General features: G+C 55.0%; 61 protein-coding genes and 1 pseudogene (2 of these 62 running past the window's edge). 11 read left to right on the top strand and 51 right to left on the bottom strand.

Annotated features, from left to right (window positions below; translation table 11 throughout):
- Positions 1-63 carry the final stretch of an FAS1-like dehydratase domain-containing protein gene (locus ACWFTY_RS06610; protein WP_447526553.1) on the top strand. Its footprint begins 792 nt before the window's first position, so the window shows 63 of its 855 coding nt (coding positions 793-855); the start codon falls outside the window, past its left edge; its stop codon occupies positions 61-63.
- 507 nt (positions 64-570) lie between these two features.
- On the opposite strand, the gene katG is transcribed toward ACWFTY_RS06610, so the two are convergent.
- From katG to ACWFTY_RS06580, 6 genes are all read right to left on the bottom strand, one after another.
- A complete protein-coding gene (gene katG / locus ACWFTY_RS06605) occupies positions 571-2,787 on the bottom strand; it encodes a catalase/peroxidase HPI (protein WP_447526552.1) in 2,217 nt (738 codons plus the stop codon).
- A 1,570-nt stretch (positions 2,788-4,357) separates the two neighbouring features.
- On the bottom strand, positions 4,358-5,044 hold the full coding sequence (locus ACWFTY_RS06600) for a DUF4197 domain-containing protein (protein WP_447526551.1): 687 nt from the start codon (positions 5,042-5,044) through the stop codon (positions 4,358-4,360).
- A 122-nt stretch (positions 5,045-5,166) separates the two neighbouring features.
- Complete coding sequence (locus ACWFTY_RS06595; protein WP_447526550.1) at positions 5,167-5,697, bottom strand: hypothetical protein; 531 nt, start codon at positions 5,695-5,697, stop codon at positions 5,167-5,169.
- A gap of 71 nt (positions 5,698-5,768) precedes the next feature.
- Positions 5,769-6,560, bottom strand: a complete 792-nt coding sequence (locus ACWFTY_RS06590; protein WP_447526549.1) for an SDR family oxidoreductase — start codon at positions 6,558-6,560, stop codon at positions 5,769-5,771.
- A 12-nt stretch (positions 6,561-6,572) separates the two neighbouring features.
- The gene (locus ACWFTY_RS06585) at positions 6,573-7,709 is read right to left on the bottom strand and encodes an acyl-CoA dehydrogenase family protein (RefSeq protein ID WP_447526548.1); all 1,137 of its coding nucleotides are present in this window, start codon (positions 7,707-7,709) and stop codon (positions 6,573-6,575) included.
- A gap of 82 nt (positions 7,710-7,791) precedes the next feature.
- Positions 7,792-8,985, bottom strand: coding sequence for an acyl-CoA dehydrogenase family protein (locus tag ACWFTY_RS06580; protein ID WP_447526547.1), 1,194 nt, complete (start codon positions 8,983-8,985; stop codon positions 7,792-7,794).
- Positions 8,986-9,188: 203 nt separating this feature from the next.
- Between ACWFTY_RS06580 and ACWFTY_RS06575 the strand changes: the two genes are divergently transcribed.
- From ACWFTY_RS06575 to ACWFTY_RS06550, 6 genes are all read left to right on the top strand, one after another.
- Positions 9,189-10,031 (top strand): SDR family NAD(P)-dependent oxidoreductase, encoded by an 843-nt coding sequence (locus ACWFTY_RS06575; RefSeq protein WP_447526546.1) that lies wholly within the window; start codon positions 9,189-9,191, stop codon positions 10,029-10,031.
- Positions 10,028-11,458, top strand: a complete 1,431-nt coding sequence (locus ACWFTY_RS06570) for an MFS transporter (RefSeq protein ID WP_447526545.1) — start codon at positions 10,028-10,030, stop codon at positions 11,456-11,458. The genes ACWFTY_RS06575 and ACWFTY_RS06570 overlap by 4 nt, the downstream gene beginning before the upstream one ends.
- Before the next feature lie 105 nt (positions 11,459-11,563).
- Positions 11,564-12,865: an acyl-CoA dehydrogenase family protein gene (locus ACWFTY_RS06565; RefSeq protein ID WP_447526544.1), complete on the top strand. Its 1,302-nt coding sequence runs from the start codon at positions 11,564-11,566 to the stop codon at positions 12,863-12,865.
- Positions 12,866-12,874: 9 nt separating this feature from the next.
- Entirely contained in the window at positions 12,875-13,960 is a 1,086-nt protein-coding gene (locus ACWFTY_RS06560) for a Zn-dependent alcohol dehydrogenase (protein WP_447526543.1), read from the top strand.
- A gap of 16 nt (positions 13,961-13,976) precedes the next feature.
- A complete protein-coding gene (locus tag ACWFTY_RS06555) occupies positions 13,977-15,038 on the top strand; it encodes a phosphotransferase family protein (protein ID WP_447526542.1) in 1,062 nt (353 codons plus the stop codon).
- Between the two features lies 1 nt (position 15,039).
- Positions 15,040-15,831: an SDR family NAD(P)-dependent oxidoreductase gene (locus ACWFTY_RS06550; RefSeq protein WP_100092367.1), complete on the top strand. Its 792-nt coding sequence runs from the start codon at positions 15,040-15,042 to the stop codon at positions 15,829-15,831.
- Between the two features lie 9 nt (positions 15,832-15,840).
- On the opposite strand, the gene ACWFTY_RS06545 is transcribed toward ACWFTY_RS06550, so the two are convergent.
- From ACWFTY_RS06545 to ACWFTY_RS06535, 3 genes are all read right to left on the bottom strand, one after another.
- A complete protein-coding gene (locus ACWFTY_RS06545) occupies positions 15,841-16,473 on the bottom strand; it encodes a hypothetical protein (RefSeq protein ID WP_447526541.1) in 633 nt (210 codons plus the stop codon).
- Positions 16,474-16,602: 129 nt separating this feature from the next.
- Positions 16,603-17,118 (bottom strand): hypothetical protein, encoded by a 516-nt coding sequence (locus ACWFTY_RS06540; protein ID WP_447526540.1) that lies wholly within the window; start codon positions 17,116-17,118, stop codon positions 16,603-16,605.
- 1,408 nt (positions 17,119-18,526) lie between these two features.
- A complete protein-coding gene (locus tag ACWFTY_RS06535; RefSeq protein WP_447526539.1) occupies positions 18,527-18,787 on the bottom strand; it encodes a hypothetical protein in 261 nt (86 codons plus the stop codon).
- A gap of 579 nt (positions 18,788-19,366) precedes the next feature.
- On the opposite strand from ACWFTY_RS06535, the gene ACWFTY_RS06530 reads away from it, so the two are divergent.
- On the top strand, positions 19,367-20,227 hold the full coding sequence (locus ACWFTY_RS06530) for a hypothetical protein (RefSeq protein ID WP_447526538.1): 861 nt from the start codon (positions 19,367-19,369) through the stop codon (positions 20,225-20,227).
- Between the two features lie 2 nt (positions 20,228-20,229).
- Entirely contained in the window at positions 20,230-21,084 is an 855-nt protein-coding gene (locus tag ACWFTY_RS06525; RefSeq protein ID WP_447526537.1) for a sulfotransferase domain-containing protein, read from the top strand.
- A gap of 99 nt (positions 21,085-21,183) precedes the next feature.
- Here ACWFTY_RS06525 and ACWFTY_RS06520 read toward each other — a convergent pair whose 3' ends face one another.
- Both ACWFTY_RS06520 and ACWFTY_RS06515 read right to left on the bottom strand, forming a co-directional pair.
- On the bottom strand, positions 21,184-22,419 hold the full coding sequence (locus tag ACWFTY_RS06520; protein WP_447526536.1) for a sugar-transfer associated ATP-grasp domain-containing protein: 1,236 nt from the start codon (positions 22,417-22,419) through the stop codon (positions 21,184-21,186).
- Complete coding sequence (locus ACWFTY_RS06515) at positions 22,412-24,196, bottom strand: asparagine synthase-related protein (RefSeq protein WP_447526535.1); 1,785 nt, start codon at positions 24,194-24,196, stop codon at positions 22,412-22,414. The genes ACWFTY_RS06520 and ACWFTY_RS06515 overlap by 8 nt, the downstream gene beginning before the upstream one ends.
- A 279-nt stretch (positions 24,197-24,475) precedes the next feature.
- Between ACWFTY_RS06515 and ACWFTY_RS06510 the strand changes: the two genes are divergently transcribed.
- On the top strand, positions 24,476-24,760 hold the full coding sequence (locus ACWFTY_RS06510; RefSeq protein WP_447526534.1) for a lasso peptide biosynthesis PqqD family chaperone: 285 nt from the start codon (positions 24,476-24,478) through the stop codon (positions 24,758-24,760).
- Between the two features lie 927 nt (positions 24,761-25,687).
- Here ACWFTY_RS06510 and ACWFTY_RS06505 read toward each other — a convergent pair.
- From ACWFTY_RS06505 to rpsM, 7 genes are all read right to left on the bottom strand, one after another.
- Positions 25,688-26,725 carry a YHYH protein gene (locus tag ACWFTY_RS06505; protein ID WP_447526533.1) on the bottom strand — a complete coding sequence of 346 codons (1,038 nt, stop codon included), beginning with the start codon at positions 26,723-26,725 and terminating at the stop codon, positions 25,688-25,690.
- Positions 26,726-27,355: 630 nt separating this feature from the next.
- Positions 27,356-28,030, bottom strand: coding sequence for a hypothetical protein (locus ACWFTY_RS06500; protein WP_447526532.1), 675 nt, complete (start codon positions 28,028-28,030; stop codon positions 27,356-27,358).
- A gap of 146 nt (positions 28,031-28,176) precedes the next feature.
- Positions 28,177-30,321 (bottom strand): prolyl oligopeptidase family serine peptidase, encoded by a 2,145-nt coding sequence (locus ACWFTY_RS06495; protein ID WP_447526531.1) that lies wholly within the window; start codon positions 30,319-30,321, stop codon positions 28,177-28,179.
- An 85-nt stretch (positions 30,322-30,406) separates the two neighbouring features.
- Positions 30,407-30,829, bottom strand: coding sequence for a 50S ribosomal protein L17 (rplQ, locus tag ACWFTY_RS06490; RefSeq protein WP_447526530.1), 423 nt, complete (start codon positions 30,827-30,829; stop codon positions 30,407-30,409).
- Between the two features lie 119 nt (positions 30,830-30,948).
- Complete coding sequence (locus tag ACWFTY_RS06485; protein WP_447526529.1) at positions 30,949-32,007, bottom strand: DNA-directed RNA polymerase subunit alpha; 1,059 nt, start codon at positions 32,005-32,007, stop codon at positions 30,949-30,951.
- Between the two features lie 105 nt (positions 32,008-32,112).
- Entirely contained in the window at positions 32,113-32,502 is a 390-nt protein-coding gene (gene rpsK / locus ACWFTY_RS06480; protein ID WP_067198370.1) for a 30S ribosomal protein S11, read from the bottom strand.
- Between the two features lie 50 nt (positions 32,503-32,552).
- Positions 32,553-32,921: a 30S ribosomal protein S13 gene (gene rpsM, locus ACWFTY_RS06475; protein WP_447526528.1), complete on the bottom strand. Its 369-nt coding sequence runs from the start codon at positions 32,919-32,921 to the stop codon at positions 32,553-32,555.
- A 469-nt stretch (positions 32,922-33,390) separates the two neighbouring features.
- Between rpsM and ACWFTY_RS06470 the strand changes: the two genes are divergently transcribed.
- Positions 33,391-34,443, top strand: coding sequence for a succinylglutamate desuccinylase/aspartoacylase family protein (locus ACWFTY_RS06470; protein WP_447526527.1), 1,053 nt, complete (start codon positions 33,391-33,393; stop codon positions 34,441-34,443).
- Positions 34,444-34,474: 31 nt separating this feature from the next.
- Here ACWFTY_RS06470 and ACWFTY_RS06465 read toward each other — a convergent pair whose 3' ends face one another.
- From ACWFTY_RS06465 to ACWFTY_RS06305, 33 genes and pseudogenes are all read right to left on the bottom strand, one after another.
- On the bottom strand, positions 34,475-35,008 hold the full coding sequence (locus ACWFTY_RS06465) for a DUF7010 family protein (protein WP_447526526.1): 534 nt from the start codon (positions 35,006-35,008) through the stop codon (positions 34,475-34,477).
- A gap of 25 nt (positions 35,009-35,033) precedes the next feature.
- The gene (gene rimK / locus ACWFTY_RS06460) at positions 35,034-35,939 is read right to left on the bottom strand and encodes a 30S ribosomal protein S6--L-glutamate ligase (protein WP_447526525.1); all 906 of its coding nucleotides are present in this window, start codon (positions 35,937-35,939) and stop codon (positions 35,034-35,036) included.
- 3 nt (positions 35,940-35,942) lie between these two features.
- A complete protein-coding gene (locus ACWFTY_RS06455; protein ID WP_447526524.1) occupies positions 35,943-36,422 on the bottom strand; it encodes an ATP-dependent zinc protease family protein in 480 nt (159 codons plus the stop codon).
- A gap of 49 nt (positions 36,423-36,471) precedes the next feature.
- The gene (gdhA, locus tag ACWFTY_RS06450; protein WP_447526523.1) at positions 36,472-37,827 is read right to left on the bottom strand and encodes an NADP-specific glutamate dehydrogenase; all 1,356 of its coding nucleotides are present in this window, start codon (positions 37,825-37,827) and stop codon (positions 36,472-36,474) included.
- A 131-nt stretch (positions 37,828-37,958) separates the two neighbouring features.
- On the bottom strand, positions 37,959-38,573 hold the full coding sequence (locus tag ACWFTY_RS06445) for a hypothetical protein (protein ID WP_447526522.1): 615 nt from the start codon (positions 38,571-38,573) through the stop codon (positions 37,959-37,961).
- Between the two features lie 23 nt (positions 38,574-38,596).
- Positions 38,597-39,244, bottom strand: a complete 648-nt coding sequence (locus ACWFTY_RS06440) for an adenylate kinase (RefSeq protein ID WP_447526521.1) — start codon at positions 39,242-39,244, stop codon at positions 38,597-38,599.
- 44 nt (positions 39,245-39,288) lie between these two features.
- Positions 39,289-40,662 carry a preprotein translocase subunit SecY gene (secY, locus tag ACWFTY_RS06435; RefSeq protein ID WP_447526520.1) on the bottom strand — a complete coding sequence of 458 codons (1,374 nt, stop codon included), beginning with the start codon at positions 40,660-40,662 and terminating at the stop codon, positions 39,289-39,291.
- Positions 40,663-40,861: 199 nt separating this feature from the next.
- Positions 40,862-41,416, bottom strand: coding sequence for a 50S ribosomal protein L15 (gene rplO / locus ACWFTY_RS06430; protein WP_447526519.1), 555 nt, complete (start codon positions 41,414-41,416; stop codon positions 40,862-40,864).
- Positions 41,417-41,461: 45 nt separating this feature from the next.
- On the bottom strand, positions 41,462-41,641 hold the full coding sequence (gene rpmD, locus ACWFTY_RS06425) for a 50S ribosomal protein L30 (RefSeq protein ID WP_067198352.1): 180 nt from the start codon (positions 41,639-41,641) through the stop codon (positions 41,462-41,464).
- Between the two features lie 5 nt (positions 41,642-41,646).
- Positions 41,647-42,417: a 30S ribosomal protein S5 gene (gene rpsE / locus ACWFTY_RS06420; RefSeq protein ID WP_447526518.1), complete on the bottom strand. Its 771-nt coding sequence runs from the start codon at positions 42,415-42,417 to the stop codon at positions 41,647-41,649.
- 1 nt (position 42,418) lies between these two features.
- The gene (gene rplR, locus ACWFTY_RS06415) at positions 42,419-42,772 is read right to left on the bottom strand and encodes a 50S ribosomal protein L18 (RefSeq protein WP_335653205.1); all 354 of its coding nucleotides are present in this window, start codon (positions 42,770-42,772) and stop codon (positions 42,419-42,421) included.
- A gap of 3 nt (positions 42,773-42,775) precedes the next feature.
- A complete protein-coding gene (gene rplF, locus ACWFTY_RS06410) occupies positions 42,776-43,309 on the bottom strand; it encodes a 50S ribosomal protein L6 (RefSeq protein ID WP_447526517.1) in 534 nt (177 codons plus the stop codon).
- Positions 43,310-43,311: 2 nt separating this feature from the next.
- A complete protein-coding gene (gene rpsH, locus ACWFTY_RS06405) occupies positions 43,312-43,707 on the bottom strand; it encodes a 30S ribosomal protein S8 (RefSeq protein ID WP_067198345.1) in 396 nt (131 codons plus the stop codon).
- A gap of 12 nt (positions 43,708-43,719) precedes the next feature.
- Entirely contained in the window at positions 43,720-44,025 is a 306-nt protein-coding gene (gene rpsN, locus ACWFTY_RS06400) for a 30S ribosomal protein S14 (protein ID WP_447526516.1), read from the bottom strand.
- A 35-nt stretch (positions 44,026-44,060) separates the two neighbouring features.
- On the bottom strand, positions 44,061-44,648 hold the full coding sequence (rplE, locus tag ACWFTY_RS06395) for a 50S ribosomal protein L5 (RefSeq protein ID WP_447526515.1): 588 nt from the start codon (positions 44,646-44,648) through the stop codon (positions 44,061-44,063).
- On the bottom strand, positions 44,641-44,964 hold the full coding sequence (gene rplX / locus ACWFTY_RS06390; protein WP_447526514.1) for a 50S ribosomal protein L24: 324 nt from the start codon (positions 44,962-44,964) through the stop codon (positions 44,641-44,643). The genes rplE and rplX overlap by 8 nt, the downstream gene beginning before the upstream one ends.
- Before the next feature lie 2 nt (positions 44,965-44,966).
- Positions 44,967-45,335 carry a 50S ribosomal protein L14 gene (rplN, locus tag ACWFTY_RS06385; RefSeq protein ID WP_067198338.1) on the bottom strand — a complete coding sequence of 123 codons (369 nt, stop codon included), beginning with the start codon at positions 45,333-45,335 and terminating at the stop codon, positions 44,967-44,969.
- A 191-nt stretch (positions 45,336-45,526) separates the two neighbouring features.
- Positions 45,527-45,778 (bottom strand): annotated as a pseudogene (rpsQ, locus tag ACWFTY_RS06380) (30S ribosomal protein S17); the annotation flags it as partial.
- A gap of 9 nt (positions 45,779-45,787) precedes the next feature.
- Entirely contained in the window at positions 45,788-46,006 is a 219-nt protein-coding gene (gene rpmC / locus ACWFTY_RS06375; protein ID WP_447526513.1) for a 50S ribosomal protein L29, read from the bottom strand.
- Between the two features lie 5 nt (positions 46,007-46,011).
- On the bottom strand, positions 46,012-46,443 hold the full coding sequence (gene rplP, locus ACWFTY_RS06370) for a 50S ribosomal protein L16 (protein ID WP_100092383.1): 432 nt from the start codon (positions 46,441-46,443) through the stop codon (positions 46,012-46,014).
- A gap of 24 nt (positions 46,444-46,467) precedes the next feature.
- Positions 46,468-47,169, bottom strand: coding sequence for a 30S ribosomal protein S3 (gene rpsC, locus ACWFTY_RS06365; protein WP_447526512.1), 702 nt, complete (start codon positions 47,167-47,169; stop codon positions 46,468-46,470).
- A 2-nt stretch (positions 47,170-47,171) separates the two neighbouring features.
- Positions 47,172-47,555, bottom strand: a complete 384-nt coding sequence (rplV, locus tag ACWFTY_RS06360) for a 50S ribosomal protein L22 (protein WP_067198329.1) — start codon at positions 47,553-47,555, stop codon at positions 47,172-47,174.
- Complete coding sequence (rpsS, locus tag ACWFTY_RS06355) at positions 47,555-47,830, bottom strand: 30S ribosomal protein S19 (protein ID WP_067198327.1); 276 nt, start codon at positions 47,828-47,830, stop codon at positions 47,555-47,557. Before rpsS ends, rplV begins: the two co-directional genes overlap by 1 nt.
- A 2-nt stretch (positions 47,831-47,832) precedes the next feature.
- A complete protein-coding gene (gene rplB / locus ACWFTY_RS06350) occupies positions 47,833-48,669 on the bottom strand; it encodes a 50S ribosomal protein L2 (RefSeq protein WP_447526511.1) in 837 nt (278 codons plus the stop codon).
- A 6-nt stretch (positions 48,670-48,675) separates the two neighbouring features.
- Entirely contained in the window at positions 48,676-48,984 is a 309-nt protein-coding gene (locus ACWFTY_RS06345) for a 50S ribosomal protein L23 (protein WP_067198324.1), read from the bottom strand.
- Positions 48,977-49,603 (bottom strand): 50S ribosomal protein L4, encoded by a 627-nt coding sequence (rplD, locus tag ACWFTY_RS06340; protein ID WP_447526510.1) that lies wholly within the window; start codon positions 49,601-49,603, stop codon positions 48,977-48,979. The genes ACWFTY_RS06345 and rplD overlap by 8 nt, the downstream gene beginning before the upstream one ends.
- 3 nt (positions 49,604-49,606) lie before the next feature.
- Positions 49,607-50,458 carry a 50S ribosomal protein L3 gene (rplC, locus tag ACWFTY_RS06335; RefSeq protein ID WP_447526509.1) on the bottom strand — a complete coding sequence of 284 codons (852 nt, stop codon included), beginning with the start codon at positions 50,456-50,458 and terminating at the stop codon, positions 49,607-49,609.
- A gap of 195 nt (positions 50,459-50,653) precedes the next feature.
- Positions 50,654-50,965, bottom strand: coding sequence for a 30S ribosomal protein S10 (rpsJ, locus tag ACWFTY_RS06330; RefSeq protein ID WP_066744965.1), 312 nt, complete (start codon positions 50,963-50,965; stop codon positions 50,654-50,656).
- Positions 50,966-51,087: 122 nt separating this feature from the next.
- Positions 51,088-52,278, bottom strand: a complete 1,191-nt coding sequence (tuf, locus tag ACWFTY_RS06325) for an elongation factor Tu (protein ID WP_447526508.1) — start codon at positions 52,276-52,278, stop codon at positions 51,088-51,090.
- A gap of 152 nt (positions 52,279-52,430) precedes the next feature.
- Positions 52,431-54,524: an elongation factor G gene (gene fusA, locus ACWFTY_RS06320; RefSeq protein ID WP_447526507.1), complete on the bottom strand. Its 2,094-nt coding sequence runs from the start codon at positions 54,522-54,524 to the stop codon at positions 52,431-52,433.
- A gap of 199 nt (positions 54,525-54,723) precedes the next feature.
- Positions 54,724-55,194, bottom strand: a complete 471-nt coding sequence (gene rpsG / locus ACWFTY_RS06315) for a 30S ribosomal protein S7 (protein WP_335662699.1) — start codon at positions 55,192-55,194, stop codon at positions 54,724-54,726.
- Positions 55,195-55,217: 23 nt separating this feature from the next.
- Positions 55,218-55,589: a 30S ribosomal protein S12 gene (gene rpsL / locus ACWFTY_RS06310; RefSeq protein WP_067198316.1), complete on the bottom strand. Its 372-nt coding sequence runs from the start codon at positions 55,587-55,589 to the stop codon at positions 55,218-55,220.
- Between the two features lie 302 nt (positions 55,590-55,891).
- Positions 55,892-56,265, bottom strand: partial view of a patatin-like phospholipase family protein gene (locus ACWFTY_RS06305; RefSeq protein ID WP_447526506.1) — the 3' portion only. The gene runs 1,264 nt beyond the window's last position; 374 of the gene's 1,638 nt are visible here — the last part of the coding sequence; its start codon lies off the right edge, out of view; the stop codon is at positions 55,892-55,894.

The following is a 56,265-nucleotide window of genomic DNA, read 5'->3' as shown; positions in this document are numbered from 1 at the left end:
GGCAAAGAGATCATGAGCGCGCAGGCGACGATCGAGGCACCGCGCTTGCAAACTTTACAATAGCGCTTCCTTTTGTTTTCTGTAAACTTTGCCCCAAATCATTGTTTTCTAGTATTTTTTCGGGAATCACCTGCCCTCTAGTGTGACCTTTGGATCATCGGAAGATACCGGTCCGGTCGAGGGCAAAAGACCGGAGCGATTTCGCACATATCCAGAATGTCAAAGAGCTTTCGGTTGCGAGATTAAGCCAGCGGGTGGCGTGTAGGAAAGCATTTTGCTCTGCTTCACTGAAAATCCCGTTGAAAATTCTCCGTTCGTGCTGAGCCTGTCGAAGCACGGTTGGGACAAGCTGACATTGCCCTGCAGACGCCGGACCCTTCGACAGGCTCAGGACGAACGGGAGGGGGTTGCGTATTTGGCGTGGTAATCAACACCATCCGTTAGCAAAGGTTTGAGGTCCTGAAACGAGTTCAGGATGACGATGCACCCTGACGACCCAACCGCTCAAAATGAAAAGCCCGGCGGCTGCGGGTCACGCGGCCACCGGGCTTTCTATCATTTAAACGTGGTCTAGAAACGGTCGGCGTTCATCACCTTGGTCCAGGCTGCCGCGAAATCGTCGACGAATTTCTGGCCGGCATCATCGGAGGCATAGACCTCGGACACGGCGCGCAGTTCCGAATTGGATCCGAAGATCAGATCAACCGGGGTGGCGGTCCAGACCAGATTGCCGGTGTCGCGGTCATGGCCCTCGTACAACCCCATATCAGTGGCCGACTTCGCCCATTTGGTCTTCATGTCGAGCAGATTGACGAAAAAGTCGTTGCTCAACTGACCGGGGGTGGCGGTAAATACGCCGTTGGACGACTTGCCTGCATTTGCGTTCAGGGTGCGCAGCCCGCCTACCAGCACGGTCATTTCCGGAACCGTGAGATTGAGCGCATCGGCCTTGTCGACCAATGCTGCCGCAGGCGCCAGATCGGCACCGGAGACATAATAATTACGGAAGCCGTCCGCCTTGGGTTCAAGATAAGCGAAGGATGCCGCGTCAGTCTGCTCCTGCGTGGCATCGACCCGTCCGGGTGTGAACGGCAGTGTGACCTTGTGGCCAGCCTTGTCCGCTGCCTGTTCGACCGCTGCGTTACCGCCGAGCACAATCAGGTCAGCGAGCGAGACTTTCTTGCCGCTCTTGGCACTCCGGTTGAAATCCTTCTGGATCGCTTCCAGCTTGCCGAGCACCTTGTTCAGTTCCGCCTTGTCGTTGACCGCCCAGCCGCGTTGCGGTTCCAGCCGCAGCCGCGCGCCATTGGCACCGCCGCGCATATCGGTGCCGCGAAAGGTCGAAGCCGAGGCCCACGCAGTCCGAACTAGTTCAGGCGTCTCCAGCCCGGAAGCCAGGATTTTTGACTTGAGCTGCGTCACGTCCGCATCGCCGATCATCGCATAATTGGCTGTAGGCAGCGGGTCCTGCCAGACGAACGTCTGGCTCGGTGCATCTGCACCAACATAGCGGGTCGACGGACCGAGGTCGCGATGAGTCAGCTTGAACCAGGCGCGGGCGAAAGCATCCTTGAACTCCTCGGGATTGTCGTGAAAGCGCTGGGAAATCGCGCGGAATCCGGGATCCTCTTTCAGTGCGATATCGGTGGTGAACATGATTGGCGCATGCGTCTTGCCCTTCACATGGGCGTCAGGGACCAAATTGGCGGCCGTGGGTTCGCTGGGGATCCATTGTGTCGCTCCGGCCGGGCTTTTTGCCTTGACCCAATCGAAACGGAATAGATTGTCGAAATACTGGGTGGTGAAGGCAATCGGGTTAGACGTCCACGCGCCTTCCAGACCGCTGGAAATCGTATCCTCGGCATTGCCTTTGCCGCACTTGCTTTCCCAGCCCAATCCCTGTGCTTCAATTCCGGCGGCGGATGGTTCCGGGGCCAGACATTCGTCGGGCTTGTGGGCACCATGCGCTTTGCCGAACGTGTGTCCGCCAGCGATCAGGGCCAGCGTTTCCTCGTCGTTCATCGCCATATTGCCAAAGGCACGGCGGATATCGGCAGCGGCCGCAAGCGGATCATGATTGCCGTTCGGACCTTCTGGATTGACGTAGATCAGGCCCATTTGCGTCGCAGCGAGCGACCCCTTGAGATTGCCTTTGCCGTCCCGGCGATTATCGGTCAGCATCTTGGCTTCCGGACCCCAGTATACCATGTCCGGCTGCCATGCGTCGACGCGACCGCCAGCAAAACCGATGGTCTTGAAGCCCATGTCTTCAAGTGAAACATTGCCGGCCAGCACCATCAGGTCGCCCCACGACAGCTTGCGGCCATATTTTTGTTTGATCGGCCAGACCAGACGGCGCGCCTTGTCGAGGCTGACATTGTCGGGCCAGCTGTTGAGCGGTTCGAAACGCTGTTCGCCGCCATCCGAGCCGCCACGTCCGTCACCGACACGGTAGGTACCGGCGCTGTGCCAGGCCATGCGAATGAAGAACGGACCATAATGACCATAATCGGCAGGCCACCAGTCCTGCGAAGTCGTCAGGACCTTGCGGATATCCTCTTTGACTGCAGCGAGGTCGAGGGTCGCGAATTCCGCAGCATAGTCATAGTCGGCGCCATAAGGGTTAGACTGCGCCTCTTGCTGGCGAAGCGCCGCGAGGTCGAGGCTTTGCGGCCACCAGTCCTTGTTGGACATGGCAGATTCTTGTGCTTGGGCCGGGCTGGCCATCACCAGCGGCGTCATTGACGCGGCCAGCAGTGCGAAAAGCGAAACCTGTGATTTGAACATCTTTCTCTCCATCCTGTTTTTCTTAATATTGTTGTGAGCAGACTTTAGGCTCACAAACATAGATGGCGAAATCAGTAAACTTCCTGAGAGTAATCGAACATTTCGATGAAGGTGGCGTCGGAGATTTTTGTAGTCGATTTTCCCGAGTTCAGAACTTTAGTCAGAGACTGGCAAAAATATGTCGGGGAAGAGGTGGGATAATTTCTGTCTCGGCAACAGTAAAGGCAGAGCCCCTTATCCGAGAGGGCCACAAGCCGGCGCAGCCAAGCACGGTTTCGATGTCTTCATTCCACACAACAAAAGAAGCCCGACGGCCGGGTCGCAATAACCGTCGAACTTCTCCTGGATACCCATAAAGGGCTTGGTGCGGCATCGAGTTCGTATCGAGTGAAACATTTCATCAGATCGATGCCGCATCTTTTTGTTAACCGAATTTTTCCGGGCACCCTGTGACGGCGATCACTGGCCAAAAGAAAAACATGCCTGATTCGCCCTGCCTGCTGCCTGCTGCCCGACGACCGCCGGCATATGGTCAAACGACCTGACGTTCGCGGATTTATGTCATTCACGTCATGGATCGCGTCTTTGGCTGCATTTCATTCGCGTCAATCGAAGCAAACAGCCGGGAGAAATTCCCGCCATTCGCGAGATAGCGGCTGCCCCGATCAAACAAAAAAAACGGGAGCTTACCCGAAGATAAGCTCCCGCTGCGCCTCTGTTGGGGCTGCCTTCCTCTTGCGATTCCGGCGGCCGCTTGTTCGGCGTCCGGTTTCCGGGCCAATACGTTAATGGTCGGTGGTTTTCCACGTGTCCGCTTGCGCTTCTTCGCTTCGGTTCCCGACCCGCAATTGATCTAGTCACCTGATGATCTAGTCTGTCTGATCTGTTCCGGCTTGCGCCTTCCCATTTCGGACTTTCTCCGATCATCGACCGAGAGATCCTTTTCCTTTTCTTGCGAAAAACAAACTGGTCGTCTCGACCATCTTCCGGGTCCCGGGCTGTCCTGCGGGTCATTGCTGACTGGTCGCTGGTTCGTCCAATTCCCTTCCGATGACCTATATATGCTCCCAATCCCTGAGTCGCTCCTAGGGGAAAAAGGCGAGTTATCCACAGGCAATGCACTTACCGGTGGAAAACTCCTGCCGATACGGTGGATAAGCTTGGCGTCCGGGATTTACGAGGGGGGGCTGTTGAAAGTTTGTCCGCTGGTCCGGCCCTTCTCTCATGGGAGGGGATGGATGAAGCACCGGACCTTTGGACCAATCCCGGCGCCTCGTTCGGGAGGAGGAGGAGGCTGCCGGGATTGTAACTTTTTGCCTCAGACCTGAACCGTTGAAAACAGCACGATGCTGCTAACGGAAAGGGCGGCGACAATATTGAAAAGCGTTCTCATGGATTTTCTCCTTATTCCAACGCCAATCACACATCTCTTTTCCTGCGTAACTTACAGGCTGCAGATGGTCCTGTAGCCACTAGGTTTCAATTGAAAATGGAGGATTACCTGTTGCGCGTTTTGCAACCGGCTCCCGCGCTCTATCGCTGCAAAATGAGATTTAACTGACTGATTTTACTAGAATAAGTCTTTCATCAGCTTCTTGCCCTTGTCGAGCGGATCGCGCCGAAACTTCGCTTCTTCGTTACCGATATAGGTAAAAATGCCCTCCATCGTCTGGTCCGTGACACTATCGGTCAGACCATCACGCGAAAGGTCGGCCCCGCCCAGCCGGGCCAGCGAGGAAACAGATCCGAGCTTCTCGACCTGCTGGTAAGCACCCAGTTCCGTCAGCGCTTTTTCAACCAGCGGGCGGACCTTTGCCGACAGCTCTTCGCCAGACGTGCGCCGGAGATAATCTGAACCGGCCTCTTCACCACCGGTTACAATGCCGACGCCGTCCTGCAGGGTCAGGCCATCGATCGCCGAGCGGAACACTGGCTTGGCTTCGAGCGCCGCCTTGCCTGCGGCATCGTTCAGCATCTTGGTGACATCCTTGGTCAGGCCAGCCTTGCTGGTGAAGCGCAAGATGCTCGTCGCCTTCTGCAACGGACCGGGCAGCAATATCCGCACCGCTTTGTCGGCATAGAAAGCACCGGGCTCGGAGAGCTTGTCGAGCGCATTGTCGGAGGCGTCGCCCAAAAGGCTCTTCACTCCGGAGCTTTGCGCCGCTGCCGGTGTTGCCGCGAACGACACGAGCGCCAGCGGAGCCGAAGCCAGGACGACGGCATTGAGTAGACTGCTGAAGGCTTTTCCGTGACGCATGACCAATTCTCCTGTTTTGTTACAGGCGGTCATAGCATATTTCATTGCTCCCCGCCTGAACGGCGCACGCTATGTCGGTAAAATTGTGCAAATTGCAGGAAATTTGGAACAATCCGGGACGCCTATTTGCTTTCGGAAAATTCCAACACGCCTTTGGTTTCGTCCGCGGATATTTCGGTCAAAGCCAGCGAGAAGGGTTCCCCTTCCTCGGTCTTGCCCGAGAGATTGGTTCCGTTCCGTACGACTTCAAAATCATTGGCGGTCAGTCGCGTCTCGTACCAGGCGGTCAATTTTTCCACGCCTGCCGGCGCCTTGAAGCTGATCTGGACCTTGCCGCCCTGCTCGCCTTTGTCCTGGACGTCAAAGCCGGTGACATGGCTACCGGGATAGAAATCGACATCGTTCATGTCGAAATCGTCGCTGTCGAGCGTGATCGACGGCAGGTCTACTTCCATCGAGAAACCATCAGCCTTGATAGAGAATTTGCTGTCTCCGCCGTCCCCGCCGATTTTGATTTTTTCGCCTTCGGACTCGCTCTCATCGCTAAAGTCTATTGAAACAGAGGAACCGTCTGCGGTTTCATCTTCGGCCTTGCTGCAGGCGGACAGGGCAAGCGGGAGGGCCGCGAGTAAAAACAGATATTTCGTGGACATGCTAATTTCTCCAGACTGTATTGCTATATTAATACAGTCTGGAGAACAATCCGTCAAGCTGCAAGCGCTATTCAGGGGTCGATCGACGTTCCGGGACCTGGCGCGTTGACGACGCCGCCATCGACAGGAATGGTCGTACCGACCACATAATCGCCGGCGGAGCTGGCGAGAAATACCGCTGCCGATGCCATATCTTCAGGCCGTCCGATGCGTTTCGCCGGTATGCCCTTTTCCACCGCGTCTTCATGATCGCGAGCGGCCTTGTTCATCGACGAAGCAAAAGCACCGGGGGCGATTCCGGTCACGATGATATCTTCCTGCACAAGCTTGGCAGCCATTTTGCGGGTCAGGTGAATGACCGCCGCTTTCGACGCCTGATAGCTGTAGGTTTCCCACGGGTTCACCTTCATGCCGTCAATAGACGCAATATTGATGACCTTGGCCGGCCGCTCCATGCTCGCAGCGGCTTTCAATTGCGGGTGCAGGGCCTGGGTCAGGAAGAACAGGCCTTTGACATTGGTGTCCATGACCTTGTCCCAGCCGGATTCGGGGAAATCGACATATTCCGCGCCCCAGGCGACGCCAGCGTTATTGACCAGGATGTCGAGCTTGTCTTCGCGCGACGCGATCTCGGCGGCCAGCGCCTTGCAGCCTTCCACCGTCGAAATATCACCCTGGATATAGATGCAATTTTCGCCAAATTCCGCAGCCGCTGCTTCGCCCTGATCCGCCTTGCGGCCGGAAATATAGACTTTCGCGCCCTGGGTCAGAAATCCTTCGGTGATCATCGCGCCAATACCGCGCTGGCCGCCGGTGACGAGAGCAACCCGGCCTTCGAGCGAGAATAGTTTATTAAAATCCATCGTCATTTTCCTTTAGTAGCCGTGCATCTCTGCAACGAGATTGGTGTGATAATTCACGTCGCCCATGAATTCCTGCAATGCCCGATCACGCTTCATATAGAGGCCGATGTCATATTCGTCGGTCATGCCGACGCCGCCGTGCATCTGGACGCCTTCCTTGACCGAAAGCGCTGTTGCCTTGCCGGCCTTGGCCTTGGCAACCGACACCATCAACTCTGCCTTGGATGACCCTTCGTCGAGCATTTGCTGCGCCTTCAATACGGTTGCCCGGGCGATCTCCATCTCGCTGTAGAGATGGGAAATGCGATGCTGCAGCGCCTGGAACGAACCGATCAATTCGCCAAACTGCTTGCGGCCTTTGATATAGTCCACGGTAATATCCATCGAGCCTGCGCCCACGCCGAGTGTTTCGGCAGCGGCACCGGAACGACCAGCATTCAGCAAGCGCCGCAGCACCGTGTCGCCATCATCAACCTCGCCGATCACCGCGTCTGCATCGACCGTCACGCCGTCAAACTGCACATGCGCCGCCATAGCGCTGTCGACCAGCCGCGCGCTGTCACGCGAAACGCCTGCTGCATTGGCGTCGACGGCAAAAAGCGTCAGGCCTTTTTCGTCGCCTGCTTTGCCGCTGGTCCGCGCTGCGACGATCAGCATATCGGCCGATCCGCCCTGCACCACGAATTGTTTCTTGCCATCCAGCTTGAAGCCATTGCCTTCGCGAGTTGCGGCCATGCTGATCTGATCCGGGCGATGTTTCGCGCCTTCGTCGATCGCCAGCGCCAGAACCGTTTCACCGGCGATAATACCGGGGAAATATTTGTCGCGCAGCGCCTTGCCGCCTGCGTTAAGCGCTTCGACGCCGGCAACCGCAGTGGTCAGAAACGGCGAAGGGGTAAGATTGCGCCCGATTTCTTCCAGCACCACGCCGGCTTCGACATGGCCGAGCCCGAGGCCGCCCTCGTCTTCGCCGATCAATATGCCGGTAAAGCCCATTTCCGCGAACTGCTTCCACAAGGCGTGCGAGAAGCCGTCCTTGCATTGCTTGTCCCGAAACTCGCGAAGATGCGCAACCGGCGCCTCGCCTTTCATGAATTCGGCTGCACTGTCGTGGAGCATCTGCTGGTCTTCGTTCAAATATAGCGGCATGTTCTAGTCCTTATCTCAAATTGTGCGCTGCGGGCTCAGGTGCGAGCCGTCCCCGCATGAATAGCTATGGAGGCCTGCTCTATCAGGCGCCCGGCAGTCGCAATATCTGTTTGGAGATGACGTTCAGCATGACTTCGCTGGTGCCGCCCTCGATACTGTTCGCCTTGGTCCGCAGCCAGCTGCGTGCGGTCATCCCGCCATTGGTGGCATCGCTCTCCCATTCCAGCACTTCGCTGCCGCCAGCCGCCATGATCAGCTCGTGGCGGCTTTTGTTGATCTCGGTACCGGCATATTTCATCATATTGGGCTGCGCAGGGTGGCAAAGACCGGCCTTGAACGTATCGCCGAAACGCTCGGCCATGGCGCGGAAGGCCAAGACTTCGATATCCATTTCCGCCATCTGCGCGCGCAGCATCGGATCGTCGAGACGGCCCATTTCATCGCGGCCATATTGATCGGCAAATTTCGCCCCGAGCGATGTCGCGCCTTCCGAACCTCCGCCTGAAATCATGCTGCGCTCGTGGCCCAGCAGATATTTGGCGACATCCCAGCCCTTGTTCACTTCATAGACGACCGACGAAACGCCCTCGCCATATTCTTTCGGTACTTTGACATCATCGAAAAATGTCTCGCAAAATGCGGACTGGCCCGAGATCAGGACGATCGGCTTGGTGGTCACGCCTTCGCTCGCCATGTCGAACAGCATGAAGGTGATGCCCTTGTGCTTTTCATTCTTGTCGGTTCGCGTCAGGCAAAAAATCCAGTCAGCCTTGTCGGCATAGCTGGTCCAGATTTTCTGGCCGTTGACCAGAAAATGATCGCCCTGATCAATTGCACTGGTCTGCAGCGAAGCGAGATCGGAACCGGAGCCCGGTTCGGAATAGCCCTGACACCAGCGGATCTCGCCGCGTGCGATCGGCGGGAGAAAATGTTTCTTCTGCGCTTCGGTTCCGAAATGGAGCAGCGCGGGGCCAAGCATCCAGATGCCGAAGCTCGACAAAGGCGACCGGCATTTGAGCCGTGCCATTTCCTGGCCCAGGACTTTCGCCTGTTCGCGTGACAATCCGCCGCCGCCATATTCTTTCGGCCAATCGGGCACCGTCCAGCCTTTGGCGGCCATGATATCCAGCCATTCTTTCTGGCCCGGCTTGAACGTCGCATTGCGCCCGCCCCATACGGCGTCTTCTTCGCCTGTCATCGGTTCGCGCATCTCTGGCGGACAGTTGGCTTCGAGCCATGCGGCGGTCTCGGCGCGGAAAGTTTCCAGATCGGACATCACGATTTTCCTTTTAATTGAGCAATTAAAGTTGGACTATCATATTTGCGTTGTCCGATTCAATGATTCCCTGAACCGGATAAGCAAATTAATTTCGGCAACAAATCCCGCTTGCGGTTTCCGTAACGGTAATCTGCCGGGTCGACAAAAGCGATCGGCGCATAAATTGCGCGACGCTATTGAAACGAAGAAAAAAGGAACGGATGACGATGCGATTTGAAGGCAAAACTGCGGTTATTACAGGCGGCTCATCGGGCATTGGACGCGCTAGCGTCGAACTTTTCCTGCGCGAGGGCGCCACCGTGGTCATGGGCGACATCGATGAAGCGGAAGGCACCGCGATGATGTCGGCCCTCGGCGAAGGCTTTCTGTTCCAGAAATGCGATGTCACCCAGGAAGCCGAAATCAAGGCGCTGATGGATTATGCTGCCGAAGAAACGGGCGGTATTGATATTGTGTTCAACAATGCCGGTGCCGGCGGCCCGCGCGATCCGATCGACGAGATCAGCGGCGATGACTGGGACTTTGCCATGGCGTTGCTGCTCAAATCGGTGGCGATGGGCATTCGCCATGCGGCACCGCATCTCAAGAAGCGCGGCGGCGGAGCGATCGTCAATACCGCGTCCATCTGTTCTTTTCAGGCAGGCTACGGCCCGATTGCCTATTCCACTGCCAAGGCGGGCGTCCTGCATCTGACCAAGGTCGCTGCGGCCGAGCTGGCCCGCTACAAGATCCGCGTGAACGCGATCTGCCCCGGATTCATCCAGACCAATATTTTCGCGTCGACCGTCGGCGCCAACAAGCAAGAAGCGCAGGAGATCAATACCGTTCTGGGTCAGGCCGCTGCCAGCGTCCAGCCGGTTGCCCGTCCCGGCGTTCCCGATGATATCGCCGAAGCGGCAGCCTATCTCGCTTCGGACGCCGCAGGCTTTGTCACCGGCACACATATATTGGTTGACGGCGGCATGCTGGTCGGCACCGAAGGCAGCTGGAATCCGGAAATACCCGGCATGCTCGATGCGATTCTGCCGGAGCACCTGCGTTGACAGCGACTTCGGACAAGCTGCCGCTTAAAACCAAAATTCTATACGGCTTCGGCGCCTCGGCATATGGGATAAAGGACAACGGTTTTTCCGTTTTCCTGCTCTATTACTATAACCAGGTTGTCGGCATGCGCGCCGATGTCGTCAGCCTGGCGATTGCCATTGCCCTGTTCGTCGATGCCTTCATCGATCCGCTGATCGGCCAGATGACGGATCGGACCAGAACTCCGATAGGCCGCCGCCACCCGTGGCTATACGGCGCCGCCTTTCCCATCGCGATCGCATGGCTGCTGTTGTGGCACCCGCCAGAGACAAGCGCCACGCTGCAATTTTTCTATCTGTTGACGATGGCGATGCTGGTCCGGATCACATTATCCGCCTATGAAGTTCCCTCGCTCGCAATGCTTCCGGAACTCAGCCGGGATTATCATGATCGCACCAGCACCTTGCGCTATCGAACCCTGTTCGGCTGGGCGAGTGGTCTGGGCATCATGGTTCTTGCTTATGGCATATTGCTGGTACCCAGTGAAAAATATCCGGTGGGGCTGCTTAACGCCGACGGCTATTCCTCATTTGCCATTATCGGCGCCTGCGTCATGGCTGTTTCCGTTCTGGTGTCGGCTGTCAGCACGCATAAGCGATTAGTCGGGCAATATAAGGCCGAGACCACCCGGCCGAAAACCGCAGAAGGTTTTTCGGAAATGCTCTCTGCCTTTCGTTTCTCGCCTTTTCTGTTGTTGATGTTCGCTGGCGTTTTCGCGTTCACCAATCAGGGGCTGCTATTCTCGATGACGCCGTATCTGTTGACCCATGTCTGGGAATTCGGCTCGGCGGAAATGACGCTTTATTCTGCGGTTCTCTTCATCGGCGTCATTATGGCGTTTTTGATGGTGACCCCGATTTCCAGACGCACCGGCAAGCCCAAGGGGGCAGCCTTTTTGACGCTGTTCGCAGTGATCGTAGGTACAGCACCTTACTGGCTGCGCATGGCTGGCCTTTTCCCGGAACCGGGGTCTCCCTATCTCATTCCGATCCTGTTTACGCTTCTCGTCATCGGGATCGGCGCCAGCATTTCGGCGATGATCCTGACCATGTCGATGATGGCGGACGTGACGGATGCCTATGCATTTGACGTCGGCAAGCGCACCGAGGGCCTGTTCTCGTCCGGCATGTGGTTCATGCAGAAAATGGTTGGCGGCATGGGCATCCTGCTGTCCGGCCTGATCATTTCCTTCATCCAACTGCCGGCGCAGGCGGTACCCGGGAGTGTCGACCCCCGCATTGTCGACAATCTCGCTCTGGTTTTCGTATCGATGGTCACCGTGATTGGATTTGCCGGCGCCTGGGCCTACACTCTATTTCCTCTCGGCGAGCAGGACCATGGCGAACGGATATCGAAACTGGCCGCGGAAATGCCGAAGGTGAAATGAAGGCACCGGAATAAAAACTGCTGTGGCTAATCGTTTTCGCTGTGGCAAAGCCAGACCGCCTCTGTTAAGTTAATCGCATAGTTAAAAAAGAATAAGGACTTGGGCATGGATTTTGATCTCACTGAAAAGCAGGAATATTGGCGCAATCGGGTACGCGATCATATCGAGACTCACCTCCGCCCCCGCATGGCCGATTTCCACAAAGAGGAATCGACCGGCGAGCGCTGGAAGGTCCTGCAAGTGGTCGAGGAAGAAAAGAAAAAGGCCAAGGAAGCCGGCATCTGGAACCTGTTCATGCCGCCAGCCAATCCCAATCTCACGCATATTGATGATGTCTTTGAATTTGAAGGTCCAGGCCTGACCAATCTGGAATATGCGCTGTGTGCCGAAGAAATGGGCCGCGTCGGCTTTTCTTCCGAAGTGTTCAACTGCTCAGCACCTGACACCGGTAATATGGAAGTGTTCCACCGCTACGGTACGCTCGAGCAGAAAGAACAATATCTGCGTCCGCTGATGAACGGCGAAATCCGTTCTGCCTTCCTGATGACCGAGCCGGCCGTTGCATCCTCCGATGCGACCAATATCGAAACGGCGATCGTTCGCGATGGTGATGAATATGTCATCAATGGCCGCAAATGGTGGTCTTCCGGCCTCGGTGATCCGCGCTGCAAAATTGCCATCGTCATGGGCAAGACTACATTCGAGGGCAGCCGCTACACGCAGCAGTCCCAGATCCTCATGCCCACCGACGCACCGGGCGTGAACGTCATCCGTCACCTGCCCGTCTTCGGCTATGACGATGCACCACACGGCCATATGGAAGTCGAAATGAAGGACGTTCGCGTTCCGGCTGACAGCATTTTGCTTGGCGAAGGCCGCGGCTTTGAAATTGCCCAGGGTCGCCTCGGACCTGGTCGTATCCATCACTGCATGCGCACCATCGGCGTCGCCGAAGAAGCGCTCGAGAAAATGGTCAAACGCCTGCAATCGCGTGTCGCTTTCGGCAAGCGCATTTCCGAATTCAGCATTTGGGACGAGCGCGTTGCACGTGCCCGGATCGATATCGACATGAGCCGTCTGCTCTGCCTGAAAGCGGCCGACATGATGGACAAGGTCGGTAATAAATATGCCAAGGCTGAAATTGCCATGATCAAGGTTCAGGCTCCTACCATGGCGCTGAAGATCATTGATGATGCGATCCAGGCTCATGGCGGCGGTGGCGTTTCCGACGATTATGGCCTCGCCAGCGCTTATGCGCATCAACGGACCCTGCGGCTTGCCGATGGCCCGGACGAAGTGCACAATCGCACGATCGCCAAGATGGAATATGGCAAATATGCCGAAACCGCAGACGGCAGCAAAATGAAGGAAGAATTTTCATCCGGTGATCTCGCCGTCACCCGTTAGGAGCAGATAATGAAAGCAGCAGTATTGATAGAAGCGGGGAAACCGCTCGTCATTGAGGATGTCGTGATGTCCAAGCCGGGACCGCATGAAGTGTTGATCCGGACGGCCGCCTGCGGGCTGTGCCATTCGGACCTGCATTTTATCGACGGTGCCTATCCGCACCCCCTGCCCGCCATTCCGGGGCATGAGGCTGCGGGTATTGTCGAGGCGATCGGTAGCGAAGTGCGCACCGTCGCCGTCGGCGATGCGGTGGTGTCTTGCCTGTCCGCCTATTGCGGCCATTGCGAATTTTGCGTGTCCGGCCGGATGTCCTTGTGTCTCGGCGCTGATACGCGTCGCGCGCCTGAGGATGCCCCGCGTATCACCCGGCCCGATGGTTCAACCGTCGGACAGATGCTCAATCTGTCGGCCTTTGCCGAGCAGATGCTGATCCACGAGCATGCGTGCGTGCGGATTGATCCCGACATGCCGCTGGATCGCGCTGCCGTGATTGGCTGCGCGGTCACCACCGGAGCGGGTACGATCTTCAATGCCTGCAAATTGACGCCCGGCGAAACCGTTGCCGTCGTCGGCTGCGGCGGAGTCGGACTGGCTACAATCAACGCTGCAAAAATCGCCGGTGCCGGACGGATCATTGCCGCCGATCCGATCAAGGAAAAGCGCGACCTGGCGATCAAGCTTGGCGCAACGGATGTTATCGACGCGATGGCCGACGATGCAGCAGCGCAAATAGTGGAAATGACCAAAGGCGGCGTCGATCACGCGATTGAAGCCGTCGGTCGTCCGGCCTCCGGCGATCTGGCTGTCGGTTCGCTGAAGCGTGGCGGCACCGCAACCATCCTCGGCATGATGCCGCTTGATCACAAGGTCGGCCTCAGCGCGATGGATTTGCTTTCCGGCAAGAAATTGCAGGGCGTGCTGATGGGAGCCAATCATTTCCCGATCGACATACCGCGGCTGGTCGACTTCTACCTGCGCGGAATGCTCGATTTGGATAGCATTGTCGCCGAAACCATTCCGCTAGAGCAAATCAACGACGGTTTTGACAAAATGAGAAAAGGTGACGCGGCAAGGTCCGTGATTGTCTTTAACTAAAGGAAGAGGGACTTCCATGAATCCACAGGAAGATATGACCGGCACCATGGACGTGCCGGAAAAGGATAAACTCGACGAAGCAAGCCTGGCGCGCTGGATGGAAGCCAATGTCGAAGGTTTTGCCGGTCCGTTGAGTCTGAGCAAGTTCAAGGGCGGCCAATCCAACCCGACTTACAAGATCGACACACCGACGAGTTCCTATGTGCTGCGCAAGAAACCGTTCGGCAAACTGCTGCCCTCGGCCCATGCGGTTGATCGCGAGTTTCGCGTTATCGCCGGTCTCTATCCTGCTGGCTTCCCGGTCGCCAAACCTTATGGCCTGTGCGAAGACGACAGCGTGCTCGGCACGATGTTCTACATCATGGGCATGGCGGACGGCCGGACATTCTGGGACGGCACCTTGCCCGGCAGCAATCCGGCAGAGCGCAAAGCCATCTATTACGAGATGATTGATACGCTGGCCTTGCTGCACAGCTACGATCCCGCCGAACTGGGTCTGGAAAAGCACGGCAAGCCCGGCAATTATTGCGAGCGCCAGATTTCCCGCTGGACGCAGCAATACCGGCTGTCCGAACTTCAGGTAATTCCCGAGATGGACCGGCTGATCGAGTGGCTGACAAAAACCATCCCGGAGCAGAAAAGCTTTGGTATCGTCCACGGTGACTACCGGCTCGACAATATGATTTTTGACCATGATCAAGCCAAGGTCATTGCGGTTCTCGACTGGGAACTCTCGACTCTCGGCGATCCAATTGCCGATTTCGCTTATTGGCTGATGGCTTATGAAATGGAGCCGGAAGGCCGCAGCGGCCTGAAGGGCGTCGACCTTGAGGCTCTCGGCATCCCGTCTCGCGAAGAAGCCATTGCCCGCTATTGCGAAAAATCGGGCATGGCCGAACTGCCGCCGATGGACTGGTATCTGGCCTATAATTTATTCCGGATTGCTGCTATTCTGCAGGGCATTCAGAAGCGGGTTGCCGATGGCACCGCCAATAGCGCCGCCGCTGCCGAAATGTCAGACCGGGTCACGCCACTGGCACAAGCCGGATGGGAAGCCGCAAAACGCGCAGGAGCATAAGATGGACCTCAAAGGCAAAGTTGCGATCATCACGGGTGCCGGTAGCGGTATCGGACGGGCCTCGGCCCTTCTCTTTGCCGAACATGGCGCAAAGGTCATCGCCAGCGATGTCACCGATGCGGTCGAGGACACCGCCAAGGGATCCGAAGGCAATATCATCGCGATCAAGGCCGACGCCGGATCGGAAGGCGATGTCGAAATGCTCGTCGAAGCAGCAGAACAGCGCTTTGGCGACCTGCATGTCTTCTTCGCCAATGCCGGAATCGGTGGCGGCTTTGAGGGCATTTTCGACAGCAGCGTTGCCGAATGGCAGGAAGTCTTGCGGGTCAATCTGATCGGGCCGTTTCTCGCCTGCAAATATGCCGGCAAGGTGATTGCGGAAAGCAAGCACGGCGGATCGATCATCTGCACCGCAAGCGTCGCCGGCATAAGATCCGGAGCCGGTGGCCCCGCTTATTCAGCGTCCAAGGCTGGCGTCATCAATCTGGTCAAAGTAGCCTCGCAGCAGTTCGCGACATCCAATGTCCGCTGCAATGCGATTTGCCCGGGCATCACCGAAACCGGCATGACCCAGTTCATCTACGACAAGGCCCGCGAAAAGGGCAAGGAAGACCGGCTTGGTTATCTCAATCCGCTGCGCCGCGGCGCGGCTCCTTCTGAGATGGCAGAGGTAGCGCTGTTTCTGGCATCCGACCGCTCATCCTATGTCAATGGACAAGCCATTGCGGTTGACGGCGGCCTGAGCGCTTCGCACCCGGTCACCCGTCAGGAATTTGGCAGGACTGCGGTCTAGGATCAGCTCCTAATTCGCGAAGGCAAGATCGCCGTTCCCGAGTTGCACGAAATCGACGCGGCCTTGATTGGCTCCACACAGGAATGTGCGCTGGTCGCTGTTCGACAATGCGCCTTCCACTCGCCAGCCTTCACCATCACGTGAAACAGACTGGATTGCCGAAACCCGCGCATCGCGACCCGCTTGCCGTTCAGCGGCATCGGAACAGGCATTTATCGCCAGGTCCATGTCGCCTGTGCTGCGGTCATATCTGCTGTCATTGCGCGTATCGGCGCGCCGGTCATCATAGCGCGGCGCATCGTTGCGATAGTCGCGATCTTCATAGCGCCGGTCGCGGTTGCTTTTTGACGCTGCACTGGCAATCGCGGCAATCCCGCCGATTACCAATATTCCAGCGAGGACGTCACCCCCGTCAATCCCGCCACGATGGCGGCGATGTCCGCGATAGCCCCGATATCCACGAGAACTGCGCCAGCCTTCTGCCTTGTCGCTGTCGGCAGTCCAGCCGAGCGCACCGGCATCAATCGGCGTTGCGATCGCGACGCCCCGGTGCGTGGGGCTGTGCATCGGCGCAGCCATGGCTGGTGAAAATCCGGTAAAAACCAAAGCAGTGGAGGCTGCAATCGCAGAAAATCTGGTCATCTTCGTCATATCAATTACCCCGTTTAGCGCAGATCCCATACCCCGAAACCTGCCGTTAGATCCTACATAGATGGTCCAGCCTGTCACCAGGCTGAACCATCATTTGTCGTTCAATCATGCGGATTGCGTCTAGCGCCGGGCATATTTAAGCCCGCTGAACTGCACGTCGCTCACCCGGTTGCCTTCGATATAGCAAGTGAACTTGCCTTTATCGGAATAGCTGTTCCGCTGATAGCGACCACGGTTCTGCTCGACTTCGATCTTTCCCTTGATCCGATAGCCATTGCGGGTCCGGTCGACGTCGCGAATATCGGTTACCGAAGCCCGGCCGCGATTGGTCGCGCCATTTTCTGCGGCGCGTACGCAGCGGTTCACAGCCTCACGCTGATCGATCTGACGATAGCGGGCGTTTGAATAACGATCATTCTGATAGCGGTCACCGCGATAATCATTGTTGCTATATCTCCGGTCCTTGTTGCCGGAGCTCGCAATTGCGGCAATTGCGCCGATGATCGCAACACCGGCGATTACTTCGCCAGCACTCGGTCCGCCATTGCGGCCATCCTTAGCCATTGCGGGGGTAGCAGAAACGGCCATTGCAGCAGCAGTAGCGGTTCCGACAAGAGCCTTGTTTAACTTGTTCATGTCCACTTTCCTTTCACACTGCCCGAAACCTTTTCCCGAGCTTGCAAACTCCTTTTAGGAGAGTCGGCTTGAGTGAACGCTGAACTGGCCTGACAGGAACTGTTCATATTAATGGTCACTTTTATGAACGCGCGAGCAATCGGGGACTAGAGATACAGCCCCTTCTCTGAGTGTAGCGGGACAAAAGCATCTGGAGTCAGGGACAAGAGGTTTTAGAGCACTGGAGATCGTCATCTCCGTCCTGGCTGCCAAAAATTTTGCGCAGTGTTAGTGGTCAATATCTGACATTTGGCACCCGCACGGCGTACGACCGCTTCCGCCCCAATATACGTCATTCCTGCACTTGCCGCAAATGACCGAAAGCCGTCTTTGCAGACGCCATGCCAGCTACCTTTTCCCGTAAAAATTGACATTTATTTTCAAAAGCTTAGGGCGGAGCGAGTTCACGCACATATCGGTCTAGCCAACATAGTAATCCAACCGCCGACAATTATCCAAAAGGGGCCATCAAATGAAGATAACAGAGGCGAAATTGCAAATATCAGTCGAGAAAAGAGATTATGAAAAGCCAGTTTTAATTGAGGTCCTCAGTATAAACGACGACACATTTGGCAAAGGCTTCTATACAGTCAATGAGTATAACAGCCTCAATGGAGGCCCGAGCTAGGGACAACAGGATGGACAGCGCAGGATGATCATTCCTGCGCTGCCATATCAGCTTTGGGGTGCAGACAGATTGTCCAGCCACGGCTGACAACATAATTTCCGCGTCCCGAGTCCACCTTTCGCCCATGCTGTCCATTCTTTGATATACGCCACAAGCGCTGCCTTGCCGTTTGGCGTGCGTCCGCTTTGTTATAATTCGACTCAAAACCCGCCATTCCGCAAACCACCCAAAAGCAGTCCGTCGGCAAGCGCCCCAATAGCTGTCGTTCCTGCGCTTGCCGCAAATGACCTGAAGCCGCCTTTGCGGCCGTCATGCCCGTTACATTCCCCTGCAAAAATTGACATTCATTTTCAGAAGCTTAGGCTTAGAGCAAGTTCACGCACATATCGGGCGTGCCAATATAATAATCCAACCGCCGCAGATAACCCAAAAGGGGTCGCAAAATGAAGATCACAAAACTGAAGACGCAAATGCCGGTCAACATATTGCCATATGAGAAGCCCGTACTGGTCATTTTGGGAAGCACTTTACACACGGAAGCAAAATCTAATTCCCCCAACGAATACACCGCATCCGGCGGTTACCCTGTCGGCCCCAGTTAGTTCGCCACCTAGCAGCATGGCAACTCGGGAATTATTAGCCCGGGTCGCTATATACGAGGTGTAAGGGCTCGGGGATGCAGACAGATTGTCCAGCCACGGCTGACAACATAATTTCCGCGCCCACCTTTCACCCCATATATTAGGGTCCCGATCCTGAGGCCAGATCATTTGGTCGGTGGAAAGAACCGATGGTGATTTTCGACAAAAGTAGACTTTTTGTGTCTCTGACCCGGTTGCAGCAGTCCATGTCCAAAAAGCCTTTCAGCGGGCGGTGCAGTGAAAAATCGATCGGCGATCCTTTGGTCAGCTGGATCGTCGGGTCGAGCGGCAGGAAGGCCGGCCGCCAATCGACAGCCGGTTGATGCGGCGCGATGGACAGCCACTGACCCGCCAGTGACATTTTGAACCAACCGGCAAAACCGTGGCAGATTGCATCGCGGGCCGGATTAAAGGTTATGTCTCAGCGTTGATATCAGAACTGCTTGCCCCATAAAGCCCCAAACGTTCACCTTTTAAGGCCATCAGGTCTGGGTAATGCCAATTAATACAGACAACTATCCAGGGCTGGCAGCCAACAAGCCGGCCAATATGGATCGTGATGAATGCTTCGCGCTTCTCCACCGTGCGCTTAGCGTTTTGGCATGGCTTCAAGACACTGGCGCGGTTGTTGCACACATCAGCGGAGGCAACTTGCCACGTATGATGGGGATGCGGCAATCGTTCGGATACGCAATCGGGGAAGAACGTGACCGATCATCTTGCCGACCGTGTAAAAGTCAATCCCGGCATTGATAATGAACGACGTTGCACTGTGCCCCAGATCGTGCAAGTGAAGGTCAGGTAGTCCAGTGAGATTGCTTGCTAGCATTAAAGTTCTAGGGGCGGGGAGCGTATCACAAAGTTTGTGCATCCCAGCATAGAGATGTCATTATTGATGAACCATATTTACAGTTGTTATAATTTGACCATCGAAAGTGAAATGACATTGACCGAAATGGTCGTCTTGTCAGAGCGTCCGGACTCGGTTGATGTACGCATCACACAGGGCGCAGTGGACCCCGCCGGATTGGAAGGGGCAGAACAGGTTGGTCCCTTTTTATGGGCGACGCCCAATGTGCTGCAACTGCATGTGCCCGATGTGGCCCGTTTCCTGGTTAGCGATGGCAACAGCATTGTTTTTGATCCGGCCCCCGACATTGACGAAGATAGCGTGCGGGTATTCATGCTCGGTTCGGCGCTGGGCGCGTTGCTGTTCCAACGCGGCTATTTGGTGTTGCACGGCAACGCCGTTCAGATCGGTGACGGCTGTATCATTTGTGTTGGCCATTCGGGGGCAGGAAAATCAACGCTCGCAGCCGCGTTCATGCAGCGGGGCTATAAATTGCTGGCCGATGATGTTGTGCCAATCGATAATGATTGCCGCGCCATCCCCGGTTTTCCACGCATAAAGCTATGGCAAGATGCGGCGGACAAGTTGGAGATCGATACGACTCAGCTAACCCGAATCCGCCCGAATATGGAAAAATTCAACCTGCCGATTGCGGATAATTTCGTGTCCAAGCCGCTCCCGGTCGAGCATATTTACATTTTGCGCAGCGACGATGATGAAAACGGTTTTTCTTCGACCGCTATCAAAGGCCTGCAAAAATTTCCTGCTCTCCATGCCAACACCTACCGCCAGAAATTTCTCGACAGCATGGACTTGCGACCTGACCACCTCAATCTATGCGGAAAGCTGGCCAGTCAAACCCCGATAACCCGCGTTGTGCGCCCGCGATTGGGTTTCAAGGTTGATCAACTGGTCGACCATATCTTGGCTGACCTGTCCGAAAGCGTTTAGACGTGGGCGCGATTTACTGGCTTTCCTCCTATCCGAAGTCCGGCAACACATGGTTCCGGACATTCCTGCAAAATCTGAAGCAGGATGGTGACGCACCGGTTGACATAAACGAGTTGCATACCGGATCGATTGCCAGCGGCCGAGGCTGGCTGGACGAAGTCCTGGGTTTTGACACCGCCGATATGCGGCATGATGATATTGATGCATTGCGGCCGGCAGTCTACGACTGGAGCCTGAAAACGCCTGACTTGGAATATCACAAAATCCATGACGCCTATACATTTCTCCCGTCCGGAGAGCCGTTGGTCAGCAGCAAGGCGACGCGCGGCGCGGTCTATTTTGTGCGGAATCCGCTTGATGTGGCCTCTTCCTTTGCCAATCACCTGCAATGCAGCGTCGATCAGGCCATTGGACGGATGGCGGCGCCGGAAATGGCCTTTGTGAAGTCTGAAACGAAACTCAACAACCAGGTGCGGCAAAAATTGCTCAGCTGGTCCGATCATGTGCTTAGTTGGGTTGACGCTCCCGGTCTTAATCTGGAGGTCCTCCGCTATGAAGATATGCTCGGCGACAGCTTGGCAACATTTACCCGGGCGGCGCGCTTTCTGGAGCTTCCTGATGACCAACCGCGTGTGGAAAAAGCGCTCCATTTCAGTCGCTTTGACCGCTTGCAGGAACAGGAACAAGCAGGCGGTTTCAAGGAAAAGCCGGCCAATACGCCAAGCTTTTTCCGGCAAGGCAGGAGCGGCGGTTGGCGTGATGAACTGAATGAGGAGCAAATCGCGAGAATCATTGCAGATCACGGGACGGTGATGCGGCGGTTCAACTATCTCGATGAGCATAACAACCCTTTTTGAAGCTCTAATATCCTGAAATGATGTCTTGGGCTTTTCGCTAAGAGGGCAACAGACCGGAAGCAGATCACAGTTGGCAAACAGCTCAAGCGATCTCTCGCTCTAAAGCTCCTCCAGGAACCCGCCCGTCAAAATTTGCGGCAGACTGGCACCAAAGCCGTTATTCCCCTCCAGCAAAATCGGCCCGCTTGGGGTCAGCACCCAATCCCATGCGATCGCCCAGAAATCGGAAAATTGCTCATGCGCGGAGAGACTGTGCTGGATTAGGGCTTGCCAATCAGGCAGCGGCAGTTGGGCATCAAGCTCCGCGAACATTTCCTTTTGGCGCCCCCGAGTTTCTGCAAGCGGGAGTGCATTGCCGGATAGTGGCTGGATCATTCCGCCTTCGGCGTCGACGGACAAGATAACATAGGTTTCGCGCTTGTCCGAAGGCTTACGTTCGATAGGAATTTCCAGTGTCGCACATAATATGGCGATATCTTGCCCGTTTCGGCGCGTGATACATCTTACCGTGATTGCGCGCCCATCCGGCACCAACTGCGCCAGCTGAGGGTGGTTTTGCAAGGCCGGCTGCACCAACCCATAGTCGCGCTGCAACAATGCTTTCCACGCCCCTATGACCGCGTCTTGATCGGGCAATGCATCGCCCTCGAACATGCGTCCTCCTATGGCTTGCCCTTTATGCCAGCATTCAAAGGCACCGAGTCCGCGATTCCCTGACCTGCTTTTGCAGAATAGATGCTCATGTTTTTCAAGAGCATCAAGGAAATCAAAATCTCCGGTTATGGACACCGTTGCCAATATCGGCGCCATCGGTATCCCGCATGATAGCAATAAATCCGTTGTGGCGGCTTTGTTTGCGAGCAGGGAAATCAGCATCGGCGACATGGCTTGGCGATTGTTCCGCCATTTGTGAAAACCGGCTATATGGCTGTCGCTGACATAGTTCCACAGCCGATCCGGTTGTTCCACTAGTCCGAAGCGATAGGCATCCCCGGGCGGCATGCACACCCCGATGCTGATCCGGACGAGCCGGAAAAACTGGCGCGATATTGAGATGCCGCGTTCATCGCGAAGCGTGTTGCCATATAGGCGCAGCGTTCTGAACAGCGCCAGCCAGCCGAGCAGCCCCGCCCATTTTAGCCATAATATTGTTTCAAGCACCAGATAGAGCGGTCTGGGCAAGCGGGGCAGTGCATTCCAGAATATCTGTCTATGCGCCGCTATCTTCGGGTCGTCCGTCGATAGATAGCGCCAGCTGATCATCCCGTGCGGGATATTGCGCTGCCGCAGCTCCCGATCAAGCGCTTTCAGCAATTTCGAACCCTGGCTACGCAACCGGTGTTCCGTGCAACCAGACGTTAAGCCATTTCAGCGACTTTGCCTGCCGCCTTGTCTGAAAATCTAGAACCGGATCCAAGCCATCTGCTTCAAGCCGCTTGATCTTCGCACGCCATTTATCGCGGTCGATCATGTCGGCCAGCAGTGGATGAAGATCGGCATCGAGTTGGCGCATTTGACCAATAATATCATTGATATTGTCGTTCACGGGGGTTTGTCGCTCCCCCATATATTTTGAATCTTTCCACGCCACCCGATCGGGGACTGTTCCTGTGATTGCCCGGCGATGCAAATATCTGCCGACCCGGTTCGGTCCCGCGCGTTCGATGACCGGCGTTGACAAATATTGCTGCACCAACCGTTGGTCCCAAAGCGGCCAGCGATAGTCTATACCGTAAGATGCAGCCATCAACGTGCAATTCTCGAGCCGTGTCGGTACATAGGCCATTTGCATCAATCCGGTGATGATCCAGTCATTATGCTTGCGATGGACCGCATCATAGCGGGCCGTTTCCATATATTCCTGCTCCAGATTATAGCGGGCAACAACCTCTTCGCGCAGCGGCTGTTCCGGCCATCTTTCTTTCCAGGCAGCAAGGAAATTAGCATTATACCCGCCACTTTTCCTTTCCGCATATATCCGTCTGATCAAACGCAATATCCGGAACGGCAGTTTGCCCGGCATCAAATCAATCGCGGCTTTATAGGCACCCTTGTCGACCAGTTCCCGTTGAACATGATTGGCATAATTGGTGACCACTTCATCGCCACCATATCCGGAGAATAACGTCCTGATGCCGTAAGTTTGACATTGCTCGTAGAAGGGCCGGTGTCCGGTCGCATTACCATGTTCTTCCGGATAACCGAGAATTTCAAGATCCTCCTCCATCTGCTTGCCCGAATAGTCGGGGTCACCATAATGCGAAGTATTAATATGATTATGGGTGATCGATGCGGCCTGGCTGGTTTCCAGAATATGAGCCGGCTCCTGTTCCAAAAGCGCAAAGCCGAAACTGTGCAACCGGTCACCTGGAACGCCAAGGAATTTACCGAGATATGCAGTGATAGTGGCGGAATCGATACCGCCGCTATTTTCTGTGCCGAGCGTATAGTCGCTGCTCATCTGGGAGCGCATCACGCCTTCCAAGACCTTGCGATAAGCATCGACGTGTGCGGGATCGCGGGTGAATACATCCGGCGCATCATCGCGCCATTGATGGTAGCGCCGCAATGCGAGCTTGCCATTGGCGACGCTCAGCGAATGTCCGCCCGGCAATTTCATGATTTCCTGATAGGCCGACCGGTCATGACTCTGTGATTGACCGATCATATAGCGCGCGATCCAGCCAGGGTCGGGCGTAGGTTTTGCATTTTTCAGCTTGAGCAGTGCCGCCGGAGTAGAAGCGAAGACAAGACCTTGTGCGTGCGGCCAATAATAAAGTGGCTTTATCCCTATAGGGTCGCGGGCCAGAAAGGCGGTCCGTTTTTCGCTATCGACAATTGCCAGCGCAAAGTCGCCGACCAGCTTTTCAGGCAGGTTTTCTCCCCATTCATGCCATCCGGCAAGCACAAGATTGGCATCGGGCGTTTCATCCAGTGGGCGGTCGAGGAAAAGCTGTGCCGCGAGTTCATCGCGATTGTCCAGCCTTCCCCAGAAGGCGACACGCAAGCGATCTGCAACCAATGGTACCGATGTTATATGACGGGATGATGGCGTATTGAAAATATCAGCCTCGACCAGCAAGCTATGATCATCGCGCTGGTGGCCGCTCACATCCGGTTGATACCGGGGATAAAGGGAGGAAATCCAGACTTCTGGCGAAACCCATGCTTCAACTGGCGGCGAATTTTCAAAGCATAGCAGTCCGGCAAACATATATCTGATCACACCATTGTTGATTAGTCCATCTGGGCAACTAGGGCGATATCAGGTTCCATGCCAGCGCTTTCAGCAAAGCCGCGCGCGCCTTTTTTTAACCCGCTCGTATCATTTGCCAGCCTGCTTTCCCTTTGATAGTGCGTTGACAAATCCAATCATGGGAGACCAATTGTTATGAGCGCATTAAACCTCGACAGCATCGTCCAGCGAAATCCTGAAATGGTATCCGCCGACATGGACGGTGAAATGGTGATGATGAGCATCGAAAACAGCGCCTATTACGGATTGAACGCAGTGGGCTCCGATCTATGGGAAGCCATGGAAAACCCCGTCAGCATCACTGCCCTCTGTGACCGGGTGACCAAAAATTTTGATATCGACATGGCAAGCTGCCAGAGCGATATCATGGAATTGTTGACCGATTTACGTGACCGAAATCTGGTGCAGTTGGCGGAATAGTGAAATGGGCGGAATCTCACCTCCGTTGCGTCTATCAAGATTGAAACCATAAAGCGAACATTTATGACGGCAACACAAATGCCGCCGCTATTCTGTCTCTGGCTGGTGCCCGCGTGGTTCTTTCTGGGTCTCGCCGCTTTGTCATCATCACTGTGACCTTCAAGCGTTCCGATCATTGGCTGGGCTTGCACGACGGCCTTGCCCCGCGCACACCGCTGACCACAGCCCATCAGGAGATACGCGCACGCGCAATCAGCAGTGCGATTATCGTCGCGTCCAAAAATTTGCGCAGTGTTAGTGGTGAAAACCTGACATTTGGCACACGCACGGCGTACGGCCGCTTCCGCCCCAGTTTCGGTCATCGGAATTGATTAGATGACAAATAAAAGCGGCCGGTCGGCTTCCGCCGCAATTGCTGACGTTCCCGTCGACGTCCAATCAGCCCGAAAGCTGCCGTTTTTTTTCAAACATCTGCCAGTCGGCACCTATCTCAAAAAGTTCTCGTTCGGCAACCACGTTATTTCCTATGTTGCCTTTTCCCAAACCGGACCGCCAGTATCGTTGCGCCTACCAATCCTGCCAAACTGGCAATCACCCAACCTAACGAACTGCTTTTTCCATCTGCTCTCTCTGGCTCCGATTTCTCATAAGACTTGGGCATCTGGTCCGCGAAGGAACTGCGTTCGATAGGCTGGTTTCTGACACAAACTAGATGGTTTGCCATGCTCTGGCAACTACCCCGAGAAATATCACCGCTTCTGTTTTGAAACGAGCAGCTATTGTCAAACTGCTTACCCTCGCAGACCCGCCACATTTCCTCATTGCCGTGCGCGCCTTCATGCGCGGCGGCCGATCCGATGACGAGAGTCAAGAATATCGAGGCGGACAACCCATTTGCTGCTACCCGCCTCAAACTGTTTGTTAGCATCAGCTAACCGACCCTTGCTCTCCGGCAAAGCAGCCGATGAACATATTCTCGCCCGCACCGGCTACATGATAATGATAGCCACGGACATCGTCGCTATGTCCGCGGCAATTGTCGAGGCCCGTTGGTTCTGCGCCAGCAGCGTCAACAAGGGCGTACATCGCGTATCCGTCCAGCGCGTAACCGATCCGTGCCGAGTGACCATCGCTGCTTGCAACCGAAGTCGAGCAACCGGTGGCGGCGTGGTAGTGGTAACCTTCGACGGGATTGATGTGACCGCCACAATCGTCAAACGCGGCAATCGTGTAGGCAGCCTTGATCGCGGCGACCGGTGCCGGTGGATCAAATGTGATGCCGTTGAGCGCAATGCCGACCCCGGACGTGCCGATGGAACCAGTGCTGCTTGCGAGCGGCACGGGATTGACCGGAATGAGGTAGGTTCTCGAAATGCCGCCGCCGACATAGGACATTTTCCCTTCGACGCAGTGGTTTTGATATTGCGCCGCCACATTTGGTCGTGCAGCACCTTCGAATGCCGCCTGCGTGTCGGTGACAAAAATATCTCCGGTCGCGTCGTCGTAAAGTTTCCAGTTGCTGTTGTTGTAGAACGTGGCGAGATTGCGAATGAACGCGCCGGTCAGATCGTAGGCTGTGCCGCTCTCGAACCACATTCCAGCGCCACCATCATTGATATTTCTTGGGCAAAAGGTCCCGACGCCATGATCGCTTGGCGCGCCAACGGTCGTAATTCGGTAGCAAGTTGTGTAGGTGCCGCCCGAAAGCGTGCAGGCTTCGGTCGTGATTGTGGTGGCAAGTCCGGCTGCTATGAAATTGGCGGGATCAAGTGACTCCTGAGTGCCTGTCGGGGTCGGTGTAGGGGAAGGCGTCGGTGAAGGGGTGGGTGTCGAGGTGACAGGCAGGATGATAGACGTGTCCGTGACGGAAGAGCTATCTCCGCCGCAACCAGCCATCGCCAGAGCCAACATGCCCGAAAGCCCAACTCTCGCAGCATTGTTAAACTGGATATTCCACATTGCCATACGCCCCCTTTGTCATTTGAAAACATTTGATAGACCGGAATTGAGGATGGAGTGTGGAGATGCTCAGATCACTGACAATTGCGAATACGGACATCTTGCAGAGGACGCGTTAACGGCTGCGACATCCGTATTGCATGTGCATGAATAATGTTAACGTGGAGCAAAATGTCTGTAATTAGTAATTCATGGCTAAAAGTGGACGGTCGCAAAACCACCCAACTCCTGACGTTCAACCGCCGTGCAATCAGTTACCAAATTTCAGATTTTGACCACTAGTTTGATATTATAAGTTCTTTTGCCGGCGTCACCTTTCAACTAACCAGACAGCTCAGATCAACCGCCTCGATATCGAAGCCACTAAACAACTCACGGATCTCCGGCACTGCATTTATCGACAAAACAAATCGGCTTTGGTGATCAACTCGGCATAGCCCATGCATTCGATGATCGCCGATGCCAGATGCTCATGCACTGTTAGGGGACTAGAGGTTCTGGGGAGCTGAAAGCGTATCAAACGATCTGACATTGCACTTCATTGGTCGCGATTGCGACCAGTCCAGCAGCCGATGGCTAGCCGGAAAAACACAGACAGGGAATGTGGACACTTGGCCGCGAAGGCTGGCTTCCAGATTATTTATCAGCAACGACATCGGTTTTCGGCTTCAGCCAGCGATATAAAAAATCGGGGATATCATCCTGTCCGTACCTGTCGGCCCGAACAAACCAGCGATGTAGCATCATCCGTCCGGCCGCTTGATCGGATGCAGGAAGCTGCTTGTTTCTGTCTGACAGTTTAGTGATCATGCCGCGCATAGGTTCGTAAGCATTGCCGACATTGCTCTGGTCCCAGACCTCCCGTATCTTGGGCAAGGCAAATTCCGTAAGCTGTGCGTCGCTGTGCTCGGAATGCAGCGAATGTTTCAGCATGGCGCTATAGCCGTCATTCCAATATTGCTGGTACGCATCACTCAGCATCGCTGCAAATAATCGACGAACTTCCTTTTCGGGCCGGTAGGCCATCAGATTGCGACCACCTTCTTCAGCCAGCGAGAAACGCAGCGGCGTTATGACATCCGTCGCGGCCTCCACCAGAAACCCAAGCTCCATCGCGTCCAGTTGCTTGTCCGCCATGAAATCCGCGTTGATCTTTTGTGCTTTAGCGATGTCGATTTTCGTCAGGCTATCCTCGGCATTTTCCGCCAGGACTGTAAAAAGCGCGTCATCGACAACGAACCTATTGTCGTCCTGTTCGGTAACGCTGCCAGTGGATACGGACAGGAATGCGGCGGCTATCGTGGCTAACATATTGTTTCCAACTAACTATGATGTGACGCGCCCACCTAGTGGTTATCGTTTGAAGCCTATTTTGTGAACCCGTATTCTTTCACCGCCTTATCGAGTCACCAGTCCTTGCTCGCGATTATCCATCTGACATCCTGACCGACCGCTCTTCATTCGCCTAGCTCAAGTCCTATCGCATGCGCGAGAAACGCGTAAATATCCGAATATTCCTCGATCACCTTGTCCGTCGGCTTGCCGCTGCCGTGGCCAGCCCGGGTCTCGATCCGGATCAGATGCGGTGCATTACCCGTATCCAGCGCCTGTAACCGCGCGGTATATTTGAAACTGTGGCCGGGCACGACCCGGTCATCGGTGTCGGCTGTCGAGACGATCAAGGCAGGATAATCGGTCCCGTTCTTGATATTGTGATATGGCGAATAGCCGAGCAGCGTTTTGAAATCCTGCTCCTTGTCCGGATAGCCATAATCATCGACCCAATAGCGCCCGGCCGTGAACCGGTCGAAGCGGAGCATATCCATAACCCCGACCGCCGCATGTCCGGCAGCGAATAGATCGGGCCGCTGGTTCATGACGGCACCAATCATCATTCCGCCATTGGAGCGGCCTTCTATGGCCAGACCGTCTTCGGGCGTAATGCCTTCGGCGATCAGATATTCACCGGCGGCGATAAAATCGTCGAAGACATTCTGCTTGTTCTGCAGGCGGCCGCCATCGTGCCACTCCTTGCCATATTCGCCGCCACCGCGCAGATTGGCCGAGGCGAAGACACCGCCCGCCTTGATCCACGCCATCCAGGCCGGCTTATATTGCGGCAACACGGATATGTTGAAGCCGCCATAGCCGTAAAGCAACGTCGGTGCGGCTTTTGAGAGATCCTTGCCTTTCATATGCACCAGGAACATCGGAATCCTGGTGCCGTCCTTGCTCTTGTAAAAGCGCTGCGTCACCTCGACCGCTTCGGGATCAAATGGCAGCGCCGGTTCAGCCCAGATGGTCGGTTCCGATGATGGCTCATAGCGGAAAACCGTGGTCGGCCGGTTAAAGCTCCCGAAAGTGAAAAAGCCTTCCTCGCTCTTCATAGAACCGCTGAGGCTAGTCACCTGCCCCGGTCCGGGCAGATCGAGCGCGCCGAGCGCCTTGCCATCGAGATCGAATGTGGAAAGCTCGCTTTTAGCATCGACGAGATAGCTGACGACCAGCCGGTCACCGACAATCATTGCCCCGTTGATCACCGCCTCGCTTTCCGCAACCAGTTCGGTAAACTCAGGCTCGTCCGCGCCCAGATCGATTTTTACCACGCGTAGACGCGGGGCATCCTTATTGGTCGTGAAATAGAGTGTGTCGCCAACGCCATCAATCAGCCGCCAGTCATAGTCGAAGCCGCTGACCAGCTTGCGCGTCTCCAGTTCCGGCGCATCCACCTTGATCATCGTAACCTCGACGCGCTCATCGGTCCCGGAAGCGGACGCAATCATCACCCATTCCTTGTCCGAGGTCAGTTCTGCGAAGTGATTGAGCTCAGGCTGGTCGGGCGTTGCAAAGACTTTGATATCTTTCGACTGATCATTGCCGACGAGGTGCAGATAGACGGCATGATTCATGTTCAGCGACTGGAACGCTTCACCTTCGTCCGGTTTCGGATAACGGGAGTAGAGAAAGCCAGAATTTTTGGGCATCCATACCGGACTGGTGAATTTGGCCCATTCAACCGTATCCGCCTCGACCTCGCCTGTTGCCACATCCAGAATCTTGAGCGTTCGCCAGTCGGAGCCGCCGTCCTGCACCGCATAAGCGAGCAGACTGCCGTCACCGGACGGTTTCCAACCGGCCAGCGCCGTCGCCCCGTCGTCCGACCAGCCAGCCGGATCGATCAGCACCCGTTCTTCGCCATCCACGCCGTCACGGACATAGAGCACCGCCTGGTTCTGCCCGCCGCTCTTGCGTTCGTAGAAATATTTGCCGCCTGCTTCGACCGGAATGCCCAGATCATCATAATCGAACAATGCTTCCATCGATTTTGCCAGAACTTCACGGCCTTCGAGCTTTTCGAGATAGCCGTCGGTGAGCGCATTCTGCGTCTTCACCCAGTCGGCAACCTCGGTATCTTCGCGGACGTCATTTTCCAGCCAGCGATAGGGATCGGAGATATATTCGCCAAATTGCTCTTCGACGACGTCAACAGTCCTGGTTTCGGGGTAGGTCAGCGGGATTTCCTTATTTTCATGATCCGCGGCCAGCGCGGGGGAGGTTGCGGCCAATCCCATGGCCAATGTCAAAATGATCAAACTGCGCATATTTACCCCGGACAAAAGAAAGAGGCCGCAAGCTTATCGCTCACGGCCTCTCATATCAATTGAAACTGTATCCTGGATGAAGGACTTATGCGTCTTCGTATTCATCCTGTGCGCTCTGGTCAGGACCGCTGTCCTGACCCTTGGCGTCCACGTCGCGATCGACGAGTTCGATGATTGCCATCGGCGCGGCGTCGGAACCACGGAAACCGGCGCGAATGATGCGGGTGTAACCGCCACTGCGTTCGGCATAACGGTCAGCAATAGTTTCGAAAAGTTTCTTTTCCTGGGTCTCATCCATCAAACGTGCATGCGCAAGACGACGGTTAGACAAGCCACCGCGTTTGCCGAGCGTGATCAGTTTTTCGACATAAGGGCGCAGTTCTTTAGCCTTCGGAACAGTGGTCAAAATCTGTTCGTGCTTGATCAGTGCAGCCGCGAGGTTCTTCAGCAGAGCCTGACGGTGAGCACCGGTCCGCTGCATACGGCGGCCCTTCATTCTATGACGCATAGTTAAATCCTTCGTTCGTTAAGGGGCCGTATGAGGTACCCCGCAGCAGGTGATTTTACAGAGGCATCACCAGTTAACCTCTTGCCGTCATTCCGGCCTGCGCCGGGATGACGGAGAAATTAACCGAGCAGCTCTTGTTCGAGTTTCTTGGCCATTTCTTCGATATTTTCAGGCGGCCATCCGGGGATGTCCATGCCGAGACGCAGACCCATGCTGGACAGCACTTCCTTGATTTCGTTCAAGGATTTGCGGCCAAAGTTTGGCGTGCGCAGCATTTCGGCTTCGGTCTTCTGCACGAGATCGCCAATATAGATGATATTGTCGTTCTTGAGGCAGTTGGCGGAGCGGACGCTGAGTTCCAGTTCGTCGACCTTCTTGAGAAGATAGCGGTTGAGCTGGTTGGCATCGCTTTCTGCCTGGCTCTGCTGGGCGGCCATGCCGATTGGCGAGGAAACCTGTTCCAGCGCTTCTTCGAAATGTACGAAGAGCTGCAGCTGGTCCTGCAAAATGCGGGCCGCATAAGCGATCGCATCTTCGGGAGTGACCGTGCCATCGGTTTCGATGGTGAGGTTCAACTTGTCAAAGTCCAGTTCCTGACCAACGCGGGCATTGTCGACCTTGTAGGATACCTGACGGACCGGCGAATAGAGCGAGTCGATCGGGATCAGACCAATCGGCGCATCGGCCGGACGGTTGGCAACTGCAGGAACATAGCCCTTGCCGACGTTGACGGTCAGCTCCATGTTCAGCGAAGCGCCTTCGTCGAGATGGCAGATGATCAGGTCGGGGTTCATGATTTCAATGTCGCCGGAGACAGCGATGTCGCCAGCTTTGACTGCAGCAGGACCGGTTGCGGAGAGCTGCAGACGCTTCGCATCTTCGCTTTCCATTTTCAGGGCGATCTGCTTGACGTTGAGAACAATGTCGGTAACATCTTCACGAACGCCGGGCAGCGAGGAAAACTCGTGCAGGGCGTTTTCGATCTTGATCGAGGTAACTGCCGCACCCTGAAGCGAGGACAGAAGCACGCGGCGAAGCGCGTTGCCCATGGTCAGACCAAAGCCGCGTTCCAGAGGCTCGGCGATGAAAGTCGCCTTGCGCTTCGGGTCTCCGCCGGGCTTGATGTCGAGGACGTTGGGCTTCTTCAGTTCTTGCCAGTTCTTCATATTGACAGTCATGGACTTCCCCTAGTGGTTCAAAGAGCGGGTGTGGACGTCAGTACCGCTCTGAATTTTAAAAAAGTGGGACCGGCCAACCGGCCTGTCCCAGAAACTCAAGCGGTTTTAGACGCGGCGCCTTTTTGATGGGCGAACACCGTTATGCGGGATCGGTGTAACGTCACGGATCGATGTGATCGTGAAGCCAACAGCCTGAAGTGCACGAAGAGCGGATTCACGACCGGAGCCGGGACCCTTCACTTCGACTTCGAGAGTCCGCACACCGTGGTCGGCGGCTTTCTTGCCAGCGTCTTCCGCTGCAACCTGAGCGGCATAAGGTGTCGACTTACGAGAGCCTTTAAAGCCCATCATGCCTGCGGAGGACCAGCTTATCGCATTGCCCTGGGCATCGGTGATGGTGACCATCGTGTTGTTGAAAGTGGCGTTGACGTGCGCGACGCCTGCCGAAATGTTTTTGCGCGCACTTTTCTTTATGCGCTGCGGTTCGCGTGCCATGTGATCAATTCCTACCTAATATCTTGAAAATACTTATCCGAAGACAAGTTCTATTTCTTTTTGCCAGCAATCGCCTTGGGCTTGCCTTTACGGGTGCGCGCATTGGTATGCGTACGCTGTCCGCGAACTGGCAGGCCTTTACGGTGACGCAGGCCGCGATAGCAGGCCAGGTCCATCAAACGCTTGATGTTCATTGCAACTTCACGCCGCAGATCGCCTTCAACCGTATGATCGGCATCAATTGTTTCGCGAATGTGCAAAATTTCCTGATCGGTGAGGTCTTGAACCCGGCGGGTCGGATCAATCTTCAGTTTTTCAACAATGTCAGCCGCAGCCGTGCGTCCGATACCGTGAATGTAGGTTAGCGCAATGATTACGCGTTTGTTAGTTGGGATATTTACCCCAGCAATACGTGCCAATATATTTCTCCATGCTCCACAGGGACCGATTCGCCGGGACCTATCTCATAGCCAAGTCGTTAAAAACACACCCGAAACGCACAAAACCAGCGGACGCACGTAGGGCGCTGCCGGTTGTGTTGGATTTCGAATAAAGTTGAAATAGGGAGAGTCGCTGTCGCTGTCAACATGGAATGGCCGGAAAACCAGCTATTTCCTGCCTGCTCGAGCCACTGCCCTATCTAGTTAAAAATTCACGGGCGTCAAATGCTCGATAGGCTCTTTCCGATGTAGCGATGCATATGTCCGCTGGTTCGTGGCATACGCGTCCGCAATTATCGCAATATGCGGATTTCTATCCCCCGATCACCATGAGTCTCGCGTTAGCCCAGCCCCTTATAGCAGGCTCAGGCAGCCGCGCTGATCGTTCATGCTTCGCTTTCCTGCCAAAATGCACTAGCGTTCGCCCAATTTCATCGGGGGGCGTTAATTGACCAATAGAGACAAACATGATCTGTTCGAGATCGGCGGAGAGGCGATTGCGCCAGGAAAAACCGGCGACATTGCGATCCCGGTCAGCGACCTCTCCGCCGGCATGCAGGCCAATATGGAAGTGCGCGTTTTTCACGGCAAGCGCAAAGGTCCGACGATTTTCGTCAGCGCGGCGATCCACGGTGACGAGATTATCGGCACCGAGATCATCCGCCGAGTGATGAAGAAACTGCATCCGTCGCGCATGGCGGGAACGGTCATCTTCGTGCCGGTGGTCAATATGTTCGGCTTCATTAACCACAGCCGCTATCTTCCGGACCGCCGCGATCTCAACCGGTCTTTTCCCGGCACGGAAAAAGGCTCGCTTGCCTCTCAGCTGGCGAATATTTTCTCCACCGAGATTATCGATCGCTGCTCGCTCGGCATCGATATCCATAGCGCCGCGCAACACCGCTATAACCTGCCGCAGATCCGCATCGCTTCGGGCAATGCCGAACTTAAGGAGCTGGCGCTCGAATTCGGACCGCCGGTTGTCATCGAAGCAGACTTGCGCCCCGGCTCGTTGCGCGCCCTGGCCCGGGAAGCCGGCGTCGATATGCTGCTGATGGAAGCCGGTGAAGCGCTGCGCTTTGACGAATTTTCCGTGCTCACCGGGGTCAACGGCATTTTGCGGGTATTGAAGAAACTGGAGATGATCGATACCAAACGGCTCGGCAAGCGCGGGGCACCCCCTGCCCAGACCACCCGCACGGTCTGGCTGCGCTCGACCAGAGGCGGAATTTGCCGGCTGATTTCACAATCCGGCAGCAAAGTCCACAAGGGCGACACCGTCGCCTGTATCAGCGATATTTTCGGCGATGGCGAAGAAGCGATCCTCTCCCCGGTTGACGGAATTGTCATCGGCCACAGCAACCTGCCAGTAGTCAATCAGGGTGACGCGCTGCTCCACATCGCCGAAGTGAGAATATTCCACACGGTGGGAGAACGGCTGGAGCAGATCGAAGGCGAGATTACCGGCAATCAGCTACTCGACGAGGATGAAGTTATCTAGCCTGGCAGCGGCCATTGACACCACTCGACCGTTAAGACTTCAAGGCCCGCGCAGACAATATAAGCCCGATCACCAGCTCAATGGCGCCGACCGCGAATAGCATAGCGCCGGACATGGCATCGAGTGCATATATGCCTGCGAAACCGACAGCTGTGATCAGGGCGGCCAGCAGCCAATATGTTTTGTCGCCATAGAGGGTAGCGAATGCAAAATAATGCACCCCGACCGCGATGGCGGCCACTGGCAACACATATGCTGACTGCAGAGGCAAGAATAGCCAGGCGGCAAACAGCCCGGCAAGCATTGCGATCGTGCTCTCCAGCCCCAGCATCCCGAGCGGGTTGTTCGAAGACAGACCGGGCCGACGGAACAGGACTCGCGAAAGCAGGGCCGAGACCGGAAAGATAGTCATCCCGCCGAGGAACAGCACGATGAAAGCCATGTTCACATCACTGCGCAAATATACAAATCCGGTAACTATCCAGATCAATCCCGAATAGATAACACCCGGTCCCCCGCCGACAAACGAGCGACTGACGGCATCCTGCGTTTGCCGGACTTGCATTATGCAGCTTTGCTCAATGTCGCGATCAGCCTTTGCCCTTGGTCTTGGTATCGCCAGCCTTTGCCTTTGCCTCGATGAATTCGATGATCTGGCCGGCGACGTCCTTGCCGGTTGCAGCTTCAATGCCTTCGAGACCCGGCGAACTGTTCACTTCCATGATCACCGGACCGTGGTTAGCGCGCAATATGTCCACGCCGGCCACGTTCAGCCCCATGACCTTTGCAGCGCGAATAGCGGTCGAGCGCTCTTCCGGGGTGATCTTGACCATTTTGGCCGAACCACCCCGGTGCAGGTTGGAACGGAAATCGCCTTCTGCGCCGGTCCGCATCATCGCGGCGACAACCTTGCCGCCGACGACGAAGATCCGGATGTCGCTTGATCCCGCTTCCTTGATGAATTCCTGGACAAGAATATTGACGTTGAGGCCGCGGAACGCCTCGATCACCGACTTGGCGCTGTTGTTGGTTTCTCCCAATACGACACCGATGCCTTGCGTACCTTCGAGCAATTTGATCACTGCTGGCGCGCCGCCAACAATCTTGAGCACTTCATCGGTCTGCTTCGGATCATGGGCGAAAGCCGTAACCGGCAGACCCAGGCCATGTTTGGCGAAAATCTGCATCGAGCGCAGCTTGTCGCGCGAACGGCCGACGGCAACGCTTTCATTCAATGGCCATACGCCCATCATCTCGAACTGGCGCAGCACCGCGAGACCATAATGGGTGATCGATGCGCCGATGCGCGGGATCACGGCGTCAAAACCGGTCAGCGTTTCGCCATTGTACAATATGCTTGGCCGATGCGAGGTGATGTTCATCGTGCAGCGCAACGTGTTAAGGATTCTCAGTTCGTGGCCGCGCTCTTCCGCCGCCTCCACCAGACGCCGATGGGAGTAGAGTCTGGGATTCCGTGCAAGCATTGCGATTTTCATATATTATCTTTCCTGGTGCCGGCCCAGCATCCAGCGCTTGGCGCTGTTGACGAGGAAGCCCCGCTTGAGCGCCCGGCGACCTATCAGGACCGGAAATATCATCGATTGCCGATTGGCAAGCGTCATATGCCCGACCCACTCCAGTGGCCCGAGCTTCATGACTGCTTCTACCACATAACGGGTTTGCATGACACCATTACTACTCTTTATCCGGCGCTGTCCGTAAACCCGCGCTTCGCAATGATGGTCGGGCGTACCGGACCCCATCGGGATGGTAAATTGCACATATGGTTCGCCATCTTTGTCGAAAGGCTTGATCCGGATGGCGTGGAGCGAGGAAGTCGCTGCCCCGGTATCAACCTTGGCATGAAGATTTTTCACGCCGAATTCCGGCAAGTCGATCAGCTCGCACCAACCGATTTCGCACGGCTCCTTGAGCTTCTTGGGGAGCTGTTTAAGCTTCGGTATATTTGCTTGCGCCATCGGCCGAATATCTGGCCGATGGCGCATTTTTGCGCAAGATAATTATGGCTTAGGTAACACCATAGGCGAGCATGGCATCGGCCACTTTCTTGAAGCCCGCGATATTTGCGCCCTTCACGTAATCGACATAGCCATCGCCCTGATCGCCATATTCGACGCATTTGCCGTGGATGCCTTCCATCAGATCGGTGAGCATCTCGCCGAGCCGCGCGTGGTTCCAGCTGATCCGCTCTGCATTCTGGCTCATTTCGAGGCCGGATACAGCAACGCCGCCAGCATTGGCAGCCTTGCCCGGACCGTACATGATCTTCGCATCGTGGAAGACATGGACGCCTTCCAATGTGGTCGGCATGTTGGCGCCTTCCGATACGGCAATCACGCCGTTCGCAACCAGTTCCCTGGCTTCCTCTTCATTGAGTTCGTTCTGGGTCGCGCAGGGCAATGCCAGGTCACACGGCACGCTCCAGGGACGCTTGCCTTCATGATAGGATGCACCGGTAAAATGATCGGCATAGTCGCTGATCCGGCCTCGCGTATGTGTCTTGTGATGTTTGACCCAGTCAATCTTGTCCTGATCGATACCGTCGGGATCGTGAATGAAGCCGCCGCTGTCGGAGAGCGTCAGGACCTTGCCGCCCTGTTTGGTGATCTGCTCTGCCGCGTGGGTCGCAACATTGCCGGAACCGGAGATAACTGCAGTCTTGCCCGCGATTGCGTCATTCCTGTGCTTGAGCATATTCTCCATGAAATAGACCGCGCCATAGCCGGTCGCTTCTGGCCGCATCTGCGAGCCGCCATATTCGATGCCCTTGCCGGTCAGCACGCCTTCCCAGCGATTGGTGATCCGCTTATACTGACCGAACATATAGCCGATCTCACGTCCACCGACGCCGATATCACCAGCGGGAACGTCCGTGTCCGGGCCGATATGCCGGTAAAGCTCGGTCATGAACGACTGGCAGAAGCGCATGACTTCGGCATCGGACTTGCCCTTCGGATTGAAGTTCGCGCCGCCCTTGCCGCCACCCATTGGCAGTCCGGTCAGCGCGTTTTTGAACGTCTGCTCGAACGCCAGAAATTTCAGCACGCTTTCGGTGACACTCGGGTGGAAACGGATACCGCCCTTGTAAGGCCCGATGGCATTGTTGTTCTGGATGCGGAAACCGCGCTGTACCCGAATGCAGTGATTGTCATCTTCCCAGCAAACACGGAAGGATATCACCCGGTCGGGCTCGGCAATGCGCCGCAAAATCTGTGCGCTGTGATAGGCTTCTTTATCTTCGATGAAATCGAAAATATCCATCGCGACTTCCTGAACCGCCTGAACAAATTCAGGCTGGCCCGGATTGCGCTTCTTGACGCCTTCCATGAATGTCGGAAAATCTACATGATCGGAAACGGCCATTATATACCCCTCAAATATTGTATATCAGCGCGACCCGATTATCGCTGTCGGCATCCTCAAGCCGGCAACAAGTATATATCGATCATAGAACTATTAAGCGGCTAACGTAAAGCCTTGAGGTTGAGCCCTAATCAGCTCTCTTCATCACCTTGCCCAGCCCCGTCATCCGGCAAGACGGCGCCCGGTTTATCCGCTTCAGCAAACAAACCGGCCAGACGAGCCAATTGCTCGCCGATCACGCCGTCCACCGCCGGAGCGATCTGGTCGACGGGAAATTCCATATAGCCACCCACTTTATAGGTGAACCTGACCACGGTGCTATCGCCCTCCGGCTGCAGCAACATGGTCAGCGTGCCGGTAACCGCTTCGCCCTGAAGCGGTCCCAGCGCACCGGACAGCCGCAGCATCTTGTTGTTGCGCGCATAGATCACGCGCATATGCTGGACGCTGCCCTCGGAACTTTTGATATTATCATCCGACGTCGTCCGGATCAGCTCGCAAAAGCAACCGCCGGCCTGCGGCACGAGATAGAAATTTTCGGCATTGCCGGACCAGCTGTGATCCGGGTTCCAGTAGCGAGACGGCGCGATCATCGCCTTCCAGACCGTTTCATTGTCACCGGCGATCACTGCCTGGTGCTGGACGGTGAAGCCGTTGTCGGCGGTGTTGGTCACTTCCGCATTTGCGGCGGTCATGCAGCAAACTGCTGCCATTCCCAAAATTGCGTGAAATGCCAGCTTCGCCATGACCCTATCTCCAGTAAAATTATTCAGAGCGACAGGACAGCCTCTATCGCATCATTGACTTCCGTCATGCTGCCCATGCCATCGACCTTGCGCACGATGCCGCGCGCTTCGTAAATCGGCAGGATCGGCTGGGTCTTCGCCCGATATTCTTTCATGCGGGTTCGCACGGTCTCTTCATTGTCATCCGGGCGGCGCTTGAATTCGCTCTTGCCGCACACATCACAGACACCTTCGACGGCAGGCTTCTTGAACTTGTCGTGATAGCCTGCCCCGCAATTGCCGCAGGTATAGCGGCCGGTGATCCGTTCGACCAGTGCGTCTTCGTCGACGACGAGCTCGATCACGTATGATAGCGTGCGGTTTCTCGCCGCCAATATTTCGTCCAGCGAAACAGCCTGCGCCGCTGTCCGGGGATAGCCGTCAAAGATAACGCCTTGATCGGGGCCGAGTTCATCCAGCCTGTCACCGATAATGCCCGAAACGACTTCGTCAGGAACCAGTTCACCGGCATCCATCAGCGCCTTGGCTTTTTTGCCGACCTCGGTACCGGCTTTTACCGCTGCACGGAGCATGTCGCCCGTGGAGAGCTGGACCATGCCATGTTCATCTTCGAGACGACTAGCCTGAGTACCCTTCCCGGCACCTGGCGGTCCCAACAAAATAATGTCCATGATTGTCCCCTGAAAATTATGATGAGTCTGGTCGGCTGGGCTATCTAGCGTTTACGCCGACCGCCCTTGAGTTTGGCTTTCTTGAGCAAATCCCCATATTGAAGCGCCAGCAAATGGCTCTGGATTTGCGTCACCGTATCGACCGTCACATTGACGACAATCAACAGGCTGGTACCACCAAGGAAGAAGATCGGCAGGCTCGTCTGGGCCATGACATATTCCGGCAGGACACAGACGAAAGCCAGATAGGCCGCGCCGACCACGGTGATCCGGGTCAGCACATAATCGAGATAATCAGCGGTATTCTTGCCCGGACGGATGCCCGGGACGAAACCACCGTTTTTCTTCAGATTTTCGGCCGTTTCTTCCGGGTTGAAGACAACCGCGGTGTAGAAGAAACAGAAGAAGACGATACCCGATGCATAAAGCGCCATGTAGAGCGGCTGGCCGTGCGCCAGATACTGGTTCAGCATGATAACGAAATCACCGAACATGGTTTCACCGGATGTCGCATTGCCGGCGAACTGACTTACCGTCAGCGGCATCAGCAGCAGCGACGACGCGAAAATCGGCGGGATAACACCTGCAGTATTGACCTTCAGCGGCAAATGGCTGCGATCCGCCTGCATCACGCCGTGTTGCGTGGCGCGCTTCGGATACTGGATCAGCACCCTTCGCTGGGCGCGCTCCATGAAGCTGATGAACAATACCAGACCGGCAACCATCACGATCAAGCCGACGATGGTCAGCGCGCTGATCGAACCGGTGCGGCCGCCTTCCATCAGATTACCGACAAAGGTTGGCATCTGGGCGACAATGCCGGCCATGATGATCAGCGAGATACCGTTACCGATGCCGCGGCTGGTGATTTGCTCACCGAGCCACATCAGGAAGAGCGTTCCGCCGACCAGACTGATAACCGCGCCAACGCGGAACATATAGCCGGGCTCTACAACTGCCTGCAGACCGGACTGGGAAGCGAAGCTCTCCAGGCCAACGGCAATGAAATAGCCCTGAACGGCGGTCAGGCCGACCGTGCCGTAGCGGGTATATTGATTGAGTTTCTTGCGCCCGGACTCGCCTTCTTTTTTGACCGCAGCCAAAGTAGGCGAGAGCGCCGCTGCCAGCTGGACCACAATCGAAGCGGTAATATATGGCATCACGCCCAACGCAATAAGGCTCATCCGCTCGAGCGAACCGCCTGAAAATGTATTGAAAATATCAAGAACGCCGCCACGGGTCTGATCATAGAGATCAGCCAGAACGACCGGATCTACGCCAGGCAGCGGAACAAAGCTGAGCAGACGGAAAATGATAAGCGCGCCAAGCGTAAACCAGATGCGTTTACGCAATTCGGTAGCTTCGCCAAATTTTGCCAGGTTGAGATTCGCTGCGACCTGATCGGCTCTTGATGCCATGCTTGACTTCCCTGCCCACTATTAGTTTGCAACGCGCCCCTGCGGAGGCAGAGGCCCATCTCCAACTATTGCGACTTGCTGCAATCTCCGGAGATGAATAGCTGCTTTTGCAGCTATGCAACCCGCCCCATATCGGATGTTAGTGCATCAAAAACAAGGGGCCAGAAAAAGAGGCGCTAAAACTAGCGCCTCTCGAAGATCAATCGTTCTTTTTAGCCTTGTTTGCGGCTTTTTTCTCGCGCGCAGGCTTGGAAGCCACAGCCTTTTTCTCGCCCTTGGGACGGCGTTCGCCACCCGCTGGAAGAATTTCGACCTTGCCGCCTGCTTTTTCAACCGCTGCAACAGCAGCTTTCGAAGCACCGGCAACGGTGATCGTGATTTTGGCTTTCAATTCGCCTTTGGCAAGCAGACGGACGCCGTCCTTGCCGCCACGAGCGAGACCAGCAGCTTTCAGCGTTGCATGGTCGATCGTGCCTTTGCCATCGAGGCTTTTGCTGTCGATGAACTTCTGGATCATGCCCAGGTTCACTTCCGCATAGTCTGTGCCGAAAGGGTTGTTGAAACCGCGTTTCGGAAGACGCATGTGGAGCGGCATCTGGCCGCCTTCAAATCCGTTGATTGAAACACCGGAACGGGACTTCTGGCCCTTTTGGCCACGTCCGCCGGTTTTGCCTTTGCCCGAGCCGATGCCCCGGCCAACGCGCATGCGCGACTTGCGTGCGCCTTCATTGTCTCTAAGTTCGTTTAATTTCATGTCTTGTACTCGCTTTCGCTTTTATGCGCACGGAAGTCTCGGGTGTTACCCTTCGAGAACTTCCACCAGATGATGTACTTTGCCGATCATACCGCGGACTTCGGCGGTGTCTTCCAGTTCGGAAACACGGTGCATCTTGTTGAGACCGAGACCGATCAGCGTTTTGCGCTGAGATTCCGGACGACGGATCGGAGATCCGATCTGCTTGATTTTAATTTTCGCCATCAAAATTACTCCGTAACTGCCGCGGCATCTGCTGCCACTTCAGCAGCCGAACCGCCAGCACGTGCAAGCAGGTCGGTCACTTTCTTGCCGCGTCGCTGGGACACGGATTTCGGGCTCGACTGATCTGCCAGTGCGGCAAAAGTCGCGCGGATCATGTTGTAAGGATTGGCTGTACCATTCGACTTGGTCACAACGTCGGAAACGCCGAGACTTTCGAAAACGGCACGCATTGGACCACCGGCAATAATACCGGTACCAGCTGGTGCCGAACGAACGGTAACGTTACCGGCGCCAAATTGGCCAGTGCCATCATGGTGCAGGGTACGGCCTTCACGAAGCGGTACGCGAACCATCGACTTCTTTGCAGCAGCCGTTGCTTTGGTAATGGCTTCAGGCACTTCGCGTGCCTTGCCCTTACCGAAGCCGGCACGGCCCTTGCCGTCGCCAACCACAACCAGTGCAGCAAAACCGAAGCGCTTACCGCCCTTAACAGTTTTGGAAACGCGGTTGATGTGGACCAATTTCTCGATCAGCTCTTCGCCGCCGTCATTGTTGCCACGACCACCGCGATTGTTACGTCCGCCGCCACGATTGTCACGACCGCCACCGCGGTTGTCACGGTTGCCACCGCCGCCGCCACGGTTTCCACCGCGAGCAGGACGATCGGGAGCGCCGCCGGTTTTAGCTTCAGGCGCTACAGCAGCTGCTGGCTGATTGCCTTCACCGGTCGTGCCTGGCTTTGCCGCGCCGTCTGGTGTTGTGTTCTCTTCAGCCATATTAAAACTCCAATCCGCCTTCACGTGCTGCGTCGGCCAGAGCCTTCACACGTCCGTGAAACAGGAACCCGCCACGGTCAAAAATTACTTCTTTAACGCCTGCCTTCTTGGCGGCTTCGGCTACGCGCTTGCCAACATCGGCAGCAGCGTTGCTATCCGCGCCGGTTTTGACCGAAGACGCTTTGTCGATGGTCGAAGCGGAAGCCAGCGTTTTGCCCTCGGCATCGTCGATAACCTGAGCATAGATATGCCGGCTCGTACGATGGACGGACAAACGAGGCTTTGAGAGCCCGCGCTTCCGCAATTTGCTGCGTACGCGTTGCTGGCGCCGTTTGAACTGAGAAATATTCGCCATGGCTTATTTCTTCTTCCCTTCTTTGCGGAAAATATATTCGCCGCGATATTTAATACCCTTGCCTTTATACGGTTCGGGCTTGCGCCAGCGACGTATTTCGGCAGCGACCTGGCCAACTTGCTGTTTGTCCATGCCGGTGATTTCGATCGTTGTCTGATCGGGTGTCTTGATCTCGATACCGTCCGGGATCGCGAAGTTCACATCATGGCTGTAACCGAGCTGCAAATTCAGGTTCTTGCCCTGAGCTGCTGCACGATAACCAACGCCGTTGATTTCCAGAACCTTGGTAAAACCGGCAGTAACGCCATCAACCAGATTCTGTACCAAAGTACGCTGCATTCCCCAGAATGCGCGAGCGGTTTTCGACTTGTTTGCTGGTTTAACCAGCAATCCACCGTCGCTCAGTTCGTAAGTCAGGTCATCAACCATCGGGGTCGAAAGCTCGCCCTTTGGTCCTTTGACCTTGACCAGGCCATCTTCCATCACGGCAGTGACGCCGTCCGGAATAGCCACTGATTTTTTGCCAATACGGGACATGATTAGAATACCTCAGCCAGTACTTCGCCGCCGACCTTCGCCTGACGCGCTTCTGCGTCAGAGAGAACACCTTGTGGCGTCGATACGATTGTTATGCCCAAGCCGTTGCGTACCCGTGGCAGATCTTCCGAACCGCTATAGACACGACGACCAGGCTTTGAAACACGGGCCACGTGGCGAATTGCCGGTTGGCCTTCAAAATATTTCAGTTCAATCCGCAGACCGGGGTGCTTGTTGACCTCTTCTTCGCTGTAGCCACGAATATAACCTTCGCGCTGCAACACTTCGAGGACGGCACCACGCAATTTGGACGCAGGTGTTACGACGCTGTCTTTGCGTGCCTGTTGTCCGTTACGGATACGGGTGAGCATGTCACCCAAGGGATCGGTAAAAGCCATATTATCTCTCCCTTACCAGCTTGATTTCGTTACGCCGGGAATCAGACCTTTATTGGCCATGTCTCTCAGCTCGATGCGGCACAGGCGGAACTTACGGTAATAACCGCGAGGCCGTCCTGTGGTTTCACAGCGGTTGCGCACGCGGGTTGGATTCGCATTGCGCGGTATTTCCGCCATTTTTAGGCGCGCCATCAGACGTTCGGTCTCGTCAAGAGACTGATCCGATGCCATCGCCTTAAGTTTCGCATAACGGCCAGCGAATTTCTTCACCATCCGTTTGCGTTTTTCGTTTCTGTTAATGGAACTCAGTTTCGCCATGACTTAAGTTCTCGTCCTTCCGTATAATGAAGCGCTCATGCGGCTTCTTTTTCTTCCGATTGTTCCTCTTTAGGGAACGGGAAACCAAATAATGCCAGAAGCGCACGCGCCTCGTCGTCTGTTTTTGCAGTAGTCGTCACAATCACGTCCATGCCGCGGACAACGTCGATGTTGTCATAGGCGACTTCGGGGAAAATGATCTGCTCTTTCAGGCCCATGGCAAAATTGCCACGGCCGTCAAAGCTTTTCGGATTCAGACCCCTGAAATCCCGGATACGAGGCATAGCAACGGTCACCAGACGATCGATAAATTCATACATCCGCTCCCGGCGCAGATTGACTTTACAGCCAATCGGCATGCCTTCACGCAATTTGAACGTCGCGATCGAGTTTTTCGCTTTGGTAATCACTGGCTTCTGGCCAGCGATCAATTCCATTTCGGCTGCAGCAGTTGCAACTTTCTTCTTGTCCTGACTACCTTCGCCAACACCCATGTTGATGGTGACCATGGTGATCCGAGGAACTTCCATGTGGTTGGAGTAGTTGAACTTTTCCTGCATCGCTTTGACGATTTCCTCGTCATATTTGGTGCGCATGCGGGGGATATATTTTTTATCAGCCATCGACTTTCTCCCCGGACTTTACAGCGATACGCTGCATCTTTCCGTCTTCTGTCTTTTCAAATCGGACCCGCGTCGGCTTGCCGTCTTTCGGATCCGCCAGAGCCACTTTGCTGATGTGCATCGCCGCTTCGCGTCGCTCGAGGCCACCCTGGGGGCTTGCCTGGGTTGGCTTGCGGTGACGAATAGCAATATTCACACCGGAAACGATAAGCTTGCCGTCTTTCGGCATCACTTTGGTGACTTCGCCCGACTTGCCCTTGTCCTTGCCGGACAGGATCACGACGGTGTCGCCTTTTTTGATCTTTGCATTGGCCATGATTAAATTACCTCCGGCGCAAGGCTGATGATTTTCATATGCTTTTTCGCACGCAGTTCACGAACCACGGGGCCAAAAATACGGGTGCCGATAGGCTCCTGGTTGTTGTTCACCAAAACCGCTGCATTGCTGTCGAACCGAATGACCGATCCGTCCTTGCGACGAATGTCTTTCTTGGTACGAACGATCACCGCACGGTGAACGTCGCCCTTCTTGACCTTGCCGCGCGGTGCTGCTTCCTTGATCGATACGACAATGATGTCGCCGACGCCGGCAAAGCGACGCTTCGAGCCGCCCAGCACCTTGATGCACTGCACGCGTTTGGCGCCGCTATTGTCAGCGACCTCCAGGTTCGATTGCATCTGGATCATGGATCCAATTCCTTCTTCATAAACCCGGATAACCGGGCGTTTCCTACTTCGTCACCCCGGCAGACCCGGGATATTCTAAACTATTCGGCGGCTGGCGTCGCTTCGGCTTTTTCTTCTGCCGCTGGCTTCACTGGCGCCTTGATCTTTTCGTCTTTCGGATCGCTAGCCGTAATCTCGCTTACCGTCGGTGTTGCTACACCGGCTGCTGCGCCGACCCGTTCCAGAACTTTCCAGGTCTTCAGCTTTGAAATCGGACGGGTTTCTTCAATCCGTACGGTTTCGCCGAGGCTGATTTCATTGTTTTCATCATGCGCATGATATTTTTTCGAGCGCCGGATGATTTTTCCGTAAAGCGGGTGCTTCACCTTGCGTTCGACATTGACGACAACAGTCTTGTCGCCCTTGTCTGACACAACCGTGCCGGTGAGAATACGTTTTGGCATATCGGTTCCTTACGCCTTAGCTTCTGCGGGAGCCGCGTTTGCACGCTCGGCCTGCAATGTTTTGATCCGGGCGATCGTGCGACGCACTTCCCGCGTCCGGCTTGGTTTTTCGAGCTGATTGGTCGCAGCCTGGAAACGCAGGTTAAATGCCTCGCGCTTCAGTTCGCCCAGTTCGGTCTCGAGCTGATCGTCGGTTTTGGTCCGCAAATCTTCAGTTTTCATGCTCATCTAGCTTAACCTTCCAGATGTGACGTATCGCCGAGGCGGGCCACAACCTTTGTCTTGATCGGGAGCTTCATCGCTGCCCGCTCGAAAGCGATCGCTGCAATCGGTCCGGGAACGCCGTCCAGTTCGAACAGAATCCGGCCTGGTTTTACCCGAGCAGCCCAATATTCTACCGAGCCCTTACCCTTACCCTGACGAACTTCGGCAGGTTTCTTGGATACTGGCACATCCGGGAAAATCCGGATCCACAACCGGCCCTGACGTTTGATGTGACGCGTGATCGCACGGCGAGCCGCTTCGATCTGACGCGCGGTAATCCGGTCAGGCTCCATGGCTTTCAGGCCATAGCTACCGAAATTCAGGGTAGAGCCACCTGGCGCCTTGCCTTTAATCCGGCCTTTAAAAGCCTTGCGGAACTTATGTTTCTTGGGTTGCAGCATGATGCTCTACCTATTCCTCAAAAATCAACGTTGGTGCTGCGGACGGACGCCGGAAGTCTGTGCTTCCACATTCAACCGATCCTGAGCCATCGGGTCGTGACCCAATATCTCGCCTTTAAAAATCCAGACCTTGATACCGATAATGCCATAAGCTGTCAGCGCTTCATATTCAGCATAGTCGATATTGGCGCGCAGCGTATGAAGCGGCACGCGGCCTTCACGATACCATTCAACGCGAGCAATTTCTGCTCCGCCCAAACGGCCACCGCAAACAATCTTAATTCCTTCAGCGCCCAGACGAAGAGCGGACTGAACCGCACGCTTCATGGCACGACGGAAAGCAACGCGGCGGATCAACTGATCACCAATGCCCTGCGCTACCAGCTTCGCGTCGACTTCCGGCTTGCGGATTTCAACGATGTTCAAAGAAACGTCACCGGACGACATGTCGCTCAGTTTGCGACGCAGCTTTTCGATATCCGCGCCTTTTTTACCGATGATAACACCAGGACGTGCAGCATAGATCGAAATGCGGCAAGTTTTTGCCGGACGCTCGATCACTACCTTCGAAATCGCTGCCTGTGGCAGCTCTTTAAAGATAAATTTGCGCATCTTGATGTCTTCCATCAAGAGGTCGCCGTAATTGGAACCTTCCGCATACCAGCGAGAGTCCCAGGTCCGGTTGATCTGCAGGCGAAGCCCGATAGGATTACTCTTTTGACCCATGGTTACGCCTCTTCCTCTTCATGCTCGCGCACGACAATGCGAACGCGGCTAAATGGCTTGATAATCTTGGCTGAACGACCACGAGCACGCGCCTTCCAGCGCTTCATCGTGATTGACTTGCCGACGCTCGCTTCGTGAACGATCAATGCGTCAACATCCAGATTGTGATTATTCTCGGCATTGGCGATTGCTGAAGCGAGAACCTTGCTGACATCCTTGGCCATCGACTTCTTGGAGAAGGACAGAATGTTCAAAGCGTCTTCCGCTTTCCGGCCACGGATCAGCTGTGCAACCAAGTTGAGCTTCTGGGCAGAACCACGGATGGAATTGCCTACAGCCAAAGCTTCATTGTCGCCAACCCGGCGGGGTGATGATGCCTTACCCATTATTTCTTGCCTTTTTTGTCAGCGCCATGGCCATAGAAGTTCCGCGTTGGTGCGAACTCGCCAAGCTTGTGACCGACCATGTCTTCATTCACCGAAACCGGGATGAATTTCATGCCGTTGTAAACGCTGAAGGTCAGGCCGACGAAATCAGGCAATACAGTGGAACGACGCGACCAGGTCTTGATCGGTGTACGAACACTGTTTTCCTGCGCAGTCTGCGCTTTTTTCAGCAGGTGGAGGTCAACAAATGGACCTTTTTTGATGGAACGAGCCATGCTTACCTCTTCTTCTTCGCGTGACGCGACCGGATGATCATCTTGTCAGTCGATTTATTGCTACGGGTACGAGCACCCTTGGTTGGCTTACCCCATGGCGTAACGGGATGACGACCACCGGAAGTCCGGCCTTCACCACCACCATGCGGGTGATCGACTGGGTTTTTCGCAACACCGCGAGTAAGAGGACGACGTCCCTTCCAGCGGGTACGGCCTGCCTTGCCGAAATTCTGGTTTGAATTGTCGGGGTTGGAAACCGCGCCAACAGTCGCCATGCAATCGGAGCGAAGATAGCGTTGCTCACCGCTTTTCAGGCGAACAATAACCATACCGCGATCACGACCAACAATCTGGACATAAGCACCAGCCGAGCGAGCGATCTGGCCGCCCTTGCCTGGCTTCATTTCAACATTGTGAACGATCGTACCAACCGGCATCTGCGACAGCAACATTGCGTTGCCAGGCTTCACGTCGGTCTTTTTGCCAGCAATCACGCTGTCGCCAACGTCGAGACGCTGCGGTGCAATGATATAGGCCAGTTCGTCATCTTCATATTTGATCAGCGCGATAAAGGCAGTACGGTTCGGATCATATTCGAGCCGTTCAACCGTAGCAGACATATCCCATTTGCGCCGCTTGAAGTCGACGAGACGATATTTCTGCTTGTGACCACCAGCGATGCCGCGTGACGTGACATGGCCTTTGTTGTTCCGGCCACCGGTCTTGTTCTTGCCTTCGACAAGCTTCTTGACAGGCTTGCCCTTCCAGAGGCCGCTCTTGTCGACCAGGATAAGACCACGCCGGGCGGGGCTTGTCGGTTTATAGGATTTTAATGCCATGTGCCCTTAAACTCCCGTGGTGATGTCAATGGTCTGGCCTTCGGCCAAAGTGACAACAGCCTTTTTGATGTCGTTGCGAGTGTAGGGACGCCCCTTCCACTTCTTGGTCTTGCCCTTTTGCACCAGCGTGTTGACGTTTTTGACTTTGACATCAAACAACGCCTCGATGGCTGCCTTGATCTGCGGCTTGGTTGCGGTGTTCGCAACCTTGAATACCACAGCATTATGCTCGCTGAGCAAGGTCGATTTTTCGGTGATATGCGGGCCGACAATTACGTCATAGTGACGAATATCGACTGCTTCTTTTTTAGCCATTGAAGCGCGCCTCCAGCTTTTCTACCGCTGCGCGCGTCAGCACCAGGGTTTCATGGTTCAGAATGTCATAAACATTGGCACCAGCAGCTGGCATCACATTGACGCGTGGAATGTTGTTCGAAGCCTTCGAGAAAGTTTCATTCACAACATCGCCGTCCATGATCAGCGCCGTCTTGCCAAAACCGAGCTTTGAAATATTGGCCAAGAGCGCCTGTGTTTTGGCCTCCTTGAAATCAATATTTTCGAGCACGATCAGGTTGTTATTTTTGACCTTGTCGCTCAGCGCCATTTTCAGACCCAGAGCGCGAACTTTCTTGTTCAGCGATGGATTGAAATCACGCTTGCGAGCACCGTGGGCTTTACCACCACCGATGAAGATAGGAGCACGACGATCACCATGACGAGCGGTACCGCCGCCCTTTTGATTGCCGTATTTCTTACCGGTACGAGCAACGTCTGAACGCTCGCGGGTCGGACGGGCCGTTCCGCGTGCTTTTTCGCGCTGCCAGTTGACGACACGGTGAAGAATATCTGCGCGCGCTTCGATACCGAAGACATCATCGTTCAATTCGATGTCGCCTTTGGCTTTCGCGTCGAGGGTTATCACTTTCAATTTCATGGCTTAGCCCTCCTTCCCTGCATCATCTGCAGCATCAGACTTCTCATCTGCCGTTTTTTCTGCCGGAGCGTCGGCTGCTGCCGCTACTTCTGCATCGGTTGGACCAGTTGGCGCTTCGATCGCTGCATCCGCTTCGATCATGCCAGCCGGCGCATCTTCAGTCGCCGTCTCATCCGCGTTACGGCGCATAGCACCCGGGAATGGAACACCTTCTGGAAGAGCAACCTTGACGGCGTCCTTAACCAGAAGCCAGCCGCCCTTGGAACCGGGAACGCTGCCACGCACAAAGATCAAACCGCGAGCGGCGTCTGTACGGACGATTTCCAGATTTTGCTGGGTGCGGTTTCTCGCGCCCATATGGCCGGCCATTTTCTTGCCTTTGAAAACCTTGCCCGGATCCTGGTTTTGACCAGTAGAACCATGGGCACGGTGAGAGATAGAAACACCATGAGTTGCGCGCATACCGCCGAAACCCCAACGCTTCATCGCACCGGCAAAGCCTTTACCCTGGGTAACACCCTGGATATCGACCATCTGGCCGGCAATGAAATGGTCAGCAGTTACGGTAGCACCGATAGGGAGCAAAGCATCTTCGCTATCAACCCGGAATTCGGCAACCCGCGCCTTTGGCTCAACTTCTGCCTTGGCAAAAGCTTCACGCTGTGGCTTGTTTACATTTTTCGCTTTACGGGCACCTGCACCAAGCTGAACAGCAAAATAGCCATCACGTTCTTGATTGCGGGCTCCGACAACCTGACATTCTTCCAGAGAAAGAACGGTAACCGGCACATGCCGACCATCTTCCTGAAACAAGCGGGTCATCCCCATTTTTTTCGCGATCACGCCTGTACGCACGATCAATCTCCTTCACAGAGGCCGAACGAACCATTTCGTCCGGCTTGCCAGCCCAAATTGTCATGCGTCACCCCGTCCGGGCTGTAATAGTTCCGGAAAATCCGGAACGAGACGGAGGACGCTGCCCGGTGAAAACCGGCGGTATCCTGTCGTTCGTCTAATTTCCGCCTGGGCAGAAATCTCCAATCAATTGGCTCAGGCCAGTTTGATCTCGACATTTACACCAGCAGCGAGGTCGAGCTTCATCAAAGCATCGACAGTCTGCGGCGTTGGTTGCACGATATCGAGCAACCTTTTATAGGTCCGAACCTCGAACTGCTCGCGAGACTTTTTGTCTACGTGCGGCCCGCGGTTAACGGTGAATTTTTCAATGTGCGTTGGCAAAGGTATCGGTCCACGGATCAGAGCGCCAGTGCGGCGTGCAGTATCAGCGATATCGCCGGTCGCTTGATCTAGAACCCGATGATCGAATGCCTTCAAGCGAATGCGAATATTTTGCGTTTCCATGTACCTGTTACCAATGTCAAAGAGCCAAAAATAAACCGCCCCGATTTTCTAACGAAAAAGGCCGGAGCGGCGAAAAAACTGGCTGCCCGAATCACCGATCCGGGCAGCGAGGCGTTCCTATATTACTTTGTTACGCTGCTGACAACCCCTGATCCAACGGTACGTCCGCCTTCGCGAATAGCGAAGCGAAGACCTGGATCCATAGCGATTGGAGCAATCAGTTTAACACCGATCGTAACGTTATCACCTGGCATAACCATCTCAGTGCCCTCAGGAAGGATCACTTCGCCGGTTACGTCAGTCGTACGGAAGTAGAACTGTGGACGATAGTTGGCGAAGAATGGCGTGTGACGGCCGCCTTCGTCTTTCGACAGCACGTAAACTTCAGCCGAGAATTCGGTGTGCGGCGTAATCGAGCCTGGCTTGCAAAGAACCTGGCCACGTTCAACCGATTCACGGTCAACGCCACGGATCAAAGCACCGATGTTGTCGCCAGCTTGACCGGAATCGAGCAACTTGCGGAACATTTCAACGCCGGTAACGGTGGTCTTCGTGGTATCTTTGATACCGACGATTTCACATTCGTCACCAACATTCACGATACCGCTTTCAACGCGACCGGTAACAACCGTACCACGGCCCGAGATCGAGAACACGTCTTCGATTGGCATCAGGAATGGAAGATCAACTGGACGTTCTGGCTGTGGAATGGCTTCGTCGACAGCTTTCATCAGTTCAAGAATCTTGTTCTTGCCGATTTCGTCGTCGCGGCCTTCGAGCGCAGCCAGGGCAGAACCGGATACGATTGGAATAGCGTCGCCATCAAAGTCATAATAAGACAGAAGCTCGCGGATTTCCATTTCAACCAGTTCGAGCAACTCTTCGTCGTCGACCTGATCAACCTTGTTCATGAAAACAACAAGCGCAGGAACACCAACCTGACGAGCGAGCAGGATGTGCTCACGAGTCTGTGGCATCGGGCCGTCAGCAGCGTTAACCACCAGAATAGCACCATCCATCTGCGCAGCACCGGTAATCATGTTTTTCACATAATCGGCATGGCCTGGGCAATCGACGTGCGCATAGTGGCGTGCTTCGGTTTCATATTCAACGTGAGCCGTTGAAATGGTGATGCCGCGCTCGCGCTCTTCAGGAGCCTTATCGATGTTTGCAAAGTCAACAGCGGTACCGCCAGTTGATTCAGCAAGAACCTTGGTGATCGCCGCAGTCAACGTCGTTTTGCCGTGGTCAACATGACCGATGGTTCCGATGTTGCAGTGCGGCTTGTTGCGCTCAAACTTCTCTTTAGCCATTTTATTTTACCTCTGATTTTCTATCATCTTGATAGTCTGCGCCGCGCTTTGGCGAGACTCTCTAATTCTGTCAACACCCTTTTGCCGGTCCGGGGCATTTCCCGTCAGACCCGCACAAAAGGAAAGCGCGTTACCTCGAAAAGGAGTGGCCGTTAAGCCATTTTCTCCTTGATCTCTTCTGCCACGTTGTTCGGCACTTCCTCATAGTGAGAAAATTGCATCGAATATTGTGCACGTCCCTGACTGAAGGAACGCAGTTCATTCACATAACCGAACATGTTGGCAAGCGGCACCATGGCGTCCACAGCCTGGGCGATACCGCGTGTATCCGTACCCTGGATTTGACCACGGCGAGAGTTAAGATCGCCGATCACATCACCAAGATAGTCTTCCGGAGTGATCACTTCAACTTTCATGATCGGTTCAAGCAATTTGATGCCGGATTTCTGGGCCGCTTCGCGCATTGCTGCACGACCGGCGATTTCAAATGCCAGCGCCGAACTATCAACATCATGATAGGCACCGTCATAGACACGAATGTCAAAGTCGATGATCGGGAAGCCGATCAAAGAACCGGTTTCAGCCGTTTCGCGCATGCCTTTTTCGACCGACGGGATATATTCTTTCGGAATATTACCGCCCTTGACTTCATCGCTGAAGGTAATGCCCGATCCACGCTCGCCCGGCGTGACTTCGAACTTGATACGCGCGAACTGACCGGAACCGCCGGACTGCTTCTTATGCGTGTAATCAATGTCGACAGCCTTGCCGATGGATTCGCGATAAGCAACCTGCGGCGCACCAACATTGGCTTCGACCTTAAACTCGCGACGCATACGGTCGACGAGAATGTCGAGGTGAAGCTCGCCCATGCCCTTGATGATCGTCTGACCCGATTCGTGGTCAGTGGTCACCCGGAAGGACGGATCTTCAGCAGCCAGGCGATTCAGGGCAACGCCCATCTTTTCCTGGTCAGCCTTGGTCTTTGGCTCAACGCTAAGCTCGATAACCGGCTCTGGGAATTCCATGCGTTCGAGAATGATCGGCTTCTCGGAATTACAGAGCGTATCGCCGGTCGTGGTGGTTTTCATACCCGCCAGAGCAACGATGTCGCCTGCGAACGCCTCTTCAATGTCCTTACGGTCATTGGAGTGCATTTCGAGGATACGGCCGACTTTTTCTTTCTTGTCCTTGACCGAGTTCAATACCGTGCCTTTTTCCAGCTTGCCGGAATAGATGCGGCAGAAGGTCAGCGTACCCACGAACGGATCGTTCATCACCTTGAAGGCAAGCGCGGAGAATGGCGCGTCATCAGATGATGCACGTGTATCTTCGGTTTCGCCGTCGAGCAACACGCCCTTAATGGCGGGAACGTCGAGCGGGCTTGGCATATAATCGACAATGGCGTCGAGCAAAGGCTGGACACCCTTGTTCTTGAACGCGGAGCCGCAAAGCACAGGCACGAAGCTCTGGTTCAGCGTACCCTTGCGGATAAGCTTCTTCAGCGTCGCAGCATCAGGCAGATTGCCTTCGAGATAGGCTTCCATGATGTCATCATCCTGGTCGACAGCAAGCTCGATCAGCTTCTCGCGATATTCAGCCGCTTCGTCGGCCATGTCCGCAGGAATCTCACCATAAGTATATTCAGCGCCCAGGTCTTCGTTCTTCCAGGTGATCGAACGCTCGTTGACCAGGTCAACCAGACCGACCAGATCGGCTTCGATACCGATAGGAAGATACAGAACAGCAGGGGTCGCGCCGAGACGCTCTACGATCGAATCGACGCAGAATTTGAAGTTGGCGCCGGTGCGGTCGAGCTTGTTGATGAAGCACATCCGCGGCACTTTATATTTGTCAGCCTGACGCCATACGGTTTCGGACTGTGGCTCAACGCCGGCAACGCCGTCGAAACAGGCTACCGCGCCATCGAGCACACGCAAGCTACGTTCAACTTCAATGGTGAAGTCAACGTGGCCTGGCGTATCAATGATATTGATCCGGTGCTCTGGACCCTTGCGGTCTTCAGCCTGCCAGAAACAGGTGGTCGCAGCAGAGGTAATGGTAATACCACGTTCTTGCTCTTGCTCCATCCAGTCCATCGTTGCCGCGCCATCATGCACTTCGCCGATTTTATAGGACTTGCCCGTATAGAAAAGAATACGTTCGGTCGTTGTTGTTTTACCAGCGTCAATATGGGCCATAATGCCGATATTGCGATATCGTTCGAGCGGATGGCTGCGTGCCATAGTCTGTACTCCAGTATGTGGGGAACCAATTTCTGGCCGCCCTATAGTGAAATGGGCTGAACAATGCCAGCCCCGATTAAATCGAAATCTTGATATAAAGTCCGTCCGTACCCGGCTTGTCGAAGCGCCTCGATCGAGAATAATTCTCTGACGAGATATGCCCTTCAACAGGCCCGGGACGAACGGTCTATATTTCTTACTACCAGCGGTAGTGGGCAAATGCGCGGTTGGCTTCAGCCATCTTGTGCGCATCTTCCCGTTTTTTCACTGCGTTGCCACGGTTGTTCGACGCGTCGAGGATTTCACCCGACAGGCGTGCGGCCATTGTGGTTTCGCTGCGACCGCGAGCGGCAGAGATCATCCAGCGGATTGCCAGAGCCTGCGCACGTTCGGGACGCACTTCGACGGGAACCTGATAGGTCGCACCACCAACACGGCGGCTGCGAACTTCGATGCCCGGCTTGATATTGTTCAGAGCATCATGAAACAATTGCAAAGGATCTTTCTTCGCTTTGGCTTCAACGCTGTCAAAGGCACCATACACGATGCGCTCTGCGGTGGATTTCTTACCATCCATCATCAGGTTGTTCATGAATTTCGAAAGGATAAGATCCTTGAATTTTGGATCGGGTAAAATGACCCGCTTTTCGGGACGACGACGACGTGACATATATTATAACTCCGAAACTGAAACTATTTAGGACGCTTGGCGCCATATTTCGAACGGCTCTGCTTACGGTCCTTGACACCCTGGGTATCGAGAACGCCGCGCAGTACGTGATAACGCACACCGGGAAGATCGCGAACACGGCCGCCGCGGATCAGGACAACACTATGTTCCTGAAGATTATGACCTTCACCGGGAATGTAGCTGATGACCTCGCGCTGGTTGGTCAGGCGAACCTTGGCAACCTTACGCAGAGCGGAGTTTGGTTTCTTTGGAGTCGTTGTGTAGACACGGGTGCAAACGCCACGTTTCTGTGGGTTGGCTTCCATGGCTGGCACCTTGGACTTCGTCTTCTGGGGCACCCGCCCCTTACGGACGAGCTGGTTAATCGTTGGCATAAAGTCTTCACCTTATAGTAGATTGTCCTGCAAAATGCAGGGGTTACTCTCACCGCTCAAAATAGCGGCAAGTGTTTTGCCTATGTAAGTTTTCTGCGGCGTCGAGCGGAGCCCGAAGAAGCGGAAGCGCGGCCCTTAGACGGGATTCGGGCGGGGGTCAAGGGTTTGGAAAGCATCGACACAGGTTCTAATACGATCACAGTTTGCCTAACCTGCCCAATTGCAAGCTAATAGAGTCTTGACTCTAAATTATAAAGTTTGAGTGCCTGGCATACGCATAGATGCTTCCTTTAAACTGATGTCTACTTATAGTAGAATATCTTAATATAGCGTGTCTTATCGGAAGGTTCCGAAACTTCAGTGGTTGAATTCGTATACGTAACGCAACCTCGTGCGGTATCTGGTGATTTTTGGGAAATTGTCAATACCTGTTTACCATCCTGCTCAGAGATTTCATTTGCCTCAATCGCGACACTCTCGTCAGCGTCATTCCAAGTTTTTGGGACTTGCAATGCTGGAAAATGAATGATGACCGACATAAAGTCTGCTGATTTACCGGCTGTTAGAGCCAAAGTCTCTTCGGTCCAACCTTTCTCCTTATATTTCTTCATAGCACCAAACGCAGTTTCTGTTTTTCTGACTCTAACAGAATCTCCTGTTGCCAACGGCCTCGAAA

It is taken from the genome of Parasphingorhabdus sp. NYA22 (genome assembly GCF_976973735.1).
Note: the sequence above shows the minus strand (reverse complement) of the source record. Positions and strands in the feature narration are given on the sequence as shown.

What these genes read in the sequence shown, in the direction of transcription:
- rplV (WP_067198329.1), bottom strand. Translation starts at nt 47,555, where the DNA reads ATGGGTAAGGCATCATCACCCCGCCGGGTTGGCGACAATGAAGCTTTG.
- ACWFTY_RS06565 (WP_447526544.1), top strand. Translation starts at nt 11,564, where the DNA reads ATGGATTTTGATCTCACTGAAAAGCAGGAATATTGGCGCAATCGGGTA.
- ACWFTY_RS06510 (WP_447526534.1), top strand. Translation starts at nt 24,476, where the DNA reads ATGAGCGCATTAAACCTCGACAGCATCGTCCAGCGAAATCCTGAAATG.
- rplR (WP_335653205.1), bottom strand. Translation starts at nt 42,772, where the DNA reads ATGGCGAATATTTCTCAGTTCAAACGGCGCCAGCAACGCGTACGCAGC.
- ACWFTY_RS06590 (WP_447526549.1), bottom strand. Translation starts at nt 6,560, where the DNA reads ATGGATTTTAATAAACTATTCTCGCTCGAAGGCCGGGTTGCTCTCGTC.
- ACWFTY_RS06500 (WP_447526532.1), bottom strand. Translation starts at nt 28,030, where the DNA reads ATGTTAGCCACGATAGCCGCCGCATTCCTGTCCGTATCCACTGGCAGC.
- rpsK (WP_067198370.1), bottom strand. Translation starts at nt 32,502, where the DNA reads ATGGCACGCGAACCGCAGCGCATAAAGAAAAGTGCGCGCAAAAACATT.
- rpmC (WP_447526513.1), bottom strand. Translation starts at nt 46,006, where the DNA reads ATGAGCATGAAAACTGAAGATTTGCGGACCAAAACCGACGATCAGCTC.
- rpsC (WP_447526512.1), bottom strand. Translation starts at nt 47,169, where the DNA reads ATGGGTCAAAAGAGTAATCCTATCGGGCTTCGCCTGCAGATCAACCGG.
- rplE (WP_447526515.1), bottom strand. Translation starts at nt 44,648, where the DNA reads ATGGCTGATAAAAAATATATCCCCCGCATGCGCACCAAATATGACGAG.
- ACWFTY_RS06600 (WP_447526551.1), bottom strand. Translation starts at nt 5,044, where the DNA reads ATGCGTCACGGAAAAGCCTTCAGCAGTCTACTCAATGCCGTCGTCCTG.
- rplX (WP_447526514.1), bottom strand. Translation starts at nt 44,964, where the DNA reads ATGGCCAATGCAAAGATCAAAAAAGGCGACACCGTCGTGATCCTGTCC.
- rplO (WP_447526519.1), bottom strand. Translation starts at nt 41,416, where the DNA reads ATGAAATTAAACGAACTTAGAGACAATGAAGGCGCACGCAAGTCGCGC.
- ACWFTY_RS06495 (WP_447526531.1), bottom strand. Translation starts at nt 30,321, where the DNA reads ATGCGCAGTTTGATCATTTTGACATTGGCCATGGGATTGGCCGCAACC.
- ACWFTY_RS06530 (WP_447526538.1), top strand. Translation starts at nt 19,367, where the DNA reads ATGACATTGACCGAAATGGTCGTCTTGTCAGAGCGTCCGGACTCGGTT.
- rplB (WP_447526511.1), bottom strand. Translation starts at nt 48,669, where the DNA reads ATGGCATTAAAATCCTATAAACCGACAAGCCCCGCCCGGCGTGGTCTT.
- ACWFTY_RS06465 (WP_447526526.1), bottom strand. Translation starts at nt 35,008, where the DNA reads ATGCAAGTCCGGCAAACGCAGGATGCCGTCAGTCGCTCGTTTGTCGGC.
- rpsE (WP_447526518.1), bottom strand. Translation starts at nt 42,417, where the DNA reads ATGGCTGAAGAGAACACAACACCAGACGGCGCGGCAAAGCCAGGCACG.
- rplQ (WP_447526530.1), bottom strand. Translation starts at nt 30,829, where the DNA reads ATGCGTCATAGAATGAAGGGCCGCCGTATGCAGCGGACCGGTGCTCAC.
- ACWFTY_RS06485 (WP_447526529.1), bottom strand. Translation starts at nt 32,007, where the DNA reads ATGACTGTCAATATGAAGAACTGGCAAGAACTGAAGAAGCCCAACGTC.
- ACWFTY_RS06445 (WP_447526522.1), bottom strand. Translation starts at nt 38,573, where the DNA reads ATGGCGAAGCTGGCATTTCACGCAATTTTGGGAATGGCAGCAGTTTGC.
- rpsH (WP_067198345.1), bottom strand. Translation starts at nt 43,707, where the DNA reads ATGGCTTTTACCGATCCCTTGGGTGACATGCTCACCCGTATCCGTAAC.
- ACWFTY_RS06545 (WP_447526541.1), bottom strand. Translation starts at nt 16,473, where the DNA reads ATGACCAGATTTTCTGCGATTGCAGCCTCCACTGCTTTGGTTTTTACC.
- ACWFTY_RS06560 (WP_447526543.1), top strand. Translation starts at nt 12,875, where the DNA reads ATGAAAGCAGCAGTATTGATAGAAGCGGGGAAACCGCTCGTCATTGAG.
- katG (WP_447526552.1), bottom strand. Translation starts at nt 2,787, where the DNA reads ATGTTCAAATCACAGGTTTCGCTTTTCGCACTGCTGGCCGCGTCAATG.
- ACWFTY_RS06585 (WP_447526548.1), bottom strand. Translation starts at nt 7,709, where the DNA reads ATGCCGCTATATTTGAACGAAGACCAGCAGATGCTCCACGACAGTGCA.
- rpmD (WP_067198352.1), bottom strand. Translation starts at nt 41,641, where the DNA reads ATGGCGAAAATTAAAATCAAGCAGATCGGATCTCCGATCCGTCGTCCG.
- ACWFTY_RS06595 (WP_447526550.1), bottom strand. Translation starts at nt 5,697, where the DNA reads ATGTCCACGAAATATCTGTTTTTACTCGCGGCCCTCCCGCTTGCCCTG.
- rpsJ (WP_066744965.1), bottom strand. Translation starts at nt 50,965, where the DNA reads ATGGAAACGCAAAATATTCGCATTCGCTTGAAGGCATTCGATCATCGG.
- ACWFTY_RS06535 (WP_447526539.1), bottom strand. Translation starts at nt 18,787, where the DNA reads ATGTCACTGGCGGGTCAGTGGCTGTCCATCGCGCCGCATCAACCGGCT.
- rplF (WP_447526517.1), bottom strand. Translation starts at nt 43,309, where the DNA reads ATGTCCCGTATTGGCAAAAAATCAGTGGCTATTCCGGACGGCGTCACT.
- rimK (WP_447526525.1), bottom strand. Translation starts at nt 35,939, where the DNA reads ATGAAAATCGCAATGCTTGCACGGAATCCCAGACTCTACTCCCATCGG.
- ACWFTY_RS06580 (WP_447526547.1), bottom strand. Translation starts at nt 8,985, where the DNA reads ATGTCCGATCTGGAAACTTTCCGCGCCGAGACCGCCGCATGGCTCGAA.
- rplP (WP_100092383.1), bottom strand. Translation starts at nt 46,443, where the DNA reads ATGCTGCAACCCAAGAAACATAAGTTCCGCAAGGCTTTTAAAGGCCGG.
- gdhA (WP_447526523.1), bottom strand. Translation starts at nt 37,827, where the DNA reads ATGGCCGTTTCCGATCATGTAGATTTTCCGACATTCATGGAAGGCGTC.
- fusA (WP_447526507.1), bottom strand. Translation starts at nt 54,524, where the DNA reads ATGGCACGCAGCCATCCGCTCGAACGATATCGCAATATCGGCATTATG.
- ACWFTY_RS06550 (WP_100092367.1), top strand. Translation starts at nt 15,040, where the DNA reads ATGGACCTCAAAGGCAAAGTTGCGATCATCACGGGTGCCGGTAGCGGT.
- ACWFTY_RS06575 (WP_447526546.1), top strand. Translation starts at nt 9,189, where the DNA reads ATGACGATGCGATTTGAAGGCAAAACTGCGGTTATTACAGGCGGCTCA.
- rpsS (WP_067198327.1), bottom strand. Translation starts at nt 47,830, where the DNA reads ATGGCTCGTTCCATCAAAAAAGGTCCATTTGTTGACCTCCACCTGCTG.
- rpsG (WP_335662699.1), bottom strand. Translation starts at nt 55,194, where the DNA reads ATGTCACGTCGTCGTCGTCCCGAAAAGCGGGTCATTTTACCCGATCCA.
- ACWFTY_RS06505 (WP_447526533.1), bottom strand. Translation starts at nt 26,725, where the DNA reads ATGGCAATGTGGAATATCCAGTTTAACAATGCTGCGAGAGTTGGGCTT.
- secY (WP_447526520.1), bottom strand. Translation starts at nt 40,662, where the DNA reads ATGGCATCAAGAGCCGATCAGGTCGCAGCGAATCTCAACCTGGCAAAA.
- ACWFTY_RS06455 (WP_447526524.1), bottom strand. Translation starts at nt 36,422, where the DNA reads ATGGCGCAAGCAAATATACCGAAGCTTAAACAGCTCCCCAAGAAGCTC.
- ACWFTY_RS06555 (WP_447526542.1), top strand. Translation starts at nt 13,977, where the DNA reads ATGAATCCACAGGAAGATATGACCGGCACCATGGACGTGCCGGAAAAG.
- rplD (WP_447526510.1), bottom strand. Translation starts at nt 49,603, where the DNA reads ATGAAATTGAAAGTGATAACCCTCGACGCGAAAGCCAAAGGCGACATC.
- rplN (WP_067198338.1), bottom strand. Translation starts at nt 45,335, where the DNA reads ATGATCCAGATGCAATCGAACCTGGAGGTCGCTGACAATAGCGGCGCC.
- ACWFTY_RS06345 (WP_067198324.1), bottom strand. Translation starts at nt 48,984, where the DNA reads ATGGCTAAAAAAGAAGCAGTCGATATTCGTCACTATGACGTAATTGTC.
- rpsN (WP_447526516.1), bottom strand. Translation starts at nt 44,025, where the DNA reads ATGGCGAAACTGAGTTCCATTAACAGAAACGAAAAACGCAAACGGATG.
- ACWFTY_RS06440 (WP_447526521.1), bottom strand. Translation starts at nt 39,244, where the DNA reads ATGGACATTATTTTGTTGGGACCGCCAGGTGCCGGGAAGGGTACTCAG.
- ACWFTY_RS06540 (WP_447526540.1), bottom strand. Translation starts at nt 17,118, where the DNA reads ATGAACAAGTTAAACAAGGCTCTTGTCGGAACCGCTACTGCTGCTGCA.
- rpsL (WP_067198316.1), bottom strand. Translation starts at nt 55,589, where the DNA reads ATGCCAACGATTAACCAGCTCGTCCGTAAGGGGCGGGTGCCCCAGAAG.
- tuf (WP_447526508.1), bottom strand. Translation starts at nt 52,278, where the DNA reads ATGGCTAAAGAGAAGTTTGAGCGCAACAAGCCGCACTGCAACATCGGA.